Here is a 57,671-nt window from a genome sequence, read left to right on the forward strand (position 1 = left end):
GCTTTATTAACGTAAGCGTCGACGTACATCATCTTACTGTCGAACTTGACCTCGGAGTGGGTGGCATTCAGGGTTGTTTGCCAGGTATCCGCGAAACGCTGCTTGAGTGTCACGAAGACTTTGTTGATGTCTTTGTCATTGTAGGTCCAGTCCGGCGCGGTGCTGCGCGAGCGGTCGTAGCTGTTTTTGCTGCCATCGGTATTCCAGCGCGGCAACCCGCCCCAGGTTGGACTGTTGATATCAATACGCTGGTATTCGTAACCTGCCGACAGGCTGGTGGTGTCGCCCAGATCGGCATCGACAATCCCCGAGAAAAACATTTTTTCATTGTTATAACGGTCAAGCCAGGAATCGTTATTTTGATAACCCGCTACGATGCGGGCGCGCACGTTACCGTCTGCCGTCAATGGGCTTTGCAAATCGGTCACATAGCGCTGTTTATTCCAACTACCGTATTCCGCAGATACATTCCCGGTGAACTCGCGGCTGGTGGCATGCTTACGGATCATGTTAATAGATGCCGAAGGATTCCCCGTGCCAGTCATTAACCCGTTTGCACCACGAACCACTTCTACACGTTCAAACAAGGCCGTGTCAGAAAGGGCATCGCCGAGGTTCCAACGGGATTCAAAATAGGTCGGGATCCCATCGACCATGTAGTTATCGATCTGGAATCCGCGAGAGAAATAGCTGCTGCGGTCAGAGTCCGCCTGGCTTTTGCTGATCCCCAGTGTGTTGTCCATCACATCACCCAGTGTCTGGAGTTGCTGATCTTCCATACGCTGTTGGCTGACGATGCTGACCGATTGCGGGATATCTCGCTGTGTCATCTGCATTTTTGTACCTGCAGATGTCGATTTAACGCTGTAATCCTGCTCATCACTGGATGTGGCGGAGGCTGAACCATCAACGATCACGGTCTCTTCTGCGGAGGCGGCGAGGCTGGTACAAGGCAATAGCGCAGCCGTAATACAGGCTGCCAGGAGGGATGGGACAATGGCAGAACGATGCTGTTCGTCCCTGTCGTGTGTTGTGAAAGACATCAGAAAGTCCTTGATAATTATTAATATTAAGTTCGAATCACGTGAGTGCGTAATGAACCCTTTGGCTGTTATTTATTTTTTCTTCATGAGAATGCAAATGCGAAATATACGCATTCATATTCAATGTGTAAACAAATGCTACGCATAAATGAAATATTGTTTCAGTACTATGTCTGAGCGATAGCGCCGGGAAATGGTTATAAGAACAGCACTGGCAGGGCTTTTTGCTTAAAAAATCGAGGGTTAAAGTTGAAAGAGCGTGAGTAACTCGCTCATACTCTATACTCGCAGAGTCACCCGGCGTAGCATGGCACAACGCATGGGCTCTTAATGAAAAAGGAAAACGTCGTGGCAGAAGAAACTATATTCAGCAAAATTATTCGTCGTGAAATTCCGTCGGACATCGTATACCAGGATGAACTGGTCACTGCGTTTCGTGATATTTCACCTCAGGCGCCAACGCATATTCTGATCATCCCGAACGTTTTAATCCCAACCGTCAACGATGTGACGGCAGAGCATGAGCAGGCGCTGGGACGTATGATCACAGTGGCGGCGAAAATCGCTGAGCAGGAAGGCATTGCCGAAGATGGATACCGTTTGATTATGAATACCAACCGTCACGGTGGTCAGGAGGTGTATCACATTCATATGCATCTGCTGGGTGGACGTGCGCTTGGTCCAATGCTCGCGCATAAAGGTCTTTAATAATGACCAGAGGATGCATTGCGCTTACGTTGGGTCTGCTGTTGCTGGCTGGCTGCCGTTCACACCCGGAAATTCCGGTCAGTGCTGAACAGTCTCTGGTGATGGAATCAACAGTACTGGCGGCGGGTATCACTGCAGAGCCGCCTGAGTTAACAACGTCTGATATTCAGGCCTCAGCATCCTCGCGACTCTACAACGAAAGACAAGAACCTGTCACCGTTCATTATCGGTTTTACTGGTATGACGCCAGAGGGCTGGAGATGCATCCTCTGGAAGCGCCGCGCAGCGTGACTATCCCGGCTCGTTCGTCGGTAACGCTGTACGGCAGCGCCAATTATCTGGGGGCGCACAAGGTTAGGCTTTATCTTTATCTGTAAGGGGTGAATCTTGAAGATCAAAATGAATCGCTACGCACTGATTGCCGCGCTGGCGATGTTTCTCTCTGGTTGTGTGGCTCAACGTGAGCCAGCGCCGGTAGAGGAAGTGAAGCCGGTGCCGGAACAACCCGTGCAGCCGCAACAGCCAGTTCCGGTTGTACCCACAGTGCCAACCATACCGCAGCAGCCGGGGCCGATTGAACACGAGGACCAAACGGCGCAGCCAACCCCACGTCAGCGTCATTATGACTGGAACGGGGCAATGCAGCCGATGGTCGGCAAAATGCTGCAAGCTGAGGGGGTGAAAGCTGGGGGCGTACTGCTGGTTGATAGCGTGAATAACCGTACCAACGGCTCGTTAAACGCGGGTGATGCCACCGAGACTTTGCGAAATGCACTGGCGAATAATGGTAAATTTACCCTGGTTTCTGCGCAGCAGTTGGCAGTAGCCAAGCAGCAGTTGGGCCTGTCGCCGAACGATAGCCTGGGAACACGCAGTAAAGCGATTGGTATTGCCCGTAACGTTGGCGCTCAGTATGTGCTCTATTCCAGCGCTTCCGGTAACGTCAATTCACCTGCGCTGCAAATGCAATTAATGCTGGTACAAACTGGCGAGATAATCTGGTCAGGTAAAGGTGCCGTTCAGCAACAATAACAGGCTGACGCGCGATGAAGTTTTGTCGCGCTATTTCTCGCAGTATCATCCCGTCGTCTCCAGCCAAAGTGGTTTGAGCGGCGGGAGCTGCATCATCGAACATCAAGCCCACCGTTTAGTGCTGCGCTGTCATCACGATCCCTACGCGCCAGAATCGCATTTCTTACGCCACTATCATGCGTTAAAGCACTTGCCAGAAAGTCTTGCGCCGCGTCCTCGCTTTTATACACGCGGATGGATGGCCGTCGACTTTTTTCACGGTAAGGTAGAATCCAGATTACCTGACGCCGACGAACTCGCTGGCTTATTGTATCATCTGCACCAGCAGCCCCGATTCGGCTGGCGAATCAGCCTGCTGCCGCTACTCGAGCAGTACTGGCAGTGTAGCGATCCGGCGCGTCGTACGCCGTGCTGGTTGCGCGCCCTGAAGCGGCTTAGAAAAAGCGGTGAGCCTCGACCTTTGCGCCAGGGGCCGCTGCATATGGATATCCACGGCGACAACATCGTACGTACAGACTCAGGGCTGCGGCTGATTGACTGGGAATATGCCGGCGACGGTGATATCGCGCTGGAGCTGGCGGCGGTATGGGTCAGCGATGAGTCCCAGCACCAACGGCTGATTAGCGCCTACGCCCAACGCGCGCATATTGAGCAAGACGCGCTCTGGCGACAGGTCAGGCGATGGCAACCCTGGATAATGATGCTGAAGGCGGGGTGGTTTGAGTATCGCTGGCAACAAACCGGCGACCGACAATTTATCAGGCTGGCCGATGAAACCTGGCGGCAGCTAACAATGAAAGGATAAGGAGAGCAGTGTGGGCCCAGTAATGTTGGATGTCGAAGGGTATGAGCTGGACGCTGAAGAGCGTGAGATTCTGGCACATCCACTGGTAGGCGGGTTGATCCTCTTTACCCGAAATTATCATGACCCGGAACAGTTGCGTGAATTAGTGCGTCAGATCCGCGCGGCATCGCGTAATCATCTGGTGGTGGCGGTAGATCAGGAAGGCGGCAGGGTGCAGCGTTTTCGCGAAGGTTTTACCCGTCTGCCTGCGGCGCAATCTTTTGCTGCACTGCATGGGCTGGAAGAGGGAGGCAAGCTGGCAGAGGACGCCGGATGGCTGATGGCCAGTGAAATGATCGCGATGGATATTGATATTAGCTTCGCGCCCGTTCTGGATGTGGGACATATCAGTGCTGCGATTGGTGAACGTTCTTATCATGCCGAACCCGCGCAAGCGTTGGCGATGGCAACCCGCTTTATTGATGGCATGCATGCGGCCGGAATGAAAACTACCGGTAAACACTTCCCCGGACATGGTGCAGTGACGGCGGATTCGCATAAAGAAACGCCAACCGATCCGCGTCCGGAAGCCGAGATCCGCGCGAAAGATATGTCGGTATTCCAGACGTTAATCACTGAAAACAAACTGGATGCCATTATGCCGGCGCACGTCATTTACAGCGATGTAGACCCGCGACCCGCGAGCGGCTCACCCCACTGGCTGAAAACAGTACTGCGCCAGGAGCTCGGTTTCGATGGCGTGATTTTCTCCGACGATTTGTCGATGGAAGGCGCAGCAATTATGGGGAGCTACGCAGAGCGCGGACAGGCATCGCTGGATGCAGGTTGCGATATGATCCTGGTCTGCAATAATCGTAAGGGTGCGGTCAGTGTTTTAGATAATCTGTCGCCGATCAATGCAGAACGTGTTACACGTTTGTATCATAAAGGTTCATTTTCACGTCAGGAACTGATGGACTCGGCTCGCTGGAAGACAGTAAGCGCCCAGCTCAACCAGCTTCATGAGCGTTGGCAGGAAGAGAAAGCAGGTCATTAACGCAAGTTTGGCGAGGATGCGATGATTATCTATTTACACGGTTTTGACTCTAACAGTCCGGGCAACCACGAGAAAGTATTGCAACTGCAATTTATTGACCCGGATGTCAGGCTGATTAGCTACAGTACGCGGCATCCTAAACATGATATGCAGCATCTGCTGAAAGAAGTGGACAAAATGTTGCAGCTTAATGTGGATGATCGACCGTTGATTTGCGGCGTTGGGCTGGGGGGGTATTGGGCTGAACGGATTGGTTTCCTGTGTGATATTCGTCAGGTGGTGTTTAACCCTAACCTGTTCCCGTATGAGAATATGGACGGGAAAATCGACAGGCCGGAAGAGTATGCTGATATCGCCACAAAATGTGTGACCAACTTCCGCGAAAAGAATCGCGATCGCTGTCTGGTTATCTTGTCGCGTCATGATGAAGCGCTCAATAGCCAGCGTTCGTCGGAAGAGCTGCACCACTTTTATGAGATAGTCTGGGACGAAGAGCAGACGCATAAGTTTAAGAATATCTCTCCGCATTTGCAGCGCATCAAAGCGTTCAAGACGCTGGGTTAACCTTTAATGAGCGTGTTAAAAAACCAGCCTCCGGGCTAATGCTCGTCAGTTAAGCATGTATGGTGAACATGTGATTCCGGCTCAGAGTTCCGTTCACCTCAGCGGTGTCATTTCTCTGAAGCGCAGATATCCGTGAACGTGCAAGGGAGGCTCACCGCCGCCTCCCTTGCAACCCAGGCTCCCGGCGGGAAAATCGTCGCTGCGCGAGTTATTCGTCTTATGCCGTCTGCCTGTCGGGTCGGAGCCGAGCCTGCGTCCCTGCAGGCCGTCCCCTCTGCCCGCATCCCTGCGGGCAGACCCGGTCAGCCGTCAACGCCTCATCGATTTTCCCGCCGGGAGCCGGGATTGTAAAGGGCGTGGCGGAGAACGCCCTTTACACGTTCACGGGAATCCGTGTTTCAGAGAAACGATGAGCATGAGGTGAACGGAACTCTTTCTCCGAGATAGCATGTTCTTTACCTCCGCCAGCTTACTGAAACTGAGGTACTAACTGACTGGCATTACAGCCATCGGGCTGGTTTTTTTATTCTTAAAGTCTGGGTTGTCTATCTTTTCAGCATCAAAACTTGATACACATCAATTTTGGTATGACCAATGCACCGTTCGTGTTATTCTCACTCTCGAGGAACATTTTCATTATCGTAACTTGTTGTTAATTAAAGGCTATATGCATAACTTTTAATTAACAATTGGTTAATAAATTTGAGGGGGTCACGTTGACTACACCATTGAAAAGGATCGTGATTGTCGGCGGCGGTGCTGGCGGACTGGAAATGGCGACGCAGTTGGGTAAAAAACTGGGTCGTAAGAAAAAGGCAAAAATCACGCTGGTAGACAGAAACCACAGCCACCTGTGGAAACCGTTGCTGCACGAAGTGGCAACAGGATCGCTGGATGAAGGTGTTGATGCGCTGAGCTATCTGGCGCATGCCCGAAACCACGGATTCCAGTTCCAGCTGGGTTCGGTGATGGATATCGATCGTGAAGCGAAAACCATCACGATTGCTGAGCTGCGAGACGAGAAAGGCGATCTGCTGGTCCCTGAGCGTAAAGTGCCATATGACACGCTGGTGATGGCACTGGGCAGTACGTCCAACGATTTCAACACGCCGGGCGTCAAAGAGAACTGTATTTTCCTCGATAACCCGCACCAGGCGCGTCGCTTCCACCAGGAAATGCTGAATCTGTTCCTGAAATATTCCGCAAACCTGGGCGCGAACGGCAAAGTGAATATCGCTATCGTCGGCGGCGGTGCGACGGGGGTTGAACTCTCCGCTGAGCTGCACAATGCGGTAAAACAGTTGCACAGCTATGGTTATAAAGGGCTGACCAACGAAGCGCTGAACGTCACATTGGTGGAAGCTGGTGAGCGTATTCTGCCTGCGTTGCCGCCGCGTATTTCCAGCGCCGCGCATAACGAGTTAACCAAACTGGGCGTACGTGTACTGACTCAGACGATGGTAACCAGCGCTGACGAAGGTGGGTTGCATACCAAAGATGGCGAGTACATCAAAGCTGATCTGATGGTGTGGGCAGCAGGTATCAAAGCGCCAGACTTTATGAAAGAGATTGGTGGTCTGGAAACCAACCGTATCAACCAGCTGGTGGTTGAACCAACCCTGCAGACGTCGCGTGATCCGGACATCTATGCGATTGGTGACTGTGCTTCCTGCGCGCGTCCGGAAGGGGGGTTTGTGCCGCCGCGTGCCCAGGCTGCGCACCAGATGGCATCCTGCGCGATGAACAACATTCTGGCACAGATGAACGGTAAACCGCTAAAAGCGTATCAGTATAAAGATCACGGTTCTCTGGTTTCTCTCTCCAACTTCTCTACTGTGGGCAGTCTGATGGGCAACCTGACGCGTGGCTCAATGATGGTGGAAGGGCGTATTGCGCGCTTTGTCTACATTTCACTGTACCGTATGCACCAGATTGCGCTGCATGGTTACTTCAAAACCGGCCTGATGATGTTGGTTGGCAGCATTAACCGCGTGATTCGTCCGCGTCTTAAACTGCACTAATACTGGCTTGTAATGCCGGATGGAATGCTTCATCCGGCACTTTCTTTCAGAGTTCTCTGAATCATGCTGCTTTACTCCTTCTCTCCGCGATTTTCATCCGTAATCTGATTGGCATTATTTACCTCCTGTTGCAAAGTTGTTGCTAATAGCAAAAAAGGAGGAAGTCCCGTGAATAAATCAATGTTGGCGGGTATAGGGATTGGCGTAGCTGCTGCGCTGGGTGTGGCAGCGGTGGCCAGTCTAAACGTTTTTGAGCGTGGCCCACAGTTTGCACAAGTCGTCTCTGCAACACCGATTAAAGAAACGGTAAAAACACCGCGCCAGGAATGTCGTAACGTGACGGTTACTCACCGTAAACCCGTACAGGATGAAAACCGTATTGCCGGTTCCGTGCTGGGCGCGGTTGCCGGGGGCGTAATTGGTCATCAGTTTGGTGGTGGGCGCGGCAAAGACATTGCGACCGTTGCCGGTGCGTTAGGTGGCGGTTATGCCGGTAACCAGATTCAGGGGTCAATGCAGGAAAATGATACGTACACCACCACACAACAACGTTGTAAAACAGTGTATGACAAATCAGAAAAAATGCTGGGCTACGACGTAACGTATAAAATCGGCGATCAGCAGGGAAAAATCCGTATGGATAAAGATCCCGGTACGCAAATTCCGCTGGATAACAACGGCCAGTTGGTTCTGAATAACAAGGCGTAAAATAGCGTTATCCTGAACATTAGCCCCCCATCGCTCAGGCTGGGGGGCTTTTTTTATTAGAAGGTTAAGGCATAGTTCAAACCAAAGGTGCGACCCCGACCTTTGTATTCATACAAGGATGGACTGCCATAAGTCGGGCTGTAGAGTAACGGTGCACGCTGTCCCCAAAGGGTGGTGTACTCTTCATTCAGCAGGTTCTCAACGCTAAAGGTCAGTTTACCCAGCGGGAGCTGATAGCTGCCGATAAAGTCCATCGTATTGTACCCATCCAGCTTGTTGCCACTGGCGTCGCTCAGGTCAAACGTCTGCTGACTCTGTACTCGCAGCGACCACGGTTCCGGCGCCCAGCCAACCCATGCTGTTGCTTTAGACGGCGAAGCCAGAGTGACATCCCATTTTTGCCATTTACCGTTTTGCTTCACTTCCGATTTAATGATGTTGAAGTTACTTCCCAGGCTCCAGTCCGTATCAGCAATGAAATAATCCACCGCGCCTTCAAGGCCATAAATCCGGCGATCGTCGGGCTGTACGTTAATGGTCATATCGTTGCGGTTAACGACGATCGATTTATCAGATATGGAATAGTAAGCGGCGAGCTGTGTACGCAGGTTATCGCCGGTGTAGCGCCACCCCAGTTCGTAAGAGTTAACTTTAATGCCTTCCAGACGTGAATCCGCTACGTTAACACTGCGCTGGAGCTGATAATGATCGCCAACCAGCGAGTAGGTACCGTTGCCGTAGTATTTTCCAGGGTCGGGAAGTTCCACACCTTGAGAGAAGTTGAACCAGGTCTGCTGGCGATCGGTCAGGTGTGCGAGGATGCCCGCGTTAAACAGGAAGTTATCATAGTCTGTTTTGCCACCCGGGATACTATCAGCAGAGTTCGCCAGACCCGTTGCGATGCCTTGTTGCTGCGTATAGCCGACAAAATCATCAACGCGGTTTTCAGTCCACTGGTAGCGGATACCGCCGCTGAGCGTAAAGATGTCATTAATGTCGTAGCTGTTTTGCAGGAAAGGCGCAAAGTTGGTGATGCTGTAACCGGGATAGCGCCCGGTGGTGTAGGCCGTTCGGTTATCCATACCGCCAGAGGGGAGGGAATAAGCCAGATCGAAGAATTCTTGATTGGAATCGAATGTTTCGTGATCGGCGTCGATACCCCATGTCAGTTCCCAGTTTTCCATCAGCTGGCTGTTGAGGGTGATTTTGGCACCAAACTGGTCAGTATCCTGTTGTGATGCGGAGAAACTGGTGACCTTACCTTTGCTCAGCGTAGGGAAAGGATAGAATTTAAGTGATTCGTCACGGTAATAGATCTGGCTGACCAGATTCTGGCCGAAGAAATTAGCATCGGAATATTGCAGGCTGATCAGATGCCGTTCCGTGCCGGGGATACGGTCGGAATTGAGACCGCTGCTGGTATTAGCGTTGCCGGTTCCCGTCACGGCAGACATGTTCTTGCCGAGATCCAGTCCGTAGTCGTCATCGCCCTGGCTTTTGTAGTACTGCGTAACCAGCTGCAGCTGGCGGTTGTCATCAAGCTCAATCGTCCCGGTACCCATCAGATCCAGACGATCGGAATGCTGCAGACCGGTTTGGGTATTATCGAGCATTAAGGCGTCGTGGTTGGCATCATACCACCCCCCAAACCGTTGATAAGCGACAGACATGCGTCCGGATGCGCGGTCGGTTCCTCCGCTAACTGCGGCGGCAACACGTTCGTCATGATCGTTACTGTTGTTGAACCCGCTTTTGCTGCCCAGCTCGAGTTCGACTTCACGCTCAGGCTGACCTTTTTTGGTGACGATGTTGATCAAACCACCGGTACTTCCGCCGCCATACAGCGATGTTGCCCCGGAGATAACTTCAATGTGTGCAATATTAAACGGATCAATGGAGTCGAGCTGGCGGCTGTCGGTGCGGGAAGAGTTAAGACGAACACCGTCAATAAGCACCACGATGGCACGACCACGCATGTTCATCCCGTAGTTGGTTCGTCCCTGGCTGCTGACGTCGATTCCGGGGATCAACTGAGCAAGAACATCCTTAAACTCTTTCCCCCCCTGAACCTGCTGTTCAATCTCGCTTCCTTCGATAACCCAGGTCGTTTGCGCCATCTCTGCCACGGTGCGTTGGCTCCGGTTGGCGCTGACGATGAGATTATCTTCCTCAGCTGCAATAGCCGGCAGAGTTAAAGATAACAGGAGAGGATTGAGCACCCAGAGACGCTTATGCATTTGTGTTCCTTTTAAAAAAGTCGGTCTGTTTTTGTTAGGGCGGTAGAGAAACCGATGGTTACATTGTGTAACAGGCGTTAAAACAAATGCGAATATTGCTGATAATAATTTTTGTTATCAACATATTTTACAAAAAATGATCGGATAAGATGATGAAAACAATGAAAAATGTGTGGGTAATGTGCGGAAATTCTACCGGGAGCAGCATAAGCTCCCGGTGATGACATTAAGACGTGAGTCGTGTGGAAAGGGTTAATCTTTAATCAGTTCAGGCCACAATCGTAACGTGGTGTGCGCGATCTGCATCAATTTTTCGAATGTGGCTCCTTCGCGGGCGCTGATCGACATACCCTGCAAAACACAGTTCAGATATTCAGCCAACTTTTGTACATCGCAGTGTGCCGGTATTTCACCCTTTTCCTGTCGTTGATGCAGAAACTGAGCCAGCGTCTGCTCCTGCATGGCGTGACGGGATTTAACCGTGTGCGCAATGTCCCGGGAGGAGGCGGCCAGCGTAGCGGATGTGTTAATCATAAAACATCCCGCAGGCGTGTCTTTACTGGTGAAGCAGGTCGCTATTGCGGTGAAATAGTCCCCGAGTGCAGATTCGAGGCTTTTTTCTTCACAAAAAAGTTGGGCTTCGTGTTTTGCCGCGAATCGACTGATATAGCGGTCCAGCACGGCACGAAACAGTCCTTCCTTATTGGTGAACTCCGCATACAGCGTAGGCGCTTTTGCCCCGGTTGCTTCTACGAGATCGGCGAGCGATGTCGCTTCATATCCGTGCTGCCAGAAGAGTGTCATGGCCTTATCAAGCGCGGCTTCCCTGTCGAACACTTTTGGTCGGCCACGGCTTTTTTTTACACAACTTGTCGTTTCAGTTGTCATGGTGCCGTTGTACCTGGTTGGGTTTATTGAATAACCATTATAAAAATAATCGCGCAGACACTCCAGTGCATTCACCCTAAAAATAATTTAATGCTATTAATATGAAAAATAAGGCCTTTGTGCTTTAAATAACAATCGTTATAAAAAAATATTGACGTGTGACCTGGATCACATCTATGATTTACCTATCGATCGTTAAGTTAATCGCTTACGGCACACATTCATCTGCTAAAGGTAACTATCATGAAAAACGTAAAAACTCTTTTTGTCGCTGCTGTCCTGAGCTCACTTTCATTTGCAAGCTTTGCCGCTGTTGAAGTTCAGGCTACACCGGCAGGCCAACAGAAAGTCGGTATTATCTCTGCCAACGCCGGGACTAACTTAGGTTCTCTGGAAGATCAACTGGCACAGAAAGCAGATGAAATGGGTGCGAAGTCATTCCGTATTACTTCTGTTACCGGTCCTAACACTCTTCACGGGACGGCAGTTATCTACAAATAAGTTGTAAACCCTCGCTATGCCACTGCGAATTCAATAAAAAACCCCCGCGGGAACAAACCGGCGGGGGTTTTTTTATGACCTGAATTTACAGCGTTTGTTCAGGAACATCGTGGTGGCGTGTCACGTCTACAGGCATACCTGAACGTAGCTCCATTGCATGCTCCATCACAACTGCGTCTGTTTGTGCCGCATTTTTAAAGTTCTGCATTGATGAATTCAACATGATTGGCAGTAACTGCGGGTCGTCATTAATCTTTACTGACAGCGGTTGGTGTACTTCAACCAGGCGCATACCGTTAGGTTCAACGGAGGCTTTAATCGGCGTGTTGATGATGTTCACTTTGGTTCCCGGCGTAACCTGACGGAATAAGGTTTCAATATCACCGTCACGCAGGCGAATACACCCGGAACTGACACGCATACCGATGCCAAAATCCGCGTTGGTTCCATGCAGCAAATACACACCGCCGTAAGCAGCTAAGCGGATAGCATGATGCCCCATCGGGTTATCCGGCCCGGCAGGTACTACGGCAGGGAGGTCGATACCATTGGCTTTATACCGTGCGCGGATATTCGCCGTTGGTGTCCAGGTCGGGTTGGCACGCTTATCAGAGATGGTGGTGACCATTGTTGGCGTCAGGGTGTCGCCGCCTAACTGGCCAATGCCAATGGGATACACGGTCACCGATTTTGTCCCTGGCTGGTAATAGTAAAGACGCAGTTCGGCGAGGTTAATGACAATCCCTTCGCGTGGGGCATCTGGCAGCAGAGTTTGCAATGGGATGGTTAAAACACTGCCCGGGCGAGGTACGTATGGATCGACGCCGGGGTTAGCCTGCAGCAGCGCTAAAAAGCCGACGTTGTATTTTTTCGCAATGGCTTCCAGCGATCCGCCGTTGTTTTCGACAACGTGAGTGGCATTTTCACCCACCAGTTTGCTGCCAGGCGGCGGGAGCGGCCAGGTATTCGCTTGAGCCGGAAGCGCTAACGCGACGGTCGCCGCGAGTGTAAAAAGCGTTAGCCAGCGAGAGAGTTGTTTCTTGTTTAACATCACCATAAATCCATTGTTTTTACGTGGTTTTTATAATGTAAAAGTAAACAGGAATTATGGCGGTTTGCTGTGTCGGGAAGTGCAGGGAAGTGCAAAGAGTTTGTAAATTCATCGGCCGGGCAAGCACCGCGCTCACCCGGCCGGAACGCTACGCTACGGCGTTTTCTTCAAGTTGACGCATAAACTGACGTACCCAGTCGATACGGGTTTTACGCTCTGCTAAATCTTGCATGAACTTCAGCCGGGTTGGGCCATCCAGACGGAAGTGTTGGGGTTGCTTTTGCAGTAAGCCAATCAGCCACACCGGGTTGACGTGGTTCTTCTCGGCAAACTCAATCGTCCCGCCTTTTTCATTGCCTTCGAGTTTTCTGATGCCCAGTTTTTGCGCTTGCTGGCGCAAACGGGCAATATCCAGCAGCGTACGGGCCGGGTCAGGCAACAAACCAAAACGGTCTATCAGCTCGACCTTAATTTCTTCCAGCTCGTTTTCGCCTTTCGCACTGGCAATCCGCTTGTAGAACGACAGTCGCGTATTCACATCGGGGATGTAGTCATCTGGCAGTAGCGAAGGCATCCGCAGCTCGACTTCAGTTTGCTGGTTGGTGAGATCTTCTAGCGACGGTTCGCGTCCCTCTTTTAGCGCATCAACCGCGTTCTCCAGCAGTTCCATGTACAGTGAGAAGCCGATGGTTTCCATCGAACCGCTCTGATCTTCACCCAGCAGTTCCCCCGCGCCGCGAATCTCGAGGTCGTGAGTGGCCAGCGCAAAACCTGCCCCTAAATCTTCCAGTGATGCAATTGCCTCAAGGCGTTTTTGTGCATCGGTGGTCATTGCTTTCGGATGCGGCGTCAACAGCCACGCATAGGCCTGATGGTGTGAACGTCCCACGCGGCCGCGTAGCTGGTGTAATTGCGCCAAACCGAAGTGGTCGGCACGTTCAATGATGATGGTGTTCGCGGTGGGAATGTCGATCCCGGTTTCGATGATGGTGGTACACACCAGCACGTTGAAGCGCTGATGGTGGAAATCGTTCATCACGCGTTCCAGCTCGCGTTCGCGCATTTGCCCGTGTCCAATCCCGATACGCGCTTCCGGTACCAGCTCTGCCAGCCTGTCAGCGGTTTTCTGGATGTTTTCAACATCGTTGAACAGATAGTAGACCTGCCCGCCGCGCAGCACTTCACGCAGGATAGCCTCGCGAACCACCAAATTGTCATACTCGCGCACAAAGGTTTTGACGGCCAGACGACGCGCTGGCGGTGTGGCGATAATTGACAGATCGCGCATGCCACTCATCGCCATATTGAGCGTGCGCGGGATCGGGGTTGCGGTCAGCGTCAGAATATCGACATCGGCGCGCATTGCTTTAATTCGCTCTTTGTGACGGACACCGAAGCGGTGCTCTTCATCGACAATCAGCAGACCCAAATCTTTGAGTTTCACATCGCTTTGCAGCAGTTTGTGCGTGCCGATGAGAATATCGATTTTACCTTCGGCAACCTGCTCCAGAATCTGCGCTTGCTCTTTGGCGCTACGAAAACGGGACAGCATCTCAATGCGTACCGGCCAGTTGGCAAAGCGGTCACGGAAGTTGTCGAAGTGCTGCTGGGCGAGCAGGGTGGTCGGCACTAAAACGGCCACCTGTTTGTGGTTCTCGACGGCGAGAAATGCGGCGCGCATCGCCACTTCGGTTTTGCCGAAGCCGACGTCACCACACACCAGACGGTCCATGGCCAGCGGCTGACACATATCGCTGAGCACCGCGTTGATCGCCTGTGCCTGGTCGGGCGTGGTTTCAAACGGGAAGCTGTCGCAAAATAGCTGGTACTGCTCACGGTCATGCTTAAAGGCAAAACCTTCTTTCGCCGCGCGCTGGGCATAAATATCCAGCAACTCCGCCGCGACATCACGCACCTTCTCGGCGGCTTTCTGCCGGGCGCGTGACCAGGCATCGCCGCCAAGTTTATGCAGCGGCGCATTCTCTTCCGCGCCACCGGCGTAGCGGCTGATCAGATGCAACGACGACACCGGCACATACAGTTTGGCGTCGTTGGCGTAGGTGAGCATCAGGTATTCACCGGTGATGCCGCCGGCTTCCAGCGTGGTCATCCCGGCATAGCGACCCACGCCGTGCTCAAGGTGCACAACGGGCTGCCCCGGATGCAGCTCCGCGAGGTTTCGGATCAATGTATCCGGGTTAATCGTGCGGCGGGAATCCTGGCGGCGGCGAGCCACACGTTCACCAAGGAGATCGCTTTCGCAAATCAGTGCCAGGTTGCGTTTGGTATCAATGAAACCATGTTCTGCCGCACCAATCATCAGATAACGACCGCTGTCGGCGGCTTCATCAAGGCGTAAAATACGTTTAGGCGCGACTTTGATGCGAGCCAGAAGCTCGCCGAGTGCTTCACGGCGACCTTCACTCTCTACCGAGAAAATGACCGGGCCGCTGAAGGTTTCCAGGAATTTACGCAGCGCATCCAGCGGCGATTTCTGTTGCGCTTGTACGGCGATGTCCGGCAGCTTCTGGAATCCCAGATTAGTGTTTGCCGCTTTGTTTGCCAGACTTTCGGTTTTGAGCTGGACGCGCGGCCAGCGTTTCAGTTCAGAAAACAGCTCATCCACCCGCAACCACAGTGATTCAGGAGGCAGCAGTGGGCGCATCGGATCAACGCCGCGATTCTCAAAACGTGACAGGGTATCGGCCTGGAAACGCTCTGCGCTGGTCTCGATATCGCCGGTATTCACCAGCAGCGTATTGGCCGGGAAGTAGCTGAATAACGGCGGCAACGGCTCGCTGAAAAATAGCGGCTGCCAGTATTCAATACCCGCAGGTAACGTACCTTTGCTGACCTGCTGATAAATATGTTCGGCGTCGCGTTTCACCTCAAAGGTGTCGCGCCACTGGCTACGGAACAGTTCGATGGCCGTTTTGTCGGTCGGGAATTCGTGCGCGGGCAGCAAATTAATGGCGTCGACTTCTTCCAGCGTGCGCTGAGTGTCAGTATCAAACAGGCGCAGGCTGTCGATTTCATCATCAAAGAAATCCAGGCGATAAGGCAATTCGCTGCCCATCGGAAACAGATCCAACAACGCGCCACGCGTGGCGTATTCACCGTGTTCCATGACCTGATCAACATGGCGATAACCGGCGCAGTCCAGTTGCTCACGCAGGGCATCACGCGACAGGCGCTGACCCTTTTTCATCACCAGTGCATGGCCGTGTAGATAGCTGTGCGGACAGACGCGCTGCATCAACGTGTTGACCGGTACGATCAGCACACCGCGTTGCATCGCAGGCAGTTGATACAACGTGGAGAGTCGCGAGGAGATAATTTCCTGATGTGGGGAAAAACTGTCATAGGGCAGCGTTTCCCAGTCAGCCAGATTCATCACCATCTGGTCGGTAAACTGACGAATTTCATCATGCAGACGCAAGGCATTTTGCATGTCCGGCGCGATAAGCACCACTGGTCCCGGATGGTGTTCGGCGATTTCTGCGACCAGCGTCGCGCAGGCGGCACCGGTAAGTTCACCCAACTGGCGCTGATCGCCAGCTTTTGCTGGAAGCGTGTAACGATGTTGTTCAGGCATTCGGTTGTCAGGATCTCGTTTGGATATACGTCTGATAAGCAATGTTCTTTATTATCCGTGATCGTTTCTCATAAGCAAATTTCTTCGCCCCCGGATGGGGGCAAAAAGCGCGTAAGGTTTAGCGGGGAACGGTGGAGAAAGACGGCGGGGAGAAGAGCAGGTCGGCAACGGTTTTTTGTGAAATTTTTCGAACCATTAGTCCGACCAGCGTACACAACAGTAAGCAGGCGAACGGATACACCAGTAGCAGGGCCAGCTCTACGTTTGCGGACCAGGCGGTATGATTGAGTTTGGGAAGCAGCATTAAACTTATCAGTTCCACCAGAATTCGGTGGGTAGTGTAGATGGCGATGGTATTGGCACCAATCACGCTTAACGGACTGGACGTGCGCATACCAAAGCGGAGCTCAAATTGATAAAACAGCTTCATGATCAGCACAATGGAAAGAAGAGAAAGCAATAGTGAGACATTTGCCAGCCACGCGACGGCGGCGACGATTGTGCTAACCAGAAAAAGCACAGAATGGCGGCGCAGGGGAACATCTTTGATCCACATCATCAGCGTTGTGCCAAACCAAGCGCCGAGGCTGTAGTATGGCAGATTACGTATTACGCTGTTCAGCCCCCACCATGGGGTCGGGAAAAAGTTGATTGCCACACTCAGGAATGCAAACAGCACCAGTAGCGGCAAGGCCCAGCGGCTGAAGATCTTACACAGGACAAAATAGACAATCAGCGCATACAGATACCACAGACTGGTACTGGCTGTGAGCATTCCCCGGGTAAAGTCTCCCACCGAACCGGCATAGGCTGCATTGGCCGCATGGCCCAGGTCGCGTTGCGGAGCCAGCCAGTTATTGAGCGTGGTCAACGCCAGCCATTGCACGATTCCCCACAGTATCAGCACCCAGGCAATACTCCAGATGCGTTTGTCTACACAGGTTGTCCACGGGACGTTTGTAATGTAGCGGCGGATCAGATAGCCCGAAATAAAGAAAAAGACTGGCATGCGAAACGGTGCCAGATACAGATTGAGGTAGATCCAGCATTTGGTTAGCACCTGTGAGAGTGGATGCTGAAAGGTAGTGAGATGGGGATAAAAGGTAATGACTGAGTGGTAAATGACCACCAGACAAATACATAACCCTTTGATTTGATTAATCCATAACTCTTTTTTATTCATTGCAGTGGCGTATCCATATTGTGTGAGATAGCTTGCCATCCTGCAAAACCCTGCGTTCACTGTAATGCGTAACCGTCTGCTTTTTATTTTTTTAAGATAAAGATCAGGAAAATGGATGAGGGCAAAGTGGAAACTTTAGCGAATTGATTTGGTTATACTTTTCAGAACAATGCTGACGAACACTTACGGTTCAGTCATTTACCCATCCCGCTTTCGCTTATATACTCGTGACTTTGCTAACAGCAACCAGACGGATTTCATGTACCAACCTGTCGCTCTATTCATCGGCCTGCGTTATATGCGTGGGCGTGCAGCAGATCGCTTCGGTCGCTTCGTTTCCTGGCTCTCCACCATTGGCATTACCCTCGGGGTAATGGCGCTGGTCACGGTGTTGTCGGTGATGAACGGTTTTGAGCGCGAGCTGCAAAACAATATTCTTGGCCTGATGCCTCAGGCCGTTCTCTCGGCTGAGCAAGGCTCTCTTAACCCGCAGCAGTTGCCGGAAAAAGCCGTGGTATTGAACGGCGTCAACCGTGTTGCGCCGCTAACAACGGGCGATGTGGTCCTGCAGAGCGCGCGTAGCGTGGCGGTAGGGGTGATGCTGGGCATCGACCCGGCGCAAAAAGATCCGTTAACGCCGTATCTGGTCAATGTGAAGCAAACAGATCTCGAACCGGGTAAGTATAATGTCATCCTCGGTGAGCAGCTTGCCGGACAGTTAGGTGTGAACCGCGGCGATCAAATTCGCGTGATGGTGCCTTCTGCCAGTCAGTTTACGCCAATGGGACGCTTACCGAGCCAGCGTCTGTTTACGGTGATTGGCACTTTTGCCGCCAATAGTGAAGTTGATGGTTATCAGATGTTGACCAACATCCAGGATGCGTCACGTCTGATGCGTTATCCGGCAGGCAATATCACCGGCTGGCGTCTGTGGCTAAATGAACCGCTCAAGGTTGATTCGCTGAGTCAACAAACGTTGCCGCAAGGCACCAAATGGCAGGACTGGCGCGAGCGTAAAGGTGAGCTGTTCCAGGCTGTGCGGATGGAAAAAAACATGATGGGGCTGTTGCTGAGCCTGATCGTAGCGGTAGCGGCGTTTAATATTATTACCTCGCTGGGTTTGATGGTAATGGAGAAGCAAGGGGAAGTGGCGATTTTACAAACGCAGGGGCTCACGCCGCGGCAAATAATGATGGTGTTTATGGTTCAGGGGGCCAGTGCCGGAATTATCGGCGCGCTGCTGGGCGCTGTGCTGGGCGCGTTGCTTGCCAGCCAACTGAACAACCTGATGCCGATTATCGGCGTGCTGCTGGACGGTGCCGCGTTGCCTGTCGCTATTGAGCCGTTGCAGGTGATCGTCATTGCACTGGTGGCAATGGCAATCGCGCTGCTGTCTACGCTTTATCCTTCCTGGCGCGCTGCCGCCACTCAACCCGCTGAGGCTTTACGTTATGAATAAGATCCTGTTGCAATGCGACAACCTGTGCAAACGCTATCAGGAAGGCACGGTGCAGACTGATGTTCTGCACGATGTCAGTTTTTGCGTCGGCGAGGGTGAGATGATGGCGATTGTCGGCAGCTCAGGCTCCGGCAAAAGTACATTGCTTCATCTGCTCGGCGGGCTGGATACACCGACTTCCGGCGATGTCATTTTTAGCGGTCAGCCGATGAGCAAACTCTCGTCAGCGGCGAAAGCGGAACTGCGTAATCAGAAGCTCGGATTCATTTACCAGTTCCACCATTTGTTGCCAGACTTTACCGCGCTGGAAAACGTGGCGATGCCGCTACTGATTGGTAAGAAGAAGCCGGCTGAAATTACCGAGCGCGCACGTGACATGCTGAAAGCGGTTGGGCTGGATCACCGTGCCAGCCACCGTCCGTCCGAACTGTCAGGCGGCGAGCGTCAACGTGTGGCGATTGCCCGTGCGCTGGTGAATAACCCGCGTCTGGTGTTGGCAGATGAGCCAACAGGTAATCTTGATGCGCGTAACGCGGACAGTATTTTTGAGTTACTGGGTGAGCTGAACCGTTCTCAGGGCACAGCATTTCTGGTTGTGACGCACGATCTGCAACTGGCGAAGCGCATGAGCCGCCAGCTTGAAATGCGCGATGGTCGCCTGACGGCCGAACTGAGCCTGATGGGAGCAGAGTAATGGCTTCGCCTTTATCGTTATTGATTGGGTTACGTTTTAGCCGTGGTCGGCGGCGCGGCGGCATGGTGTCGCTGATTTCCGTGATTTCTACCGTCGGCATTGCGTTGGGCGTGGCGGTGTTGATCGTCGGTCTAAGCGCGATGAACGGATTTGAGCGAGAGCTGAACAACCGTATTCTGGCCGTGGTTCCGCACGGTGAGATTGAAGCCGTAAATCAGCCGTGGAACAACTGGCAGGAAGCACTCGATAAAGTTCAGAAAGTGCCTGGTATTGCCGCTGCGGCGCCTTATATCAACTTTACCGGGCTGGTGGAGAGTGGGGCGAATCTACGTGCAGTACAGGTGAAGGGCGTTGATCCGCAGCAGGAACAACGCTTGAGCGCGTTGCCATCCTTCGTGCAGAACCATGCCTGGGATAATTTCAAAGCCGGTGAGCAGCAGATAATCATTGGCAAGGGTATTGCCGACGCGCTGAAGGTGAAGCAGGGGGATTGGGTGTCAATTATGATCCCTAACGCCAGTGCGGATCATAAGTTACAGCAGCCTAAACGCGTGCGTTTGCACGTTACCGGTATTCTGCAACTGAGCGGTCAGCTCGATCACAGCTTTGCCATGATCCCAATGGAAGATGCGCAGCAGTACCTGGATATGGGCTCCAGCGTTTCCGGGATTGCCCTGAAGGTCAACGATGTCTTTAACGCCAATAAGTTGGTCAGAGACGCTGGTGAAGTGACCAACAACTATGTCTATATTAAGAGCTGGATCGGTACTTACGGCTATATGTATCGCGATATCCAGATGATTCGCGCCATTATGTATCTGGCGATGGTGCTGGTGATTGGTGTAGCCTGCTTTAATATCGTTTCCACGTTAGTGATGGCGGTAAAAGACAAAAGCGGCGATATTGCGGTATTAAGAACGCTGGGGGCGAAAGACGGGCTGATCCGCGCCATCTTCGTCTGGTATGGACTGCTGGCGGGTCTGTTCGGTAGCCTGATAGGTGTGGTTATTGGCGTTGTTGTTTCTCTGCAGCTCACACCGATCATCAATGGTATTGAGGCGCTTATCGGCCATCAGTTCCTCTCGGGCGATATTTATTTTATTGACTTCCTGCCATCTGAATTGCACTGGCTGGATGTGATTTACGTGTTGGTGACAGCATTGTTGCTGAGTCTTTTGGCTAGTTGGTATCCGGCGCGTCGCGCCAGCAATATTGACCCTGCAAGAGTACTTAGCGGCCAATAACAACAAGATATACACCAGGCATTCATGCTGTCCCAAGGCGGCAAGCCCGATAATCACCAGACGCATAAACAACGATGTGACTGGGCGTGAGGGTGCAACCAACGCAGAGGCAGCATGAAGGAAGACGTGTATCAAGGAGCGGTGATGTATTACGGGTTTGACATTGGCGGGACAAAAATTGCGTTAGGCGTCTTCGATAATCACCGTCGTTTGCAGTGGGAGAAACGTGTCCCTACGCCGCGTGACAGTTATGACGCTTTCCTTGATGCGGTGTGCGCTCTGGTGACGGAGGCGGACCAGCGCTTTGGCGTTAAGGGTTCAGTAGGGATTGGTATTCCTGGCATGCCTGAGACCGAAGACGGCACGCTGTACGCGGCTAACGTTCCTGCTGCCAGTGGCAAACCGCTGCGGGCCGATCTCAGCGCACGACTGGATCGTGATGTGCGTCTGGATAATGATGCCAACTGTTTTGCACTCTCCGAAGCCTGGGACGATGGGTTCACCCAGTATCCGTTAGTGATGGGCTTAATCCTCGGCACCGGTGTCGGTGGTGGCCTGGTGCTTAACGGAAAGTCTATCACCGGACGTAGCTATATTACCGGCGAGTTCGGTCATATCCGTTTGCCTGTTGATGCGTTGACGTTGATGGGATTTGATTTCCCACTGCGTCGTTGCGGATGTGGTCAACTGGGGTGCATCGAAAGCTATCTTTCCGGTGGCGGATTTGCATGGTTGTACCAGCATTACTACCATCAACCTCTGGATGCCCGTGAAATTATCGCCCTCTGGGAGCAAGGCGATGAGCATGCGCGTGCACATGTAGAGCGTTATCTGGATTTGCTGGCCGTTTGCCTGGGGAATATCCTGACTATCGTCGATCCAGATTTAGTGGTGATTGGCGGTGGCTTGTCGAACTTTACCGCTATTACGACGCAGTTGGCGGGCAGGCTGCCACGTCATTTACTGCCCGTTGCCCGTGTGCCGCGTATTGAGCAGGCACGACACGGTGATGCGGGTGGGATGCGCGGAGCCGCTTTCCTACATCTTACCGATTAATACAAAGAGGTTGTTATGCTGTCGCGTCGGGGTCATCGATTAAGCCGTTTTCGTAAAAATAAACGCCATTTGCGCGATCGCCTGCGTCAACGGATCTTTTTCAGAGACATAGTGGTGCCTGAGTTGGTGGAAAAACCAAGGGTGTTAGTTCTGACTGGCGCGGGGATTTCCGCTGAGTCAGGGATTCGTACCTTCCGTGCTGCGGATGGTCTTTGGGAAGAACATCGGGTTGAGGATGTGGCAACGCCGGAAGGATTTAGCCGTAATCCTGGGCTGGTTCAGTCATTTTATAACGCCCGCCGCCACCAGTTACAGCAACCCGAAATCCAGCCCAATGCGGCGCATATTGCGTTAGCAAAACTCGAAGCCGAGTTGGGTGATCGCTTTCTACTGGTAACGCAAAATATCGATAATCTGCACGAACGTGCGGGAAGTCAGAACGTTATCCACATGCACGGCGAGCTTCTTAAGGTTCGCTGTTCGCAAAGCGGGCAGATTTTAGACTGGACAGGGGACGTCACGCCAGAAGACAAATGCCATTGCTGCCAGTTCCCAGCCCCTCTGCGACCGCACGTTGTCTGGTTTGGCGAAATGCCTCTGGGAATGGATGAAATTTATATGGCACTGGCGATGGCAGATGTTTTCATTGCCATTGGCACGTCAGGGCATGTTTATCCGGCCGCGGGTTTTGTCCACGAAGCGCGTCTGCATGGGGCGCATACGGTGGAGTTAAATCTTGAGCCAAGCCAGGTGGGTAGCGAGTTTGAAGAAAAGTATTACGGTCCGGCAAGCCAGGTGGTGCCTGAGTTTGTAGAGAAGTTATTGAAAGGTCTGTGAGCACGGATGGCGTAGGCCCGATAAGCGCAGCGCCATCGGGCAGTGATGATGCGCCGGATGCGACGCTGGCGCGTCTTATCCGGCCTACGAGGAGGGCAATTAGCGTCCTGCTTTCAGCTTCTGATAATACTCTTCATAGATGGCGCTGGCGGAACCGACATCGTTCTGCCATTCCCCTTTGTTGATGGTTTCTGCATCCGGATACAGGGTTTTATCGTTAGCCACTTCCGGACTTAAAAGCTTACGTGCCGCCAGGTTTGGCGTCGGGTAACCGATGGTTTCCGCGACTTCTTTCGCGACATCCGGGCGCAGCAGGAAGTTAATTAGCTTCAGCGCACCTTCTTTGTTTTTGGCATTTGCCGGAATAGACAGGCTATCCATCCAGAAAATACCCCCTTCTTTCGGCCAGACGACTTCCAGCGGTGTACCCGCCTGACGCGCCACGAATGCAGAGCCGTTCCACACCATCCCCAGATTAACTTCGCCTTCCATATACGGATTAGCCGGGTTATCGGAGTTGAAGGCTGCAACGTTAGGCATTAGCTTCTTGAGTTCGTTATACGCGGCTTCAATCTCTTTCGGGTCGGTGGTATTCCCGGAGTATCCCAGCTTGCGTAGCGCCATCTGGAATACTTCGCGGGCATCATCCGTTAACAGCAGGCTGCCTTTGTATTCCGGTTTCCACAGGTCAGCCCAGCTGGTCACGGTTTTTGGATCAATAGCGTCACTGTTAATACCAATGGCCGTCGCACCCCAGATATAAGGAATTGAGTAGTCGTTGTTCGGGTCAAACGGTTTATTGAGCATTTCCGGATCGAGGTTGTGGAAGTTGGTTAACTTCGACTTATCGATCTTTTGGATCATGCCTTCCTTGCGCATTTTGTCGACGTAATAGGTGGAAGGCACCACCAGATCGTACGCACCGTCTTTGTAGGTTTTGAGCTTGGCGTACATGGTCTCATTCGACTCGTAGGTCGAATAGATAACCTTGATCCCGGTCTCTTTAGTGAACTGTTCCAGTAGCCCTGGCGGAACGTATTCGGTCCAGTTATAGAAATAAAGCGTGTTGTTATCATCAGCGTGAGCGGCGCTCATGCCCAGTGCGAGAGCACCCGCCGCGAGCAGGTGGCGTGACCATTTTTTCATTTAACGTCCCCTGAATGAAAGGCCTCAACGGCCCTTGGTTTTATCACGTGCAATAAGCTGGCTGGCGATCACCATAACCAGCGACAGAACCAACAAAATGGTTGCCAGTGCGTTCACTTCTGGTGATACACCGACTTTAACCATTGAGTAGATTTTTAATGGCAAAATTTCATAGCCCGGCCCGGTAACGAAGGACGAAACGACAACATCATCCATCGACAGCGTAAAGCTCAGTAACCAACCGGCAGCCACCGCAGGCATGGCCAGTGGCAGAATGATTTTGCGTAGAATAGTCACTTCACTGGCACCCAGGTCTTTTGCTGCTTCAAGCATACGTACGTCAAAGCCTTTCAAACGTGAGTAGACCGTTACTACCACAAAAGGCAGGCAGAACGTGATATGTGAAAACAGCAGCGACCAGAAGCCCAACTGAATGCCAATCAGCATAAACAGCACCAGCAGCGAAATTGCCATCACGATATCCGGCGACATCATCACCACGAACAGCATGCCACTGACGAACGGTTTACCGCGAAAACGGTAGCGATATAAGGCGACCGCAGTCAGTGAACCGATCAGTGTGGCAAAGGTCGCGGAGAGCACGGCCATCGTCAGTGAGTGCTGTGCCGCCTGAAGCAAACTGTCGTTGTTCATCAGCAGGCCGTACCATTTGGTGGTAAAGCCTTGCCAGTTAATGCCGAAGCGCGAGCTGTTAAAGGAGTTCACAATCAAAATGATGATTGGAATATACAGGTACGCGTAGATAGCGGTCATAAAACCGCCGCGAAGCAGTCGACCGATCATTCGAGTTCCACCTTCTTGTTCAGAAGGCGGGATGCTTTCAGAGCATTGAAAATAATCAACTTTTTCTCTTCTCCAAAATCTCTCCAAAACTTCCCACCAAAACAGACAACCAAAAATAAGCGGCCATCACTAAGGCCGCGAATTTTACAACAATTTTCCAGGTGATCGGGAAAAAATGCCCATTTAAATGACCAGCCTTACCCATTCCTGACCGCGAGTGTCGTTATAGCGATCTGTTGTTGCCTGCACTTGATGGCCTGGTAGTGTTTTGGTATCAATGCCTTGTGCGCGATATAGTCGCTCGGATACAGGCAATGTTCAGTTTCCACATGCTTTTGTTGGCACACCATATCTGGTTGTACCGTCAGATATTTCTTCAGGTACTGAAGGGGTGAATACTGTCGGGTGGGAGTTATCAAATAGCACGGCAGCAGGAGCCAGAATTCTTTCTGCAGACTCTAAATCTTCGGTGATCGCTACCACCCTTTCTTGTATCGCAATTGGTAAGGGGGTTGTATGAAGTATTGCACGTTGAATGACGGATTTTATGGCGACAACACTCCCGATGACAAAATCCCGGGGAGTTTTGTGCATATCAGCGATGACGAAGGCCAGAGAATTTTAGACAGCCAAATTAATGGTCGGATTCAGTCCGATGATAATGGTTTTCCTGTTCTGGTGCCGTACCCGGAATTAACAAAAGATGAGCAACAGGAACGCGCCGGGCAGAAACGACAGACACTGAAATCAGTCGCTGATACAGAAATTTCATAGCGGCAGGATGCCGTTGATACGGGTTGATACGACAAAACCTGTCTGGCCCGCGACTCCAGAAAAATAGTACAGACGAATTAAGAGGTGTCGACTCACATAAAATCACGGGTTTTATTCATTTACCAACCAAAACTCAGCCTCTCCAAACATTTCCTGGACTATCCGGCTTATCTACCCTTTCTCATGCTTGCTGGCGTCAGTGTTGATCGCTGGTGGTATTCAGCATAGATACTAAAAATGGCGCTGTATATGCGCCATTTTACTATCTCATTGATGGTATCAGCGGGTTGTCCCCAAAGGGATTTCCGGATCCGGTTGGTGAGTAATCCTGTTACGTAGATCTCGTCGAATAATTTCGATGGACCAGAACCAGATTAAATGACCAAAAATTTCGGATACATTCTCATACCATGGAAGGTCAGCGAGAGGAGGGGTCAGTCCCATGAGAGGGAAGGAAATCATATGTACGAAAAGCTGGGCTAATGCACCAGCCAACAACCCCTGCCAGAGTTTAATTTTGGGAAAAACTTCTGCAACTACACAGTAGCCTACGGCGAACACAATAGAAAAAATGATGTGTGTTACACCAACCCAGTTAAACACATGCCCGGCAAAGGTGTAGACCGCTGCGTTAGGATCTGCAAGTCCCATCCAGTCTCGCAGAAAAATATATGGAGGGTTCAGAAAATTGCGGGAGCAATCAATTTGTCCCGCCGCTCGGATTAATGATTCCGGAACACATGCGGTAGTAAACATATCAGACGGGCTACGGGGCGGCAAAGGTACTTCAGCCCCCCATTTAACGAATGCTGATACGATACCGGCGATTAACCCGATAAAAGCAGCCAGGCCATAACGTCTGCGGTTAGGTGGGGTTTGTTCAAATATATTCATATTTCATCCATTGAATTTCATTACATTAACGTAATCACTAAGTAGTATTCATAAAAAACAATGAATGTAAAGAATTGTATGTGGCTGTATGTTCTGCTCATGAGTTAGTAACAGGGATCCCTAAAATGATTGGAAGCTATCAGGTTACTTTCTCCTTATTTTGCAGGGTGATATCATCCTAATACCTTCCTTCTATAAGGATTATAGGATGAGTATCATTTATGTTGTTGTTTTAACTTATGTAAAGCCGCTAGAGGAAGTTGACGCTCAAATTCTAGCGCATGTTGAGTGGCTTAAGAAAGGCTATGCAGATGGTGTCTTTTTGGCATCAGGAAGAAGAGTTCCTCGTGATGGAGGGGTCATACTTGCGAAATGCGACAGCCTTGAATCATTAGAAGAGCGCCTCAGCCAGGATCCATTCCAAAAGTTGAATATCGCTAAAGTCGACATAATTCCCTTCGAGGCCAGTATGAAAGCTCAGTTTTTGGAAAATATGCTCTGACAGAATCGTTCTTCAGTTCGCTGAAAAAAGAACGTATCAGAAAACGCATCTATAAAGCCTGGGCGCTGGCCCGGGCGGATATCTTCGATCACGTTGAACTGTTCAACAATCGATCGCGGCGCCACAGCTATCTCGGCGGTGTCAGTCCATGATATCCGATGATGGCTTTATCTCAGGGAGCAATTTTTGAAGATCAGCAAGGTGGTATTAGCGAGTGTAGTGATGTTAACAGGCTGTGTGGTCGCTGATATGGATTCCTCAAATTACGACTATGTCCCCTGGGTCCAGGTATTCCAGAAACCGGAGGCATCTGGCTTAACCAATGTTACACAGCGTAAAGTTGATCTGTATAGCTGCGGTGTTAACCCAAGGGCAAACCTTGACGGCAATAACTGGAGTCTGAATGGCATAGAGCCTGGAGAGACAATTGAGAGTTTTAATGCCCGGAGCAATCGCATCCTGAGTTGCATGGAGGGAAAGGGATATAAAGTGTATGGATTTGCTGAGTGCGGCCCGAAAAAGTCCCCGACAGGGCTTTGTCCTAATTAACCTGAACAGGGATGCTGAGTTGACACATTTTTACTAAACCTAAATATTGGGGTTGGCATGCAGTTTACTTGAGGGTAAAAAGCATGCCAAAAAGTATGTTATCTTATTGAATAATATTAATTAACTGTCTATGTCGCTAACCTTCTTGTTCAACAAGCGGGAAGCGCGCCAGTAGATCAGCAGCATCAGCCCCATGACGATGGTCAGGGTAATACTGGTGGCGGCTCCAAACGGCCAGTCGCGGATGTTCAGGAATTGCACTTTAATCACATTACCAATCAGCAGGTTTTTCGCGCCGCCCATTAGGTCGGATACGTAAAACAACCCCATGGCTGGCAGCATCACCAGCAAACATCCGGCAATAATTCCCGGCATTGTCAGCGGAATAATAATGCGGGTGAAGGTCTGAAGTTTGCTGGCACCCAAATCGCGCGCAGCTTCGAGTAACGGTTTATCCAGTTTCTCAATACTGGAGTAGAGCGGCATCACCATAAATGGCAGCAGGATATACACCAGGCCAATAATGACCGCGCTGGGGGTAAACATAATGCGAATGGGCGTATCAATCACGCCGAGCCACAACAGAAACTCGTTGAGATAGCCTTTGGTACTGAGGAAAATTTTGAGACCGTAGATGCGAATAAGCGAGTTGGTCCAGAACGGAACAATCAGCAGGAACAGCAGCAGTGGACGCACTTTCTCCGGCAGTTTGACTAAAAACCAGGCAAACGGATAGCCGAGTACCAGGCAGGCGAGTGTGGCAATCAGCGCCATATTGAGGGAGTGAACCAGCACCTCAAAATAGAGCGGATCGAGCAGGCGAGCATAGTTTTCCAGCGTAAAGACCATTTTGACGAAATTAGCGTCGTCGCGGGTCAAAAAGCTGGTGCCGATGATCATCAGGTTGGGCAGAAAGACAAACAACACAAGCCAACCGACAATGGTGACGATCACCACACTCTGGAATTTACTTGTGTTCTTCATCAGCCAGTACGACCTCCCAGCTTTCTACCCAGTTAATCGCCATTTTCTGGTCGAGCGAGTGGTCAAAGTCAGGATCGTCTTCGTTGAAGAATTCGCTGACCATTACCATCTTGCCATTTTCCAGTTCCACAACCGACTCCAGCGTCATGCCTTTATAGTTACGTTCACGCACGTAACCGATAAGTCCTTCAATATGATTATCGTCGTTGATTTCATCCACGCGCAGATCTTCCGGGCGTAACAGAACGTGCAGTTTCTGCCCGGGAACTACCGCGAAGTTGACGTAAATATTGCACTCGCGGCCTTCAACGTTAGCACGAACACGCTGTTCGTCCAGACGTTCAATGACCGTCGCGTTAAACATATTGATCTCGCCGATGAATCCGGCGACGAACAGATTCTTCGGTTCTTCGTAGATTTCTCGCGGTGTGCCATCCTGCTCAATTTTGCCATCACGCATGACCACAATGCGGTCTGACATTGTCAGTGCTTCTTCCTGATCGTGGGTGACAAAAACAAAAGTGATACCGAGTTTACGCTGTAACGCTTTCAGTTCGTTCTGCATCTGCTTACGCAGTTTATAGTCCAGCGCAGAGAGAGACTCATCCAGCAGAAGCAAACGCGGTTTATTGACCACCGCACGGGCAATCGCCACGCGCTGCTGTTGGCCACCGGAGAGTTGATGTGGTTTTCGCTGAGCGAACTCTTCCAGTTGCACCATGCGCAGGGCTTCAGTAACGCGAGGAGGAATATCGGCTGCAGGGGTTTTCTGCATGCGTAAACCAAAGGCCACATTCTCAAACACGGTCATGTGGGGGAATAACGCATAGCTTTGGAAGACGGTGTTCACGTAGCGGTTTTCCGCAGGAACGTGAGTGATGTCCTGGTTGTCCAACATAATATGACCGGAATCAACCGTTTCCAGACCGGCAATCAGGCGAAGAACGGTTGTTTTACCGCAGCCAGAGGGGCCAAGCAGCGTGAGAAATTCGCCATTGTTGATGGTCAAATCCAGGCTGGAAATCACCTCTTTGCCATCGAAACTCTTGCGAATTCCCGCTAATTGCACCAGTGGAGAAAGCGAACGCGGTTGTTTATTCAATTTTTTACTCTGTCCCATGTAAACGCAACGGATGGCTGACCGATGCGGGGTTTGTGGTTAACCACCTTGATGACTCTTAATGAGGGCGGTTATTCTACGGCAAACCATTGTAATCGCCAATCCTTGTTGCGAATTACTGACTTAACCCTATAGTCAGAGGGGATGTCAGGGAGAAATATTCTCACTTGCGGGGATAAAAGTGACCTGACGCAATATTTGTCTTTTGTTGCTTATTGATAATGTTGTCACAAAAAGTGAGGGTGACTGCATGGATAAACTACTTGAGCGTTTTTTACACTACGTGTCGCTGGACACCCAATCAAAATCGGGCGTGCGGCAGGTACCCAGCACCGAAGGACAATGGAAGTTATTACAACTGCTCAAACAACAGCTCGAAGAGATGGGGCTGGTTAACATTTCACTGAGCGAAAAGGGGACGCTGATGGCAACGTTGCCCGCTAACGTTGCAGGCAATATTCCCGCGATCGGCTTTATTTCCCATGTGGATACCTCACCGGATTTCAGCGGTAAAAACGTTAATCCACAAATCGTTGAAAACTACCGCGGCGGCGATATTGCGTTAGGCATTGGTGATGAAGTTCTGTCGCCGGTGATGTTCCCGGTGCTGCATCAACTTCTGGGTCAAACGTTGATCACCACAGACGGTAAAACGCTGCTGGGCGCGGATGACAAAGCCGGTGTGGCGGAAATTATGACCGCGCTGGCTGTGCTTATTCAAAAAGACATTCCGCACGGTGATATCCGCGTGGCCTTCACGCCGGACGAAGAAGTCGGTAAAGGCGCAAAGCACTTCGACGTTGCAGCATTCGATGCGCAGTGGGCCTACACCGTTGACGGCGGTGGCGTAGGTGAGCTGGAGTTTGAAAACTTCAACGCCGCATCGGTCAATATCAAAATTGTCGGCAACAATGTGCATCCCGGTACTGCAAAAGGGGTGATGGTGAATGCGCTGTCGCTGGCTGCCCGTATTCATGCGGAGGTTCCGGCAGATGAAAGCCCCGAAGCGACGGAAGGCTACGAAGGTTTTTACCATCTGGCAAGCATGAAAGGTACGGTCGATCGGGCTGATATGCACTACATTATCCGCGATTTTGACCGTAAGCAGTTTGAAGCGCGTAAACGCAAAATTATGGATATCGCCAAAAAGGTCGGCAAAGGGTTACATCCGGACTGCTATATCGAGCTGGTGATTGAAGACAGCTACTACAATATGCGTGAAAAAGTGATCGAGCATCCGCATGTGCTGGATATCGCCCAGCAGGCAATGCGTGATTGTGACATTGAGCCGGATCTTAAACCCATTCGTGGTGGCACCGACGGCGCGCAACTGTCGTTCATGGGATTACCTTGCCCGAATCTGTTCACCGGTGGCTATAACTATCATGGCAAACATGAGTTTGTAACCCTGGAGGGAATGGAAAAAGCGGTGCAGGTGATTGTGCGTATTGCGGAATTGACGGCGAAACAGTAGCCGCTTTTGCCGGTAGATGCCGGATGGCGCTTCGCTTATCCGGCCTACAAATATCGTATCCCGTAGGCCGGATAAGCGAAGCGCCATCCGGCGCACTCTCAATAGGTTACCCTTCGAAGAACCAGTATCCGCTATTCACCAGTGCGGCAAGCATGGCGAGGAAAGACGGGTCTTCCAGCGCATCCTCAAAGTTTTCCGCCGTCAGCACAATATGGCTGGCCAGCGCATCCAGCGCCGGACGGTGCGGGGAGTCAATTTTCTCACCATTTACATAAACGTCATCGCCAATGCGCAGTACGCGCAACCCACCCAGACGGACCAGGACATCGCCTTGCTTCAGGGCATCATAGATTTCGTCAGGCTGATAAGGCGGCTCAGGCGGAGCAACGTCCAGTTCATGACGCGACTGAGAGATAAACTCGCCAAACCACTGTTTAAAATGCTCCGGCTGGTTAATGAGCCCCAGCATCATTTCGCGCAGCTTGTCCATTTCCTGTGGCAGCACGTCTGCTGGATGGTCGCGTGGCGGTAGATCTGGATCGCTGTAGTACGTGCTACCCAGTTCGCGTTGCAGAACGTAATCAGCAAATCCGCTGATCAACTCCCGGGTATTCGGTGCGCGGAAACCTACCGAGTAATTCATTGCGTTTTCCAACGCGTAGCCTTCGTGCGGGAATCCAGGTGGAATATACAAAATATCGCCGGGTTCCAGCTCTTCATCGATAATGGCTTCAAACGGGTCGACCTGAAGGAGGTCCGGGTGAGGACAGTGTTGTTTCAACTGCAGTTTTTCACCTACGCGCCAGCGACGGCGACCGGTTCCCTGTATGATGAACACATCATACTGATCCAGATGTGGGCCAACACCGCCGCCGGGGACGGAGAAGGAGATCATCAGATCGTCGATACGCCAGTCCGGCAGTTCGCGGAATGGGCGCATCAGCGCGGCGGTTGGCTCGTGCCAGTGATTGACCGCCTGCACAAGAAGCGACCAGTTGTTCTCGCCGAGATGGTCATAGCTTTCAAAGGGACCGTGGCTAACCTGCCATTTACCATCCTGGTGGCTGACGAGCCGGCTGTCGACTTCGCTTTCCATTGCCAGTCCAGCCAGTTCGTCAGGAGAGAGTGGGTCAATAAAATTGTTAAACCCGCGTTTTAAGACCACCGGGCGCTTCTGCCAGTGGCGTTCAAGAAAATCGGGCCAGTTAAGTGTGAGTTGGTATTCCATAATGAGCATCCCGCAGGCTGGTATCTGCAACCGATTATAACGGATACTTAACCTCAAGCGTGAAGTCAGTACATATTTATTACATATAAAGATTACTCGTCTTTTTGTCCCGGATGTTGGCGGCCGAAAACAACTTCCATGCGCGCTCCGCCCAGCAGACTGTCGCCAGCGATAATCTGCCCGTCATATTGCTCGGTGATCTCACGTGCGACGGCCAGGCCCACACCTTGCCCGGGGCGTAAGGTATCCACGCGCTGACCGCGGTCGAACACCACTTCACGTTTACTGTGTGGAATACCGGGGCCGTCATCTTCTACCACAATGTGCAGATGATCTTCTGTTAATTGCGCTGAGATCTCGACAAATTCCAGGCAATATTTACAGGCGTTATCCAGGACGTTACCCAGCACTTCGACGAAATCGTTCTGTTCACCCACAAAGCTTATCTCAGGCGAAATGTCGAGATTAATGTTAACCCCTTTACGCTGGTACACCTTGTTTAATGCAGAGGTCAGTTTATCCAGCAACGGTGCAACCGGATGCAATTCCCGGCTGAGAAGGGCGCTACTGCCGCGCATGCTGGCACGATGCAGATAATAGCCAATTTGCTGTGAAATACGGCTAATTTGCTCCAGCATGACGGGTTCAGCATCGCTTACGCTCATTTTCTCATTACGCATTGAGCGTAGCGTGCTTTGCAATACGGCCAACGGTGTCTTCAGGCTGTGGGTGAGATCCGTTAACGTGGTGCGGTATTTATCGTAGCGCTCACGTTCGCTCTTTAATAAGCGGTTGAGGTTGCGCACCAGACTGGTGAGTTCACGCGTGGTGGCAGGATTAAGCATCTCGCGATGATGTTCTTCAAGCTCACGGACTTCGCGCGCCAGTGATTCGATAGGTCGCAGGCTCCACCAGGCCGCCACCCATAACAGCGGAATGACCAGCAACAGATTGGCGACCAGCACATATATAAACCAGCTCCAGACCATATATGAGCGTTTGAGCTCAATAGGAATGGTATCAACAACCACAATGGTCAGTTGTGGCATCCTGGCGGTGGCAGGGTAGATGTTCACCGCCACGGAGTGGGTCATTTCAGCGTTATCGTCATCTTCTCTGACTTCTCTTAGCTTCTGTTGCGCCGAATGATCTTCGCGCAGCAATGTGCTGGTGGCGTCGACATTGGCTTCAATCTCATGAAAACCATTTGTCTTTAGCCAGTCTGGGTGAATACGTTGTACCAGCCAGGGAACGTCGCGTTGGGCCCAGAGCAGTTTACCGTTTTCATTATAAATCAGCGACATTGTAGGGCTTTGCATATCGAGATTTTCAGGTAGCTCGACATTGATTTTGCCGTTTTCCCATTTGGCCAGTGTATAGAACAGATTACTTTCGCCACGCAGCAGACGAAATGTTGTTTTATCAAAGCTGACGCTATAGCCAACCAAAGCCACCATGCCATAAGCCAGCGAGAGGACCAGTACAACGCCTGCGGTTGCCAGCAAAAAGCGCAGCCGCAGCGATAACGGGAAAAAATGACGCAGTAATTTATTCATTAGCGCAGTTCAAAAAGATAACCTTGCCCACGTACGGTGGTGATCACCTCATGCGGATATTGCGCCTGAATTTTTTTACGCAGACGTCCCATCAGGACATCAATGGTGTGACTTTCACGCAGTTCGGCATCCGGGTAGAGCTGTAACATAAGCGAATCTTTACTAACGACTTTGCCGCTATTACGGATCAGCGTTTCCATAATGGTGTATTCGAAAGCCGTAAGTTTGATCACTTCATCGTTCACGGACAGTTCGCGGCGAGAAAGGTCCACCTGAAATGGCGGAAGCGAGATTATCTGCGAGGCCAGGCCACTATTGCGGCGCATCAATGCCTGCATTCTTGCAACCACTTCTTCAATGTGAAACGGTTTGGTGACGTAATCATCTGCACCGGCACTGAGCACTTCCACTTTGTCCTGCCAGCCTTCACGGGCAGTTAATACCAGAATGGGCAATGAAACGTCATTACTGCGCCAGCGGCGGATCAGTGATAGTCCGTCTTCATCGGGGAGCCCTAAATCGACGATCGCAATATCCGGCAGGTGTTCATTAAGAAAATAGTCTGCTTCCTTTGCATCTTCTGCATCATCCACCTGGTGGCCTAAATCCTGGAGCTGAACCTTAAGGTGGTGGCGTAATAATGCATTATCCTCAACAACCAGCACGCGCATCATTGTTTCTCCCTAAATTCATGGTACGAATAGTTTAACGCTGATTATGTGGTAGTGGGGATAAACATTTAATAAACCGGGGGAAGGGATGTTAATGCGGCGATAAAAAGCCGGAATCGCTTACGCTTATCCGGCTTCTGTTCAGCATCTGGCGGAGTGCTGATTACTTCAGTTCATCAACCATGGTGATGGCGCGACCAATGTAGTTGGCCGGTGTCATCGCTTTCAGGCGGGTTTTCTCGTCTGCCGGCAGGGCCAGACCGTCGATAAACTGCTTCATGCCTTCAGCGTCAACGCGCTTGCCACGGGTCAGTTCTTTCAGTTTCTCGTACGGTTTTTCAATGCCATAGCGACGCATTACGGTTTGAATCGGCTCAGCCAGAACTTCCCAGTTGTGATCCAGTTCATCCAGCAGGTGATCGCGGTTTACTTCCAGTTTGCTAACCCCCTTCAACGTAGACTGATAGGCGATCAGCGCATAGCCGATACCCACACCCAGGTTACGCAGAACGGTTGAGTCTGTCAGGTCACGCTGCCAGCGGGAAACCGGCAGTTTGCTCGCCAGGTGCTGCAGAACCGCATTGGACAGACCCAGATTACCTTCGGAGTTTTCGAAGTCGATCGGGTTAACTTTATGCGGCATGGTCGAAGAACCGATTTCACCCGCGACAGTTTTCTGCTTGAAGTGACCCAATGCAATGTAACCCCAGACGTCGCGATCGAAATCGATCAGAATGGTGTTAAAGCGGGCGATGCAATCAAACAGCTCGGCAATGTAGTCGTGCGGCTCAATCTGCGTGGTGTAGGGGTTCCACTGGATGCCCAGCGAGGTGACGAACTCTTCGCTAAACTGATGCCAGTCAACTTCCGGGTAAGCAGCGATGTGGGCGTTATAGTTACCCACTGCACCGTTGATTTTACCGAGGATTTCAACCTGGTTGAGCTGGCGATACTGACGTTCCATGCGGTACGCCACGTTTGCCATCTCTTTGCCCATTGTTGATGGGGTGGCAGGTTGGCCGTGAGTACGGGAGAGCAGAGGAATATCGCGATATTCAACTGAAAGCGCGGTGATGCCATCAATCAGTTGACGCCAGTACGGCAGTACCACTTCGTCACGTGCGGTTTTCAGCATCAGCGCGTGAGACAGGTTGTTGATGTCTTCTGAGGTGCATGCGAAGTGGATAAACTCGGAAACGGCGTGCAGTTCCGGGATATCCGCCACTTTTTCTTTCAGGAAATACTCAACTGCCTTCACGTCATGGTTGGTCGTACGCTCAATGGTTTTGATACGCGCAGCATCTTCTTCATTGAAGTTAGCGACGATCGCATCAAGGTAACCGATTGCGTCGGCAGCAAAAGCAGGAACTTCCTTGATCGCTGCGTGCGCGGCCAGTTTTTGCAGCCAGCGTACTTCAACCTGTACACGGAATTTCAGCAAACCGTATTCGCTGAAAATCCCGCGCAGCGCGCTGACTTTATCGCCGTAGCGTCCATCGACAGGGGAAACGGCGGTCAGTGAGGATAATTCCATAGATCACAACTCCGGGGTTAAATGAGCAAGAATTTGTTTTGCCTGAGTCGTCAGGCGATTACGAGAAAACATGAGTTGCAGACGGCCTCCACCAACCTGATGCCAGAGCACGGCAGCGCGAATGCCAGCCAGCAGCGAAGCGCGAACCTTAGCCTGAACCTGCGGGCTCTGGAGAATGGCCGGAGAACCCGTAACCTGAATACGCGGGCCGAGTGGGCTGATGACGTCAACATAAATGCCTGCCATCGCACTCATCAGCGTTTCTGACTGCAAATCAAAATGGTCCAGTTGGCGCTGCAAGCCGTTGATACGGTCTCCCAGCGTGTCCATAGCGCCTTTGGCGGCTGAAAGCTTACGCTCCAGCACCATCAGGCTTAATGTATAGCGGGTAAGTTCCGCGTTCAGCCCCTGACGACTGCTGGCGTTGAGCACGCCGAGCAGTGTTTCCAGGCCGAGACGCAGGTTGGCCTCGCTGCCGCCAAACACACCCAGCGTAGAGCTGGGATTCATGTCAATGACGCTGTTCAGTGAAACGTGTAATGCATCGGCATCACAATGCCCCTGGTGCGCCAGTTCTTGCACCAGGCGTGCCGACTGACAAATGCCTGCCAGGGCGAGGGTGATGTCATAATAATTCTTTGCCACGTTCACTGCTTCCTTGTATCAAATGTGTAAATAATTATACCGGCAGAGGCAGACGCTGCTCGATAATACCGCCGCCGAGGCACACTTCACCGTTGTAAAAGACCGCCGACTGACCCGGTGTTACCGCCGCGACGGGTTCGTCAAAACTCACTTCAATACGTTCAGCATCCAGCGCTTTAACGGTGCACGGAATGTCGGTTTGACGATAGCGGGTTTTCACTGTGCAGCGCATGGTGCCGGTGAACGGTTGACGGTCGACCCAATGTAATTGCTGTGCAATCAGGCCAACGGACATCAGGCGCGGGTGTTCATGACCCTGAGCCACAACCAGAATGTTGTTCTCGACGTCTTTATCCACGACATACCATGGATCTTCGGTACCTTCTTTTGTTCCGCCAATACCCAGACCTTTACGCTGACCCAGGGTGTGATACATCAGCCCCTGATGCTGGCCAATTTCTTCACCGTCAACGGTAATGATCTTGCCGGGTTGCGCCGGCAGGTAACGGCCGAGAAATTCGCGGAACTTACGTTCGCCGATAAAGCAAATACCAGTGGAGTCTTTTTTCTTCGCAGTAATCAGACCGAGATCTTCGGCAATTTTACGGACCTGTGGTTTTTCCAGTTCACCTACCGGAAACAGGCTTTGTGCGATCTGCTCATGACCGAGGGTATAGAGGAAATAGCTCTGGTCTTTATTGCCATCAAGCCCTCGCAGCAGTCGGCTTTTACCGTCCACATCCGCGCGACGCACGTAGTGACCGGTGGCGATGTAATCGGCACCTAAATCTTCGGCGGCAAACTCGAGGAAGGCTTTAAATTTAATTTCTTTGTTGCACAGAATGTCCGGGTTCGGCGTACGACCCGCTTTGTACTCTTCAAGGAACAGTTCAAAGACGTTGTCCCAGTATTCTGCGGCAAAGTTGACGGTATGCAGTTCAATGCCGAGTTTGTCACAGACAGCCTGCGCATCCGCAAGGTCGGCGGCCGCTGTGCAATATTCCTCGCCATCGTCCTCTTCCCAGTTCTTCATGAACAGGCCTTCTACCTGATAACCCTGTTGTTGCAACAGCCAGGCAGAAACGGAGGAATCGACACCGCCGGACATGCCGACGATCACTTTTTTTGGGCTTTCAGACATAGGAATACTCACGACATTGAACTTCAAGGCGGCATATTCTAGCACGCAGCCCCTTACTTGACACCCTCTGTAAACGGCCAGTTAAATTCACCGATCATCGCCAGCGGGTAGCGTTGTCCGCTCTGATAGCAGCGAATACTCTCGGCAACCAACGGTGAGCGCAGGTTTGGCGCGCAGAGAACCTCTTCTGCGCTGACCCAGCGACAGCAGTCTATATCGCTGTCATGAGGTTCGGTAGCGCACATATTGGCAAGCTCGATAGAAAACAGAAAACGTAAAAAGGGCGTTTTGTCTGGGGCAATCCATTGATGCATTCGAATGAAATGCTGTGGCTGCGCGTGGATACCTGTCTCTTCCCATAGCTCGCGAGCGGCGGCCTGCACCAGGGTTTCATCGGCTTCCAGGTGCCCGGCGGGTTGATTCCACAACGCTTTGCCGTTGATGGTTTCCTCAACGACTAAAAACTTATCTTCTGCATGCACAATGCAGGCAACGGTGACGTGCGGTTTAAACATACCTGTTCCTTATACAGTTGCATCCCGCCATTGACCATTAGCGAGATTGTCCAGCGTGTAATTCCCCATCGCATAACGAATTAACCGCAGTGTAGGAAAGCCGACGTGTGCTGTCATGCGACGTACCTGACGATTGCGGCCTTCATATAAGGTGACTTTCAGCCAGGTGGTAGGGATATTTTTCCGCTCCCGAATAGGTGGGTTTCTCGGCCACAGCCATGCGGGTTCCTCTGTTACTTCAATACCTGCGGGCAGTGTGGGGCCGTCGTTCAGCGTTACGCCGGTGCGCAGAGCGTCCAGCGCTTCGGGTGTTGGCTCGCCTTCCACCTGAACATAATAGATTTTCCCCGTACGTTTGCCGGGTTGCGTCAAGCGGGCCTGCAGCGCACCGTCATTGGTCAGCACTAAAAGCCCTTCACTGTCGCGGTCAAGTCGGCCCGCAGCATAGATTCCCGGCACGGGAATAAAATCTTTTAACGTTTTGCGTCCTGCTTCGTCAGTAAATTGTGGCAAAACATCGTAGGGTTTATTGAACAAAACCACGCGTTTTGGCTGGTTTTCTTTACGCTGCCTGGTGACTTGTCGTGAGCTGAATCGCTCAACCCGGTGATTTCTAAAAGAAGTTTTTTGCATGGTATTTTCAGATTATATCAATTGCCGCATTATAGCCTAAGAACGAGTGTCTTTCATGGCGGCGAACATTAGGGTAGTATTGACATGCTCATTACAAAACATTAACAAAAAGTTGCTCTAACGCATTCGTGCAGCAGGACGCAAACGCACATGCAGCGCGATGACAGACGAGCAGAACCAGAAGCGCTCGAAGGAGAGGTGAATGGAAAGCAAAGTAGTTGTTCCGGCGGAAGGTAAGAAGATCACCCTGCAAAACGGCAAACTCAACGTTCCTGAAAATCCGATTATCCCGTTCATTGAAGGCGACGGTATCGGCGTTGATGTAACCCCACCGATGATCAAAGTTGTCGATGCTGCTGTCGAGAAAGCCTATAAAGGCGAGCGTAAAATCTCCTGGATGGAAATCTACACCGGTGAGAAATCCACCCAGGTTTATGGCCAGGACGTCTGGCTGCCTGCTGAAACCCTTGATCTTATTCGTGAATATCGTGTTGCCATCAAAGGCCCACTGACCACCCCAGTTGGCGGCGGTATTCGCTCTCTGAACGTTGCACTGCGTCAGGAACTTGATCTGTACGTTTGCCTGCGTCCGGTTCGTTATTACCAGGGCTCCCCAAGCCCGGTTAAACATCCTGAACTGACCGATATGGTCATCTTCCGTGAAAACTCAGAAGACATCTATGCGGGTATTGAGTGGAAAGCTGACTCCGCTGATGCTGAGAAAGTGATTAAATTCCTGCGCGAAGAGATGGGCGTGAAGAAAATCCGCTTCCCGGAACATTGCGGTATCGGTATCAAGCCGTGTTCCGAAGAAGGGACCAAGCGTCTGGTTCGTGCAGCGATTGAGTACGCCATCGCTAACGATCGTGATTCTGTTACCCTGGTTCATAAAGGTAACATTATGAAATTCACCGAAGGCGCGTTCAAAGACTGGGGTTACCAGTTGGCGCGTGAAGAATTCGGTGGTGAACTGATCGATGGCGGTCCGTGGGTTAAAATCAAGAACCCGAAAACCGGTAAAGAGATCGTGGTTAAGGACGTTATCGCCGATGCGTTCCTGCAACAGATCCTGCTGCGTCCCGCTGAGTACGACGTTATCGCTTGTATGAACCTGAACGGTGACTACATTTCTGATGCTCTGGCAGCACAGGTTGGTGGTATTGGTATCGCACCGGGTGCCAACATCGGTGACGAATGTGCGCTGTTCGAAGCAACCCACGGTACTGCACCGAAGTACGCAGGCCAGGATAAAGTGAACCCAGGTTCCATCATTCTGTCTGCAGAAATGATGCTGCGCCACATGGGTTGGGTAGAAGCGGCTGACCTGATCGTTAAAGGTATGAGCGGTGCGATCAACGCGAAAACCGTAACCTATGACTTTGAACGTCTGATGGACGGCGCTAAGCTGCTGAAATGTTCAGAGTTTGGTGACGCGATCATCGAAAACATGTAATCCAGATTCTGGGTTGTGTGAGAACGGGAGCCGGGTGGTTCCCGTTTTTTTTAATGAAATTCGATGGCGATTAATACAGCTATAAACCTGCCGCGGCTCGAAGCGAATATAGGGTTTACCACCCCAGATTTGTATTTTATACCCTCATGGTATTTGTGATTAGTGTTGGCGAACACAAATTGATATTTACGCCTGGCCTGTGTTGTAAGTTCAATGGGGCGGTTCTTGCCAGGATATCTCTACCCAGCAAGCAATCATATTTTTTATGGATGAGCAGAAAAAACAGATCCTGGTGATTCATTGCGCGGCACACATTCGATGAGGGGGCGAAGCCTCGGTTGGAAAAATAATATCCTGCCGTTGCTCGAAAAAATAGACCTTTATATTTATGTGTGTTTATTTTTACCGCCTGAACAGGCGGCTTATTTTTTGTACGGTAGTAGCGAAATTTACTGTGTCTCAAATAACAGTAATGGTCTTTTTTAAACAATACCAAAAAATAAAATTAGGTTAACTCTTTGATTTTAATGAATTAAAAGATGAGTGAGCTTGCATTATCAATAATCGCTGGGCTGCATGTGTAAATAGCATAATAACTAAATTATAATTCTCTTACATTCGATAGATTGGTGAGGTTAGAATGCGGTTAATTGTCATGTTGTTAAGCTTTGTCGTCACTACCCAGGTCTGGGCTGGTGAACTTTCCAAGCCTGTCGGTAAAGTCCTTTTAACAGTGTCCGGTAATATAGAAAATACCAATGAAGACGGGAAAGCCGTTTTTGATATCACCAGTCTCGAGAATCTGGGCGCGGTAAGTTTCCAGACCTCCTCACCCTGGTATAATGGACGCACTACCTTTACGGGTATCTCACTGCAAAAGCTCATGGATTATGTCGGGGCAAAAGGTTCTGTTGTTAAGGTCACTGCGCTCAATGACTACACCACCGTTATCCCGCTCAGTGATTTCAAGAAATATAATGTTATTCTTGCTCTAAAAATCAACGGAGAATATATGCGCATCCGTGATAAAGGCCCACTATTCATCGTGTATCCCTATGACAGCATTCCTGAACTGAATAATCAGATTTTTTATTCAAGGTCAGCATGGCAGGTCAGTTCAATGAAAATTGAGTAGGGGTTCAGAGGACCATCATGAACAGAATACTGGCTGGCATTATATTTTTTCTTTTTATATCTACCGGATATATATCTTTCCTTGTGCACGAAAGACAACAAGAGCTACAGAAACTGACGCACTACACCGACTCATGGTCTGCTGTTCAAATGGTATCAGAATATTACCGATTTGAATCGTGGCTTGGTCTCTACATTAGTGATGATACGATAACGCTTGATGCTGTGCGCCTGCGTCTCGATATTATGCTCAGCCAGAGCGATTTAATAAAGGAAGGTGATTTAGGACATTATATAGAGAGCAATCAAGCGCATTATGAACTGGCTATACAGTTTCAAAAAATGCTTAATTATCTGGATGTTCATCTTGAGAAAATGAACCGTTCAGAACTCAAGGCATATTTGAAAGAAATGCATACGCTTGATGCACCGCTAGCCCGTCTTTCATCCGGTGCGTTAGATAAAGATGTTAGCTCGGTTAATAATACTAATACTAATATTCAAACCCTGTACTATATTTATTCAGCTACTTCAGTATTGCTTATAATATTGAGTGCGATACTGGGGATTCTGATTTTTTTTCAGAACAGAAACATTTTGAGAGCACATCTCCAGGTTAAGTGCCTTGCTGAGGAACTTCAGGAGTCTAAAGAAAAACTGCAGATCCAGAATGCAAAACTGGAGTATGACGTCTATCACGACTCTCTCACCGAGATGAATAATCGCCAGTTATTCTGGGGGGATTTAAATAAAATCATCGAGATGGCAGAGAAAAACAATGACTCTGTGACGGTGATGTTGTTTGATTTAGATCGATTCAAAGAGGTAAATGATACGTATGGTCATGATGCCGGTGATATGTTATTACGCCAGATATCCCATCGTTTGATTTCTATGAGCCAGGGTTCAGACACGCTATATCGTTTAGGCGGCGATGAGTTTGCGTTTCTTTCGAGCGGTCTGACAGAGAGTCGTGCCGTTTCCCGAGCCCAAAAAATATGTGATTTTATCAACCAACCCTACACTATTTATAACGCAATTATAAATATAACCACGTGTGTTGGTATTGTTATCTCAGAAACTGAACGCCGTTCCGACTATCTTTATAAATTTGCCGATCTGGCGCTTTATGAAGCGAAAAATGAAGGCTCGGGTAAAATAAAAGTCTTCCGGCAGCGGATGTTAGAAAAGCTGCAAGAAAGCAGAACGCTTGAGCATGATATGGCAATGGCCATAGTGAATAAAGAGTTCGTGGTTTATTATCAGCCTATTGTCGATTCTTTCAGCCAGGAAATTTACAGCTATGAAGCCCTTATTCGTTGGATACATCCGCTAAAAGGACTTCTGTCGCCGGATAGTTTTATTCCTGTTGCTGAAAAAACAGGAATGATTAACGAGATGGGAAAATCAGTGCTTGAAATTGCTTGCAGGGAAGCGGCTTCCTGGGCGGTACCGGTTAAAATTTCAGTCAATGTTTCACCTGTCCAGCTAAGCAGCAAGGCCTTTGCCGGAATCGTGCTGTCCATTCTGAAAGAAACCGGACTTCCGGCAGACCGTCTCGAGCTGGAAGTGACGGAATCCTCTCTCTTTACGGAGAGCAATACGCCGATGAATACGCTTAACAAGCTCAGAGCCCTGGGAGTAAAAATCTCCATCGATGATTTTGGTACCGGATACTCTTCTCTTTCGCGACTAAGTCGGCTTGCCTTCGATAAAATCAAAATAGATAAGTCCTTTGTGCATTCGATATCTACACAGGAAGACGCCCTTAATATCATCAGGCTTATCACTGGTATGGCGAAATCGCTGAACATGAAAGCTGTTGCAGAAGGTGTCGAAACAGAGGAACAGCTGGCGAGCCTTCAGGCTCTGGGCTGCGACTTCGCGCAAGGGTATCTGTTTGGTAAACCGCAGCCGGGTATCAATGGGAAAATCAGAAACGGTTAAATAACGCCCGTTCCTCGTGCCCTGGTGATACGCTAAATCAGCGTAACGACAACGCACTTGCCAGCGCTAAGACGTTGGCAATTGCCGCTTTCGCTTGCGGACTGTTTTTCCAGCACGTCGAGCCGACCATCGACGCTGCTTGCTGGGTAATATCGTCGACAGTAGAGTTTTTGAGATCGGTAAGCGAGTGGAAACCAAGTTGCTCAAGCCGCTCGATGACTTTGGGGCCAACGCCTTTTAATGACAGAAGTGCCTGACGCTCAGTGGTTGAAAAGGGCATTGTCTCTCCTTACCTATGCGCAATACTGACAATCCGCTTACGAATACACACTGATAGCGGCCAGGCTATCAGTTATAGCCTGGCCAACAGAGGTAAGCAAAACTAGAACTGGTAGTTTAAGGATACCCAGTAGTTACGGCCCGGGTTGACGTATCCGGTCGTGGATTGTGCAGTCTGATAGTAGTCGCCCGCATAAGTACTATTGCGGCCGACCTGATACAGCGTGACGTCACTAAAGTCTTTATCCAGCACGTTGTTCACCGCCGTATTCAGCGTCAGTTCTTTGGTCAGTTTATAAGACATCCCCATGTCCAGGACGGTCCAGGCTTTTAAATTTGCACCTTTGTCGTCATACACCGCCTTTTGGACGGCGCTGAGGTTGTCGTAATTCTCCGTATAGCGTGGAGCCTTACCGCGGTAGCGAGCGCTCAGCCAGGCGTTCATATCTTCCGTTGCCTGCCAGTTCAGACGGGCGTTCGCCATGTGTTTCGGGGTATAACTCAGTGGCGCGCCTTTATTCTCGCCATCTTTTTGCTTGCTCTGGGTATAGGTGTAATTGAGAGATAAACTCAGCGAGTCCGACCACAGTGGGAATGTGCTGGCAAACTCGATACCATCGGTTCTTGCTTTACCGCTGTTGGTGTAGCTGTTGGTATTATCATCGATAGAATACGAAACGATTTTATTTTTGTATTCAGTATAGAAACCCGTGACGTTGGCGTTCAGCCCAGCGTCATTCTCATAGTAAAGCCCGGTTTCGTAACTGGTACTTTCTTCAGGTTTAAGGTTCGGGTTCCCGACGGTATTGACGGTTCCCTGTGCCGTTACGCCGCTGATGCCGTTATGAAGTTGGCTGAGCGATGGCGCTTTATAACCCGTTGTGACACCACCTTTGAGGGTCCACTCATCGGATACGTCCCAGACCATATAGGCACGTGGGCTGAGGTGCCCGCCAAAGACGTCGTTATGTTCATAGCGTGTCCCCACGGTTAAGGCCAGAGAATCGAGGATATGCCATTCATCTTCAGCATAGGCCGACCATGTTTTCTGGTGGAATGTCTCTCCGGTATTGGCCAGCACGACACCGTCCTTCATGCGGGCATCCCAGTATTCCCCCCCGAGAGTCAACAGGTGCGAGTCACCTAACGGCGTCAGCAGCATGGAATCCAGAATAACGTTGGTGTTCTTCAGTTCACGCGCGTCGCCAGCCCGGCTCGCGTTCTCTGGTGTCAGTGCCGAGGAGACCAACTGGCGGCCTTTGTTCTCGGTTTCATTCCAGCCCACAGAGGACTTCCAGGTGCCAAATGTTAATGCGGTATCGTGGCCGAGCGTCACTTTGTTACGTTCATAACGCAGCGTCTTATCATATCCGCCGGTCAGATTGCCAAGCTGTCCATCATCGTTATCGTAGCGTTGTCTGGCGGAATCGAGATCCAGCCACAACGTATTGCTGTCGCTGGTTTTCCAGTCCAGGCGAGTGCCGATATTGTAATTCTCAGATTCCGTAGGATATGGCACGCGGGTGGAAGAGGTATCACTCAGCGAAGTGACACTGGAGCCTTGACGCTGCGTGGTACTGCCGCGAACCTGCATATCCAGTACACCGGCGATCAATGGGCCGCTTGACCAGAAGTTGGCGACAGTACTGTTACCCCATTTATTACTTTCTTGCAGGTTAACGCCGGTATTAATGGACGTGCTCCATTTATCGGTGCTCTTTTTGGTGATGATATTGACGACGCCGCCAATGGCATCGGAACCGTATAACGTCGACATCGGACCGCGGATCACTTCAATATGGTCGATTGCTGCCAGTGGAGGCATAAAGCTGGTATTCATGGCCGAAAAGCCGTTCGGTGTCACGTCGCTGCTTCCATTTTGACGGATACCGTCAATCAAGAGCAGGGTATAGCTGGCGGGCATACCACGGATGCTAATTTCCAGACCGCCGGTTTTACCCGTGCTGCTTTCGACATCCACACCCTCCACAGAACGCAGAGCTTCACCTAAATCGTTATATTTATTGGTTTGTAACTCTTGCTGTGAAATAACGGAAACGCTGGCAGCCGCGTTGGTGATCTTTTTTTCGTAACCAGAAGCGGTTACTACCATCACGTCTTCAGCGAAGACAAAGGGGCTGGTAAACCCTATACAGGACAGAACGACAGAGGCAACAGGTTTTAAACGCATAGTCAAACTTCCTTTGTTAAAAATTCAAAGGCAGTAAGATAATTGATGAAAATAATAATACAAATAATTATCATTATACATTTACATAACTTGTCACTTACTGTGTCTTTCTTTAATAAATATACATAAATTGTCATGAATTTGAGGTAGGTAAAAACCGAAACGGGTGAATAGTTTTTCCTGCAACTATTGCTTCTTATTTAATATAAAGCCGAATAAATACGGTGATTTTGCTTAGCCACTTCAGTGAAGTGAAAGGTGAAAGTACCGGGTATTAGAAAGTCGTATGATGTTTTTTAAAAATCGTCATACTTTTCTGCGCTGTATCATTTTTTTCGGCATTACTGTCCGCCATAATCCCTTCCCCAGGAGACCGTCTAACGTAAATTGTTCGTTAAACGCGATAAAAATAACGTAAATCTGGATAAGAGAATGATTAAAGGCAAGCTGGCACTGCTGACGTGCGCACTGACTCTCGCATTAACCTCGCCACTCCTCGCTGCGCAAAATGCAGACAAAGGCCAGACGCTAAAACTGGCCATTGGGCCCGAGCCGACGGAGGGATTTGACCCGATGTTGGGCTGGAGTCATGGCAGCTATCTGCTGTTGCATGCACCGGTGTTAAAGCAAAATGCGGATATGAGCTGGGGAAACCTGCTGACGGAAAAAGTGGTGACCAGTGCCGACGGCAAAACCTGGACGCTGACGCTTAAGCCCGATCTCAAATTCTCTGATGGTTCGCCGCTAACGGCAGAAGATGTGGTCTTCACCTATAACAAAGCCGCAAAAAGTGGTGGAAAAATTGACATGGGGAATTTCACCCATGCCCGCGTGATAGATAACCGCACGGCAGAAATTACGCTCAGCCATCCGCAGAGCACTTTTGTGAACGTGCTCGGTTCGTTAGGTATTGTTCCGGCAAAACAATATGACGAAAAAACATTTGCCAAAAATCCGATTGGCGCAGGTCCTTACCGCCTGGTGAGCTTTCAACCGGGGCAGCAACTGATCGTGGAAGCAAACCCGTGGTATGCCGGTAAGAAGAATGATTTCAACCGGCTAGTGTTTGTATTCCTCGATGAGGATAACGCATACGCCGCAGCACGTAGTGGCCAACTGGGACTGGTACGTATTGCGCCGTCGATGGCGGTAGCACCCACACAGCAGAATTTAAAACTGTGGGTTCGAGACAGTGTAGAAAACCGCGGTATTGTTTTCCCAATGGTTCCGGCTGGGAAGAAAGATGCTAATGGTTATCCGGTTGGGAACGATATTACAGCCGATATAGCTATCAGGCGTGCGATCAACTACGCCATTGACCGTAAGCAGCTTGCCGGGCAGGTTATGGAAGGTCATGCGATCCCCGCGTATAGCGCGGTTCAGGGGTTGCCATGGCAGGGGACTTCGGTGGCATTCAAAGATGGCGACGCTGAAAAAGCCCGGACGATTCTGGATCAGGCCGGCTGGAAGGTGGGCAAAGACGGAGTACGGGTGAAAGACGGTAAAGAGGCGCGTCTGACGTTGTGGTATGCCAGCGGCGACAGTACCCGTCGTGATTTAGCCGAGGCTGTGCGCGCCATGCTGGAGCCGGTAGGCATTGCAGTGTCGCTGCAGTCGGGTAGCTGGGAAACCGTTGAACGTCATATGCATGCTAATCCTACGCTGTTCGGCTGGGGGAGTCTGGATCCGATGGAGCTTTTCCATCACTACAGCGGGCAGGCGGCAGGTGTGGAGTATTACAACCCGGGCTACTACAGCAATCCGGTGGTCGAGCAACATCTCAAGCAGGCCATTGATGCACCAGACTGGCAAAAAGCGTTGCCTTTCTGGCAACAGGTTGAGTGGGATGGTAAACAAGGTGCAGGCGTAGAAGGGGATGCCGCATGGGCATGGCTGCTGAATATTCAGCACACCTATCTGGCAAATCCGTGCATTGATCTGGGCAAAGGTGCACCGGAAATTCACGGCAGCTGGTCATTGCTCAACAATCTTGATGAATGGACCTGGACCTGCCGTTGATGAAGTCTGTTTTAGGCCATGTATTACGGCTGATAGCGTTGTTAGTGCTGGTCGCGGCTGGCACTTTCATCTTGCTCAGCTTTTCACCGGTCGATCCAATCCGTGCCTATATTGGCAACGATTTGCTGCATGTTCCGCCGGAGCAATATGCACGTATTGCTGCGCGTTGGGGTCTGGATCAACCACTGTGGGAGCGTTTTTTCCACTGGTTCTTCCGCGTGCTACAGGGCGACCTTGGTTACTCGATGTTGTTTAATGCCCCTGTCGCCAGCGTGATTCAGGAGCGGTTTGCGACCTCGTTTGCGCTGCTGAGCGGAGCGTGGTTGGTTTCCGGTATATTGGGAACGACAATGGGGTTTGTTGCAGGCCGCTACCTGAACCGTTGGCCGGATAAGGCCATTTGCCGACTTAGCTATCTGCTTTCTTCCTTACCGACCTTTTGGATTGGCATGCTGCTGTTGGCGGTATTTGCGGTGCGCTGGCCGCTGTTCCCGGTCTGTTGTGCGTGGGAACCGGGAAATAACAGCGATATGGCAACGCTGACTGAACGTCTGCGCCATCTGGTTCTCCCTGTTTGCGCACTTAGCCTGCTGGGGCTGGGGCAAATTACGTTGCACACGCGGGAAAGTATCGCCAGCGTGATGAAAAGCGAATTTGTCCGCTTTGCGCGTTCGCAGGGTGACAAGGGGTGGTCGCTGTTGCGTCACCAGGTTCTGCGACACGCCATCACGCCAGCGCTATGTCTACAGTTTGCCTCGTTGGGCGAACTGTTGGGCGGTGCGTTGCTGTCTGAAAAAGTTTTTGCCTATCCGGGGCTGGGGCAGGCTACCATCGATGCCGGATTACGCGGTGACCTGCCGTTACTGATGGGGATTGTCTTGTTCAGTACCGTGTTGGTGTTTATTGGTAACTCTCTCTCGGCCTGGTTTGTCCATGTTTTGAATCGTGCGCTGGAGCGACCTGATGCTCTATAACCCGACGCCGACGCTTGTTCGTCTTCTGCTGTCCGTGAGCGGCCTGTTATTTATTGCAGTATATGGCGCGGCCACGCTGGATAATCCGTTGACCGTGAATCTTCTTGCTCGTCATCTTCCGCCTGATTCGCTGTACTGGTTTGGTACCGACAATCTGGGGCGCGACCTGTGGGTTCGTTGCTTTCAGGGGGCGCTAACCAGCCTGCAAATCGGCATTGGCGCGGCGCTGTGCAGCGGATTCATTGCGTTACTGATGGCGGCGACTTCCCGTTTGCATCCACGCCTGGATGTCGCCATGCGTCTGATCACCGATGCGATGTTGTCCATGCCGCACCTTCTGCTGCTGATTTTGATCTGTTTTACGTTGGGCGGTGGGAAAAGCGGGGTGATTATGGCGGTTGCGCTCACACACTGGCCGCGGCTGGCATTGATTTTACGTGCTGAAGCGGAACGCGTTGCCCACAGTGATTACCTGACACTCACCTGGCGACTGGGACATGGCCACTTTTACTGCTGGCGGCATCACTATTTACCTGCGCTATTGCCCCAGTGGTTAACGGGAACGTTGCTGATGTTCCCTCATGCGGTTTTGCACAGTGCAGCGTTAAGTTTCCTTGGCTTCGGGCTGGCACCCCACGAACCTTCGCTGGGACTGTTGCTGGCAGATGCGCTGCGGTTTATCAGTCATGGCGACTGGTGGCTGGTGCTGTTTCCAGGGCTGATGCTATTTCTCCTTGTGATGCTATTTGATCAACTTGCCCGGGCGGTACATCGTTTATGGTTGAGGGGTGATACATGTTGAGTTTGCGGCAGATGTCGCTGGAAGTGGCGCGTTATCGCTGGTACGGCGCAAAAAAATGGTCCTCGTTGCTGCAGGATGTTTCCTTTGATGTTGCGCCGGGCCAGATGGTGGCGTTAGTGGGGGGGAGCGGTGAGGGTAAGAGCCTGCTACTGCAATGCTTACTCGATCTGTTGCCGGAAAATTTGCGCTTTCATGGCAATATCACCCTTGATGGAAAAATGCTGGATAACAATGACATCAGGGCATGCCGTGGCAATACGTTTAGTTATGTTCCGCAAGGTGTGCAGGCGCTGAATCCGCTGCTGTCTATTGAAAAGCATTTACGAAGAGCCAGCCAGCTTTCCGGTCAGGCGTGGAATGCAGGGCAAATTGAACGCTTGCTCGAACGTCATCATCTGGAAACAACCGTGTTAGAGGCTTTCCCGCGTCAGCTTTCGGGAGGAATGGCCAAACGCATTCTGGCGTGTCATGCCGCGCTCAGTCAGGCTCGTTATATCCTTGCTGATGAGATTACCGCCTGGCTTGATGCGCCTCTGGCAAATCAACTGCTGGAACAGCTACGCGGCCTGTGCGAGCGGGGCGCGGGCGTTTTATGGGTGACACATGATCTCACTCTGGCTGCACGTCACGCAGATCGCATTGTCGCGCTGCATCAAGGAACGGTGTCGGATAATGTCAGCCGGGAACAGCTTTTGCGCGGTGAAATTAGTGAACACCTGCAACGGCAATGGCGAGCGCTGCCCGAAAGAAATCAACTTTTTGGAGAGCGTTATGCTGTGCTGTCGTGATGTGTTCATTCGTCAGGGAGGTAAAATACTGTGGCAAAATCTCTCGTTCTCGTTGTCACCAGGGGAGCGCATTGGGATTTGTGCACCCAGTGGAACCGGAAAAACAACGCTGGGACGTGTGCTTGCGGGGTGGCAAAAGCCGACATCCGGCGACGTTCTGGTTGATGGCCAACCGTTGCCGCGCCATCAATATTGCCCGGTGCAGCTCGTACCACAGCATCCGGAATTAACCTTTAACCCCAGGCGGAGTACCGGTGATGCGGTTCATGATGCCTGGCGGCCAGATGCAGAAACGCTTGCCCGACTGCATATTAAGCCGGAGTGGTTAACGCGTCGTCCCGGACAACTTTCGGGCGGTGAGCTGGCGCGAATTGCCATCCTGCGGGCGCTCGACCCGCGTACGCGTTTTCTGATTGCCGATGAAATAACTGCGCAGCTCGATCCCTCTATCCAGCGGGATATCTGGGCGCTGCTGCTTGAAGAATGTCAGCGTCGGCCATTGGCTATGCTGATTATCAGCCATCAGCAGGCCCTGCTTGATCAGCTTTGTTCCAGCAAACTCATTGTAGCGTAAAATGAGACAAGGGCTTGCAGCTGGTCTATTGATTTAATTGGTACGTTATATTATAACATTTCACTCGCAAATGATTTGAGGGTGAAATTTTGGCTATTTGTATTAAAAAATTGACAATAGCTCTGGGAATGCTTTTAGTCAGTGGTGCGGTTATGGCGCACGGTCATCATTCCCATGGTGCTCCGATGAGTGAAGCAGAACAAAAGGCGTCGGAAGGGGTGTTTGATGATAACCAGGTGCAAAACAGGGCGCTGACCGACTGGGATGGCATGTGGCAGTCGGTCTATCCGTATCTGGTGAGTGGCGAACTGGATCCGGTATTCAAAAAGAAAGCGGAGAAAGACAAGAGCAAAACGGCAGAGCAGGTTAAAGCCTATTACCGTAAGGGCTACGCGACCGATGTTGACACTATTGGTATTGAAAACGGCGTAATGGAGTTTCATACCGGTAAAAAGGTGGCATCGTGTAAGTATGATTATGCCGGATATAAAATTTTGAACTATACGTCAGGCAAGAAAGGTGTGCGTTATCTGTTCGAGTGTAAAGACGCTGGCAGCGACGCGCCGAAATACGTGCAATTCAGCGATCACATTATCGCGCCACGTAAGTCGAGCCACTTCCATATCTTTATGGGGAATACCTCACAGGCGGCCCTGCTTGAAGAGATGGATAACTGGCCAACCTATTACCCTTATCAGCTCAAGGGAGAAGATGTGGTGGATGAAATGTTGCACCATTAATCCCGACTGAAACTGTCCGATGAAACCCGCCGATGTTGGCGGGTTTCTGTGTATTACACTGACAGGAACATTATTTCCCGGATGTCAGCGTGTTGTAGCTGGTCATCAGGTTGCGATAGTCAGGAATATGGTTGGAGAACAACGTTCCCAGCCCTTCAATATCGTTGCGCCAGTCACGGTGTAATTCACAGGCCAGACCGAACCATGTCATTAATTGTACGCCAGCAGATGACATACGATTCCACGCGGAATCACGGGTCAGCGGATTAAACGTACCGGATGCATCGGTGACCACAAACACGTCGAAACCGGCTTCAATGGCAGAAAGCGCAGGGAATGCGACGCAGACTTCGGTCACCACCCCGGCAATAATTAGCTGCTTTTTGCCTGTCGCTTTGATCGCGTTAACAAAATCTTCGTTATCCCAGGCATTAATCTGGCCAGGACGTGCGATATAAGGGGCATCCGGGAACAGTTCTTTCAGCTCAGGAACCAATGGACCGTTAGGACCCGTTTCAAAGCTGGTGGTCAGAATCGTCGGGAGTTTGAAATATTTCGCCAGATCGCCTAATGCCAGAACGTTGTTTTTAAACTTGTCTGGATCGATGTCACGGACCAGTGAAAGTAAACCCGTTTGGTGATCGACCAGTAGTACGGCAGCCTGATCTTTATCAAGACGCTTATAAGCAATAGTCATTTTTCTTTCTCCATATGATGAGAGGGTGCCTTGCGGGCTGAATCTACTGATAAACATTAGTGGCTAAACGGGGCATTGGGTAGGCGCAAAAGTGGGTTTCATCGTTGCATATCTGGAACGAATAATGATGTTGCAACCGGACTGAAACAGAATGCTATATTCTAAAGCTTCTCTTTCCATCCCCTGACGCATTCGTTAGCATATTGTCTCGCAGCAAGTGCATGTGTTTTTTCAGGAAGAGGTTAACGTGTTCGCAGAGTATGGAGTTCTGAATTACTGGACGTATCTGGTGGGTGCTATTTTTATTGTGCTGGTACCGGGGCCAAATACGATATTTGTGCTGAAGAACAGCGTCGGTCGTGGAGTGAAGGGCGGTTATTTGGCAGCAAGCGGTGTGTTTATCGGTGATGCCGTCTTGATGTTTCTGGCCTATGCTGGCGTAGCTGCGCTTATCAAAACAACACCGGTATTGTTCAATATCGTTCGTTATCTCGGCGCGTTTTATCTGCTGTATCTCGGTGCGAAGATCCTGTATGCCACACTGAAATCGAAAGCCAACGACGCTGCACCAGAAGAAGTTCCGTTTGGCGCGATTTTCAAACGTGCATTAATTTTGAGTCTGACGAATCCTAAAGCCATTCTGTTTTATGTGTCGTTTTTCGTACAGTTTATTGATGTCAACGCGACTCACTCAGGATTGTCGTTCTTTATTTTGGCGATGACGCTTGAAATAGTGAGCTTTTTCTACCTGAGCTTCCTTATTTTCTCCGGTGCGTTTGTGACACAGTATATTCGTACGAAGAAAAAACTGGCTAAAGTTGGGAATTCCCTCATTGGCTTGATCTTTGTCGGTTTTGCCGCACGTTTGGCGACGCTTCAGTCGTAACGCTATTGGCCCGCTGTTGACGGCGGGCTTTCAGTATAAAGCTGTTCCCTTCATTGAAAAATGGGATTGTTATAACCAATAAATGGTATTTTAAATATATATTTTGAGGCGTACCCTGTTCACAGCAGCGATTTAATAAGACTCGCTGGTTGTCGACTGGAAAAGGGAAGAAAAATGCTTCAAATTCCACAGAATCATATTCATACACGCTCAACGCCGTTCTGGAACAAAGAAACTGCACCTGCCGGAATTTTCGAACGCCACCTTGATAAAGGTACCCGTGCCGGGGTTTATCCTCGACTTTCGGTTATGCAGGGGGCGGTCAAATATCTCGGATACGCAGATGAACACAGCCCGGAGCCAGTAGAGGTGATGATTATCGAAGCCGGTCAGTTCGGCGTTTTTCCGCCGGAAAAATGGCATAACATCGAAGTAATGACCGACGACACCTACTTTAATATCGACTTTTTCGTGGCGCCCGAAGTGTTGATGGAGAGCGCAAATCAACGAAAAGTTGTGCGTACCGGCAAGGAGTAAATCATGAGTAAAGCAACCTACACCGTTACAGTCACCAATAACAGCAATGGCGTGTCTGTCGATTATGAAACTGAAACGCCGATGACGCTGTTGATCCCGGATGTGGCCGCTGAAGTGGTTAAAGACCTGGTCAATACGGTGCGTTCATACGATACCGAGAATGAGCATGAAGTCTGTGGCTGGTAGGTATTAGTCTCTGCTACTGATTGAATGTATTCGTTTTTGATTTATAAACCTCTCTGCGTTTTGCTGGCGCAGCGAGGTTTTTTTATCTGTAAGAATCAGGGAAATATCCGGAAAAAGATTTCTTAAGAAAACCTTAAGGTCTTCGCATCGATTGCTAATAGTGGATTATTGACAGAGGTTATGATCGTGGAACTGTCACAATACAGAACCTCGCTTATGAAACTGAATACCCGACTTACATTACCCACTTTCATTCTTGGGCTAGTCATCGTAGCGATCCCGTTTACCGCGAACTGGAATGTACCTTTGCTCAACGGTACTGTCGTCAGATGGATTGAGAATGGTCAGGCGCTATGGCTGCTCTTTGGTGCGGTTTTTACTCTCAGCTACATCCGGCCTTTATCACGTCCCGAAGGTGAGAAGCAATTTTGGCTTTGGGCGGCTGTGTGGTGGCTGGTGTTGCTGGGGCGCAGCACCAGTTGGGGCCGTGATTATTTTCCAGAACACCCTAAACTTCTGTTCAGAACTATCTCAGTGGTATTGATTGCCATGATTATTCTGCCGGTACTGATATCGAAGCGCTTACGCCAGGATATTGCCCGTCGCTTACGCAATGAACCGCTGCCGCTGTGGCTGTTAGCGATCACCACCTGTGCATTTTTGATCTCCGATACGGTAGAGCATCATCGTCTGTTGGCCCCAATCTTTTTGCACAATGCCCAGTACGGCGATCTCATTGAAGAACTGTACGAACTTCCGTTTATGGCGGGGTTGTTCCTGATGAATCTCGGTTTTATGCAGCGGGATAAGCAGGAAGAATCTGCTGCCATTCGCTTTAGTGAACCACAGCTGGCGAAGTAACGGGAAAATACCTGAGTCTGGATGACCAGACTCAGGCGGTTAGCGAGGTGACTTACGCAATGGCCTCGCACAAGCGTGATTTCATGTCGCTATACGTCTGTGCGGCATACTTTTCAGCCCATCCCTGATCGCTAATGTGCTCAATACTTACGGCGCAATATTTGGTTTCCGGCGTTTTCGAAATAGGATCGAGATTATCCTGGGTTAACTCGTTACACGCGCCAATCCACCATTGATAGGTCATATACACCGTTCCGGTATTGATGCGCTCGGAGACATCTGCTCGACTGATGACCTTACCGCGTCGCGAACTGACCCATACCAGGTCACGATGACGAATACCTAATTTTTCTGCATCATGAGTATTGATTTGCACATACCCAGGCTCATCTGCCAGGGCCTGCAATGCTGCGCAGTTGCCGGTCATTGAGCGGCACGAATAGTGGCCGACTTCGCGCACAGTGCATAACACCATTGGGTACTTTTCATCAGGTACTTCTGCAGGAGCACGCCACTGTGCGGCAAACAATTTACCTTTGCCATTGGCGGTATCAAACTGGCTGTCTGTATACAGATACGGCGTACCTGGGTGATCAAGCTCCGGACATGGCCACTGAACGTGGCCCATGTCACCCATTTTTTCGTAAGTCACGCCGTAGAAGAGCGGGCATAGCTCGCGCATCTCATCCCAGATTTGCTGGTTACTTTGGTACTGCATCGGATAGCCCATTGCGGTGGCCAGCAGACTGATGATTTCCCAGTCGCGTTTGACATCCCCCGTAGGTTCAATCGCCTTTTCAAACCGCTGGAATCCGCGATCGGCGCAGGTAAAGACGCCGCCGTGTTCGCCCCACGATGTTGCGGGCAGGAGAACGTCAGCCATTTCTGCCGTCTTGGTCATGAAGATGTCTTGTACCACGATAAAATCGAGCGCGTTAAAGCCTTCACGGACCAGACCCAGATCGGCCTCGGTTTGCAGCGGATCTTCACCCATGATGTAGTAGGCTTTGACTTTACCTTCGATTGCCAGATGGGGGACTTCGGTGATCCGGGTGCCGACCTTATCATCCATCAGATTTACGTCAATACCCCAGGCGTTGGCAAACTTCTCTCTCACGGCGAAATCGGTCACGTCCTGATACCCAGGGAACTGGTTCGGCAGTACGCCCATATCACACGCGCCCTGCACGTTATTTTGCCCGCGCACCGGGCCAACGCCGACATTTGGACGCCCCAGGTTTCCGGTCAGCAATGCCAGACTCGACAGACCACGAACCACGTCAACCGCCTGGCCAAACTGGGTCACGCCCATTCCCCACATCACGGTTGCCGAGGGGGCGGAAGCGAAAGTACGCATCGCCTGACGAACCTGCTGTGCAGGCACACCCGTTAAATGTTCAACGGCTTCGGGCGCGTAATCCTTGACGGTTTCCCAGTAGGTTTCGAGACCTTCGGCATGTTTTTGCACATACTCGTGATCATAAAGCTGCTCTTCGATGAGGACATGGCCAAAGGCGTTAACCAGTGCCATATTACAACCGTTTTTTAACTGCAAATGTTGGTCAGCGATACGAGCAGTTTCAATACGACGTGGGTCGCAGACAATGATTTTTGCGCCGTTCTGGCGAGCTTTAATTACCCGGCGAGCCACGATCGGGTGCGAGTCGGCGCAGTTATAGCCAAAGATCAGCAGGCATTTTGAGTTTTCAATGTCGCTGATGGAATTGCTCATGGCGCCATTGCCTAATGTTTCCTGTAACCCGGCAACGGAAGGGCCGTGACAGACACGGGCGCAGCAATCGACATTATTGGTATGGAGCACGCCACGTGCGAATTTTTGCATCACGTAGTTGGTTTCATTCCCTGTTCCACGTGAGGACCCGGTGGTCATAATGGCGCGGGGGCCATAGGTATTTTTGATTTCAGATAAGCGTTTTGCGGTGTAACGAATGGCTTCATCCCAGCTAACGGGAGTGAATTTCCCACCTTTTTCATAGCGGATCATTGGTCGGGTCAGACGGGGAGTCAGAAGACGCGTGTCGTTCAGAAAGTCCCAACCATAGTAGCCTTTCAGGCATAACTGATTTTGGTTTGTTACACCCTCTGCGGCTTCGGCGCGGATGATTTTGTTATTTTCAACAACAAGCTTGAGCTTGCACCCGGCCCCACAGTATGGGCATACACTGGTGATTTTTTTCATCAATAACAGACCTGTTAAATGCTGAAATAGCGCGAATTGTAAACGGAGCCACGCGATACGCATCGTGGACTACGATTTGTCATAGTGACGGGCTGTTTAAGCATAAAGTGTGCCAGAAGTGAAAAACCAGCAATTACAGGGGCTGAGGGGGAGTGAGTAGACCTGAATGACTGACGATTCGACATTAATGACGAGCTACGTCAGGGAAAATGCCGCCATCAAATGGTTTAACCTTATGAAAGATCAGAAAAAGATGAAAATAACAGGTGATGCTGATCACAAATTTTAATTTTTCAGCGCTATGCTATGCTTTTATACAACAAGTGAATCGTTAACTCAAAAACATAGGTGAGGGATATTATGGGCATTATTTCATGGGTGATTTTCGGTCTTATCGCTGGGATTTTGGCAAAATGGATTATGCCAGGTAAAGATGGCGGCGGATTCTTTATGACCATTATCTTAGGGGTTGTTGGTGCGGTAGTGGGTGGCTGGATCAGTACCTTCTTTGGTTTTGGTAAAGTCGATGGTTTCAACTTTGGCAGTTTTGTCGTAGCCGTTATTGGTGCAA

Annotated in this window: 54 protein-coding genes and 3 pseudogenes (2 of these 57 cut by a window edge); 32 read left to right on the forward strand and 25 right to left on the reverse strand. The window is 50.7% G+C overall.

Translation table 11 applies throughout. From position 1 onward, the window contains the following. Window positions 1-1,043, reverse strand: partial view of a ferric-rhodotorulic acid/ferric-coprogen receptor FhuE gene (gene fhuE / locus OGX91_RS02510; RefSeq protein WP_286625367.1) — the 5' end (the start) only. 1,144 nt of this gene lie to the left of the window's left edge; the window shows 1,043 of its 2,187 coding nt (coding positions 1-1,043); it begins with the start codon at window positions 1,041-1,043; the stop codon falls past the left edge of the window. Between the two features lie 348 nt (window positions 1,044-1,391). Between fhuE and hinT the strand changes: the two genes are divergently transcribed. The 8 genes from hinT (at window position 1,392) to OGX91_RS02550 (ending at window position 7,917) form a co-directional block, all read left to right on the forward strand. Continuing rightward, the gene (gene hinT / locus OGX91_RS02515; RefSeq protein ID WP_005121105.1) at window positions 1,392-1,751 is read left to right on the forward strand and encodes a purine nucleoside phosphoramidase; all 360 of its coding nucleotides are present in this window, start codon (window positions 1,392-1,394) and stop codon (window positions 1,749-1,751) included. Between the two features lie 2 nt (window positions 1,752-1,753). Next, a complete protein-coding gene (locus OGX91_RS02520) occupies window positions 1,754-2,128 on the forward strand; it encodes a YcfL family putative periplasmic lipoprotein (RefSeq protein ID WP_286625368.1) in 375 nt (124 codons plus the stop codon). 22 nt (window positions 2,129-2,150) lie between these two features. Beyond that, window positions 2,151-2,783, forward strand: a complete 633-nt coding sequence (gene lpoB / locus OGX91_RS02525) for a penicillin-binding protein activator LpoB (protein WP_040232002.1) — start codon at window positions 2,151-2,153, stop codon at window positions 2,781-2,783. Continuing rightward, window positions 2,764-3,588: a thiamine kinase gene (gene thiK / locus OGX91_RS02530; RefSeq protein WP_040231954.1), complete on the forward strand. Its 825-nt coding sequence runs from the start codon at window positions 2,764-2,766 to the stop codon at window positions 3,586-3,588. Before lpoB ends, thiK begins: the two co-directional genes overlap by 20 nt. A 10-nt stretch (window positions 3,589-3,598) precedes the next feature. Continuing rightward, on the forward strand, window positions 3,599-4,624 hold the full coding sequence (gene nagZ / locus OGX91_RS02535) for a beta-N-acetylhexosaminidase (RefSeq protein ID WP_005121101.1): 1,026 nt from the start codon (window positions 3,599-3,601) through the stop codon (window positions 4,622-4,624). Between the two features lie 21 nt (window positions 4,625-4,645). Next, a complete protein-coding gene (gene ycfP / locus OGX91_RS02540) occupies window positions 4,646-5,188 on the forward strand; it encodes an alpha/beta hydrolase YcfP (protein WP_005121100.1) in 543 nt (180 codons plus the stop codon). A gap of 716 nt (window positions 5,189-5,904) precedes the next feature. Further along, window positions 5,905-7,209 (forward strand): NADH-quinone dehydrogenase, encoded by a 1,305-nt coding sequence (ndh, locus tag OGX91_RS02545; protein ID WP_048211961.1) that lies wholly within the window; start codon window positions 5,905-5,907, stop codon window positions 7,207-7,209. 168 nt (window positions 7,210-7,377) lie between these two features. Next, window positions 7,378-7,917 (forward strand): glycine zipper 2TM domain-containing protein, encoded by a 540-nt coding sequence (locus OGX91_RS02550; protein ID WP_048211960.1) that lies wholly within the window; start codon window positions 7,378-7,380, stop codon window positions 7,915-7,917. A 56-nt stretch (window positions 7,918-7,973) separates the two neighbouring features. On the opposite strand, the gene OGX91_RS02555 is transcribed toward OGX91_RS02550, so the two are convergent. Together OGX91_RS02555 and comR are read right to left on the reverse strand one after the other, a co-directional pair. Next, window positions 7,974-10,154, reverse strand: coding sequence for a TonB-dependent siderophore receptor (locus tag OGX91_RS02555; protein ID WP_040231959.1), 2,181 nt, complete (start codon window positions 10,152-10,154; stop codon window positions 7,974-7,976). Between the two features lie 252 nt (window positions 10,155-10,406). Further along, the gene (comR, locus tag OGX91_RS02560) at window positions 10,407-11,042 is read right to left on the reverse strand and encodes a TetR family copper-responsive transcriptional repressor ComR (RefSeq protein WP_040231960.1); all 636 of its coding nucleotides are present in this window, start codon (window positions 11,040-11,042) and stop codon (window positions 10,407-10,409) included. A gap of 243 nt (window positions 11,043-11,285) precedes the next feature. Between comR and bhsA the strand changes: the two genes are divergently transcribed. Next, complete coding sequence (gene bhsA, locus OGX91_RS02565; protein ID WP_040231961.1) at window positions 11,286-11,543, forward strand: multiple stress resistance protein BhsA; 258 nt, start codon at window positions 11,286-11,288, stop codon at window positions 11,541-11,543. An 85-nt stretch (window positions 11,544-11,628) separates the two neighbouring features. On the opposite strand, the gene ldtC is transcribed toward bhsA, so the two are convergent. The 3 genes from ldtC to OGX91_RS02580 all read right to left on the reverse strand — a co-directional run bounded on the left by ldtC (window position 11,629) and on the right by OGX91_RS02580 (window position 17,372). Further along, entirely contained in the window at window positions 11,629-12,594 is a 966-nt protein-coding gene (gene ldtC, locus OGX91_RS02570) for a L,D-transpeptidase LdtC (RefSeq protein ID WP_199947510.1), read from the reverse strand. Window positions 12,595-12,742: 148 nt separating this feature from the next. After that, window positions 12,743-16,189 (reverse strand): transcription-repair coupling factor, encoded by a 3,447-nt coding sequence (gene mfd / locus OGX91_RS02575; RefSeq protein WP_286625373.1) that lies wholly within the window; start codon window positions 16,187-16,189, stop codon window positions 12,743-12,745. A 118-nt stretch (window positions 16,190-16,307) separates the two neighbouring features. Then, a complete protein-coding gene (locus OGX91_RS02580) occupies window positions 16,308-17,372 on the reverse strand; it encodes an acyltransferase family protein (RefSeq protein ID WP_149691730.1) in 1,065 nt (354 codons plus the stop codon). Between the two features lie 259 nt (window positions 17,373-17,631). Between OGX91_RS02580 and lolC the strand changes: the two genes are divergently transcribed. From lolC to cobB, 5 genes are all read left to right on the forward strand, one after another. After that, complete coding sequence (gene lolC, locus OGX91_RS02585) at window positions 17,632-18,831, forward strand: lipoprotein-releasing ABC transporter permease subunit LolC (RefSeq protein ID WP_149691651.1); 1,200 nt, start codon at window positions 17,632-17,634, stop codon at window positions 18,829-18,831. Continuing rightward, window positions 18,824-19,525: a lipoprotein-releasing ABC transporter ATP-binding protein LolD gene (gene lolD, locus OGX91_RS02590; protein WP_003832278.1), complete on the forward strand. Its 702-nt coding sequence runs from the start codon at window positions 18,824-18,826 to the stop codon at window positions 19,523-19,525. Before lolC ends, lolD begins: the two co-directional genes overlap by 8 nt. Then, window positions 19,525-20,769 carry a lipoprotein-releasing ABC transporter permease subunit LolE gene (lolE, locus tag OGX91_RS02595; protein ID WP_005121085.1) on the forward strand — a complete coding sequence of 415 codons (1,245 nt, stop codon included), beginning with the start codon at window positions 19,525-19,527 and terminating at the stop codon, window positions 20,767-20,769. Before lolD ends, lolE begins: the two co-directional genes overlap by 1 nt. Window positions 20,770-20,913: 144 nt before the next feature. Beyond that, on the forward strand, window positions 20,914-21,825 hold the full coding sequence (nagK, locus tag OGX91_RS02600; protein WP_040231969.1) for an N-acetylglucosamine kinase: 912 nt from the start codon (window positions 20,914-20,916) through the stop codon (window positions 21,823-21,825). 15 nt (window positions 21,826-21,840) lie between these two features. Next, window positions 21,841-22,662 carry a Sir2 family NAD+-dependent deacetylase gene (cobB, locus tag OGX91_RS02605; protein ID WP_286625374.1) on the forward strand — a complete coding sequence of 274 codons (822 nt, stop codon included), beginning with the start codon at window positions 21,841-21,843 and terminating at the stop codon, window positions 22,660-22,662. Between the two features lie 99 nt (window positions 22,663-22,761). Here the strand turns inward: cobB and potD are convergent, their stop codons facing one another. The 3 genes and pseudogenes from potD to OGX91_RS02620 all read right to left on the reverse strand — a co-directional run. Continuing rightward, a complete protein-coding gene (gene potD, locus OGX91_RS02610; RefSeq protein ID WP_005121082.1) occupies window positions 22,762-23,808 on the reverse strand; it encodes a spermidine/putrescine ABC transporter substrate-binding protein PotD in 1,047 nt (348 codons plus the stop codon). A 24-nt stretch (window positions 23,809-23,832) separates the two neighbouring features. Then, window positions 23,833-24,612 (reverse strand): spermidine/putrescine ABC transporter permease PotC, encoded by a 780-nt coding sequence (potC, locus tag OGX91_RS02615; RefSeq protein ID WP_003030794.1) that lies wholly within the window; start codon window positions 24,610-24,612, stop codon window positions 23,833-23,835. A 183-nt stretch (window positions 24,613-24,795) separates the two neighbouring features. Beyond that, a pseudogene (locus OGX91_RS02620) lies at window positions 24,796-24,921 on the reverse strand (phage integrase Arm DNA-binding domain-containing protein); the annotation flags it as partial. A 207-nt stretch (window positions 24,922-25,128) separates the two neighbouring features. On the opposite strand from OGX91_RS02620, the gene OGX91_RS02625 reads away from it, so the two are divergent. Beyond that, complete coding sequence (locus OGX91_RS02625; RefSeq protein WP_286625375.1) at window positions 25,129-25,386, forward strand: tail fiber assembly protein; 258 nt, start codon at window positions 25,129-25,131, stop codon at window positions 25,384-25,386. A gap of 111 nt (window positions 25,387-25,497) precedes the next feature. Here the strand turns inward: OGX91_RS02625 and OGX91_RS24150 are convergent. Together OGX91_RS24150 and OGX91_RS02630 are read right to left on the reverse strand one after the other, a co-directional pair. Further along, window positions 25,498-25,599, reverse strand: a pseudogene (locus tag OGX91_RS24150) (DinI-like family protein); the annotation flags it as partial. Window positions 25,600-25,665: 66 nt separating this feature from the next. Further along, complete coding sequence (locus OGX91_RS02630; RefSeq protein WP_040231974.1) at window positions 25,666-26,280, reverse strand: YagU family protein; 615 nt, start codon at window positions 26,278-26,280, stop codon at window positions 25,666-25,668. A gap of 208 nt (window positions 26,281-26,488) precedes the next feature. Here OGX91_RS02630 and OGX91_RS02635 point away from each other — a divergent pair, with 208 nt between their 5' ends. Further along, a complete protein-coding gene (locus OGX91_RS02635; protein ID WP_286625376.1) occupies window positions 26,489-26,782 on the forward strand; it encodes a YciI family protein in 294 nt (97 codons plus the stop codon). Next, a pseudogene (locus OGX91_RS02640) lies at window positions 26,776-26,934 on the forward strand (IS3 family transposase); the annotation flags it as partial. The gene OGX91_RS02635 and the pseudogene OGX91_RS02640, both read left to right, overlap by 7 nt. 517 nt (window positions 26,935-27,451) lie before the next feature. Here OGX91_RS02640 and potB read toward each other — a convergent pair. Both potB and potA read right to left on the reverse strand, forming a co-directional pair. Next, window positions 27,452-28,315 (reverse strand): spermidine/putrescine ABC transporter permease PotB, encoded by an 864-nt coding sequence (gene potB, locus OGX91_RS02650; protein WP_040231977.1) that lies wholly within the window; start codon window positions 28,313-28,315, stop codon window positions 27,452-27,454. Further along, complete coding sequence (potA, locus tag OGX91_RS02655) at window positions 28,299-29,435, reverse strand: spermidine/putrescine ABC transporter ATP-binding protein PotA (protein ID WP_040231979.1); 1,137 nt, start codon at window positions 29,433-29,435, stop codon at window positions 28,299-28,301. Before potA ends, potB begins: the two co-directional genes overlap by 17 nt. Window positions 29,436-29,685: 250 nt before the next feature. On the opposite strand from potA, the gene pepT reads away from it, so the two are divergent. Next, window positions 29,686-30,909 (forward strand): peptidase T, encoded by a 1,224-nt coding sequence (gene pepT / locus OGX91_RS02660; RefSeq protein ID WP_040231981.1) that lies wholly within the window; start codon window positions 29,686-29,688, stop codon window positions 30,907-30,909. A gap of 106 nt (window positions 30,910-31,015) precedes the next feature. Here the strand turns inward: pepT and roxA are convergent, their stop codons facing one another. The 8 genes from roxA to rluE form a co-directional block, all read right to left on the reverse strand. Beyond that, window positions 31,016-32,137: a [50S ribosomal protein L16]-arginine 3-hydroxylase gene (roxA, locus tag OGX91_RS02665; RefSeq protein ID WP_005121076.1), complete on the reverse strand. Its 1,122-nt coding sequence runs from the start codon at window positions 32,135-32,137 to the stop codon at window positions 31,016-31,018. A 92-nt stretch (window positions 32,138-32,229) separates the two neighbouring features. After that, on the reverse strand, window positions 32,230-33,693 hold the full coding sequence (gene phoQ, locus OGX91_RS02670; RefSeq protein WP_005121075.1) for a two-component system sensor histidine kinase PhoQ: 1,464 nt from the start codon (window positions 33,691-33,693) through the stop codon (window positions 32,230-32,232). After that, a complete protein-coding gene (phoP, locus tag OGX91_RS02675; protein WP_005121074.1) occupies window positions 33,693-34,364 on the reverse strand; it encodes a two-component system response regulator PhoP in 672 nt (223 codons plus the stop codon). Before phoP ends, phoQ begins: the two co-directional genes overlap by 1 nt. A gap of 163 nt (window positions 34,365-34,527) precedes the next feature. Continuing rightward, entirely contained in the window at window positions 34,528-35,898 is a 1,371-nt protein-coding gene (gene purB / locus OGX91_RS02680; RefSeq protein WP_149691648.1) for an adenylosuccinate lyase, read from the reverse strand. A 3-nt stretch (window positions 35,899-35,901) separates the two neighbouring features. Next, window positions 35,902-36,543 carry a high frequency lysogenization protein HflD gene (hflD, locus tag OGX91_RS02685; protein ID WP_005120991.1) on the reverse strand — a complete coding sequence of 214 codons (642 nt, stop codon included), beginning with the start codon at window positions 36,541-36,543 and terminating at the stop codon, window positions 35,902-35,904. 34 nt (window positions 36,544-36,577) lie between these two features. Further along, entirely contained in the window at window positions 36,578-37,684 is a 1,107-nt protein-coding gene (gene mnmA, locus OGX91_RS02690) for a tRNA 2-thiouridine(34) synthase MnmA (protein WP_286625379.1), read from the reverse strand. A gap of 53 nt (window positions 37,685-37,737) precedes the next feature. Further along, window positions 37,738-38,199 carry an NUDIX hydrolase gene (locus tag OGX91_RS02695; protein ID WP_005120989.1) on the reverse strand — a complete coding sequence of 154 codons (462 nt, stop codon included), beginning with the start codon at window positions 38,197-38,199 and terminating at the stop codon, window positions 37,738-37,740. Window positions 38,200-38,208: 9 nt separating this feature from the next. Next, window positions 38,209-38,832, reverse strand: a complete 624-nt coding sequence (rluE, locus tag OGX91_RS02700; protein ID WP_040233613.1) for a 23S rRNA pseudouridine(2457) synthase RluE — start codon at window positions 38,830-38,832, stop codon at window positions 38,209-38,211. Window positions 38,833-39,034: 202 nt separating this feature from the next. Here rluE and icd point away from each other — a divergent pair, with 202 nt between their 5' ends. From icd to OGX91_RS02715, 3 genes are all read left to right on the forward strand, one after another. Next, window positions 39,035-40,285 carry an NADP-dependent isocitrate dehydrogenase gene (gene icd / locus OGX91_RS02705; RefSeq protein ID WP_005120987.1) on the forward strand — a complete coding sequence of 417 codons (1,251 nt, stop codon included), beginning with the start codon at window positions 39,035-39,037 and terminating at the stop codon, window positions 40,283-40,285. Window positions 40,286-40,925: 640 nt separating this feature from the next. Further along, window positions 40,926-41,420: a putative pterin-binding protein gene (locus OGX91_RS02710; protein WP_149691645.1), complete on the forward strand. Its 495-nt coding sequence runs from the start codon at window positions 40,926-40,928 to the stop codon at window positions 41,418-41,420. A 17-nt stretch (window positions 41,421-41,437) separates the two neighbouring features. Next, window positions 41,438-43,366 carry a putative bifunctional diguanylate cyclase/phosphodiesterase gene (locus tag OGX91_RS02715; RefSeq protein WP_182290598.1) on the forward strand — a complete coding sequence of 643 codons (1,929 nt, stop codon included), beginning with the start codon at window positions 41,438-41,440 and terminating at the stop codon, window positions 43,364-43,366. Between the two features lie 37 nt (window positions 43,367-43,403). On the opposite strand, the gene OGX91_RS02720 is transcribed toward OGX91_RS02715, so the two are convergent. Beyond that, a complete protein-coding gene (locus OGX91_RS02720; RefSeq protein WP_005120394.1) occupies window positions 43,404-43,646 on the reverse strand; it encodes a helix-hairpin-helix domain-containing protein in 243 nt (80 codons plus the stop codon). Between the two features lie 102 nt (window positions 43,647-43,748). Continuing rightward, window positions 43,749-45,836 carry a TonB-dependent receptor gene (locus OGX91_RS02725; protein WP_005120392.1) on the reverse strand — a complete coding sequence of 696 codons (2,088 nt, stop codon included), beginning with the start codon at window positions 45,834-45,836 and terminating at the stop codon, window positions 43,749-43,751. A gap of 432 nt (window positions 45,837-46,268) precedes the next feature. On the opposite strand from OGX91_RS02725, the gene OGX91_RS02730 reads away from it, so the two are divergent. From OGX91_RS02730 to zinT, 6 genes are all read left to right on the forward strand, one after another. Next, the gene (locus tag OGX91_RS02730; RefSeq protein WP_040233619.1) at window positions 46,269-47,855 is read left to right on the forward strand and encodes an ABC transporter substrate-binding protein; all 1,587 of its coding nucleotides are present in this window, start codon (window positions 46,269-46,271) and stop codon (window positions 47,853-47,855) included. Beyond that, a complete protein-coding gene (locus OGX91_RS02735) occupies window positions 47,855-48,829 on the forward strand; it encodes an ABC transporter permease (protein ID WP_286625381.1) in 975 nt (324 codons plus the stop codon). The genes OGX91_RS02730 and OGX91_RS02735 overlap by 1 nt, the downstream gene beginning before the upstream one ends. Next, window positions 48,819-49,631, forward strand: a complete 813-nt coding sequence (locus tag OGX91_RS02740; protein ID WP_040233621.1) for an ABC transporter permease — start codon at window positions 48,819-48,821, stop codon at window positions 49,629-49,631. Before OGX91_RS02735 ends, OGX91_RS02740 begins: the two co-directional genes overlap by 11 nt. Beyond that, window positions 49,625-50,419, forward strand: a complete 795-nt coding sequence (locus OGX91_RS02745; RefSeq protein WP_005120382.1) for an ATP-binding cassette domain-containing protein — start codon at window positions 49,625-49,627, stop codon at window positions 50,417-50,419. The genes OGX91_RS02740 and OGX91_RS02745 overlap by 7 nt, the downstream gene beginning before the upstream one ends. Beyond that, entirely contained in the window at window positions 50,403-50,993 is a 591-nt protein-coding gene (locus tag OGX91_RS02750) for an ATP-binding cassette domain-containing protein (protein ID WP_005120381.1), read from the forward strand. Before OGX91_RS02745 ends, OGX91_RS02750 begins: the two co-directional genes overlap by 17 nt. Before the next feature lie 89 nt (window positions 50,994-51,082). Continuing rightward, on the forward strand, window positions 51,083-51,733 hold the full coding sequence (gene zinT, locus OGX91_RS02755; RefSeq protein ID WP_286625384.1) for a metal-binding protein ZinT: 651 nt from the start codon (window positions 51,083-51,085) through the stop codon (window positions 51,731-51,733). A 70-nt stretch (window positions 51,734-51,803) separates the two neighbouring features. Here the strand turns inward: zinT and ycaC are convergent, their stop codons facing one another. Then, a complete protein-coding gene (gene ycaC, locus OGX91_RS02760) occupies window positions 51,804-52,430 on the reverse strand; it encodes an isochorismate family cysteine hydrolase YcaC (protein WP_005120379.1) in 627 nt (208 codons plus the stop codon). Window positions 52,431-52,677: 247 nt separating this feature from the next. On the opposite strand from ycaC, the gene leuE reads away from it, so the two are divergent. From leuE to OGX91_RS02780, 4 genes are all read left to right on the forward strand, one after another. Continuing rightward, complete coding sequence (leuE, locus tag OGX91_RS02765) at window positions 52,678-53,316, forward strand: leucine efflux protein LeuE (RefSeq protein ID WP_005120378.1); 639 nt, start codon at window positions 52,678-52,680, stop codon at window positions 53,314-53,316. Between the two features lie 174 nt (window positions 53,317-53,490). Continuing rightward, window positions 53,491-53,853 carry a DUF1971 domain-containing protein YeaR gene (gene yeaR / locus OGX91_RS02770; protein WP_005120376.1) on the forward strand — a complete coding sequence of 121 codons (363 nt, stop codon included), beginning with the start codon at window positions 53,491-53,493 and terminating at the stop codon, window positions 53,851-53,853. 3 nt (window positions 53,854-53,856) lie between these two features. Beyond that, on the forward strand, window positions 53,857-54,039 hold the full coding sequence (locus tag OGX91_RS02775; protein WP_005120375.1) for a DUF1869 domain-containing protein: 183 nt from the start codon (window positions 53,857-53,859) through the stop codon (window positions 54,037-54,039). Between the two features lie 216 nt (window positions 54,040-54,255). Beyond that, window positions 54,256-54,900, forward strand: coding sequence for a hypothetical protein (locus OGX91_RS02780; protein ID WP_155020956.1), 645 nt, complete (start codon window positions 54,256-54,258; stop codon window positions 54,898-54,900). Between the two features lie 52 nt (window positions 54,901-54,952). Here OGX91_RS02780 and fdhF read toward each other — a convergent pair whose 3' ends face one another. Next, complete coding sequence (fdhF, locus tag OGX91_RS02785) at window positions 54,953-57,100, reverse strand: formate dehydrogenase subunit alpha (protein ID WP_199947572.1); 2,148 nt, start codon at window positions 57,098-57,100, stop codon at window positions 54,953-54,955. A 360-nt stretch (window positions 57,101-57,460) separates the two neighbouring features. Between fdhF and OGX91_RS02790 the strand changes: the two genes are divergently transcribed. Beyond that, window positions 57,461-57,671, forward strand: partial view of a GlsB/YeaQ/YmgE family stress response membrane protein gene (locus OGX91_RS02790; protein ID WP_005120370.1) — the 5' portion only. 38 nt of this gene lie beyond the right edge of the window; the window shows 211 of its 249 coding nt (coding positions 1-211); the start codon lies at window positions 57,461-57,463; its stop codon lies beyond the right edge, outside the window.

It is taken from the genome of Citrobacter sp. Cpa228 (genome assembly GCF_030333085.1).
GTDB lineage: Bacteria > Pseudomonadota > Gammaproteobacteria > Enterobacterales > Enterobacteriaceae > Citrobacter > Citrobacter pasteurii.

Bases quoted from the DNA above. Each gene is read 5' to 3' on its own strand.
- OGX91_RS02520 (WP_286625368.1), top strand. From the start codon at position 1,754: ATGACCAGAGGATGCATTGCGCTTACGTTGGGTCTGCTGTTGCTGGCT.
- lpoB (WP_040232002.1), top strand. From the start codon at position 2,151: ATGAATCGCTACGCACTGATTGCCGCGCTGGCGATGTTTCTCTCTGGT.
- ycfP (WP_005121100.1), top strand. From the start codon at position 4,646: ATGATTATCTATTTACACGGTTTTGACTCTAACAGTCCGGGCAACCAC.
- OGX91_RS02555 (WP_040231959.1), bottom strand. From the start codon at position 10,154: ATGCATAAGCGTCTCTGGGTGCTCAATCCTCTCCTGTTATCTTTAACT.
- comR (WP_040231960.1), bottom strand. From the start codon at position 11,042: ATGACAACTGAAACGACAAGTTGTGTAAAAAAAAGCCGTGGCCGACCA.
- bhsA (WP_040231961.1), top strand. From the start codon at position 11,286: ATGAAAAACGTAAAAACTCTTTTTGTCGCTGCTGTCCTGAGCTCACTT.
- ldtC (WP_199947510.1), bottom strand. From the start codon at position 12,594: ATGTTAAACAAGAAACAACTCTCTCGCTGGCTAACGCTTTTTACACTC.
- mfd (WP_286625373.1), bottom strand. From the start codon at position 16,189: ATGCCTGAACAACATCGTTACACGCTTCCAGCAAAAGCTGGCGATCAG.
- OGX91_RS02580 (WP_149691730.1), bottom strand. From the start codon at position 17,372: ATGAATAAAAAAGAGTTATGGATTAATCAAATCAAAGGGTTATGTATT.
- lolC (WP_149691651.1), top strand. From the start codon at position 17,632: ATGTACCAACCTGTCGCTCTATTCATCGGCCTGCGTTATATGCGTGGG.
- lolD (WP_003832278.1), top strand. From the start codon at position 18,824: ATGAATAAGATCCTGTTGCAATGCGACAACCTGTGCAAACGCTATCAG.
- lolE (WP_005121085.1), top strand. From the start codon at position 19,525: ATGGCTTCGCCTTTATCGTTATTGATTGGGTTACGTTTTAGCCGTGGT.
- nagK (WP_040231969.1), top strand. From the start codon at position 20,914: ATGTATTACGGGTTTGACATTGGCGGGACAAAAATTGCGTTAGGCGTC.
- cobB (WP_286625374.1), top strand. From the start codon at position 21,841: ATGCTGTCGCGTCGGGGTCATCGATTAAGCCGTTTTCGTAAAAATAAA.
- potD (WP_005121082.1), bottom strand. From the start codon at position 23,808: ATGAAAAAATGGTCACGCCACCTGCTCGCGGCGGGTGCTCTCGCACTG.
- potC (WP_003030794.1), bottom strand. From the start codon at position 24,612: ATGATCGGTCGACTGCTTCGCGGCGGTTTTATGACCGCTATCTACGCG.
- OGX91_RS02625 (WP_286625375.1), top strand. From the start codon at position 25,129: ATGAAGTATTGCACGTTGAATGACGGATTTTATGGCGACAACACTCCC.
- OGX91_RS02630 (WP_040231974.1), bottom strand. From the start codon at position 26,280: ATGAATATATTTGAACAAACCCCACCTAACCGCAGACGTTATGGCCTG.
- OGX91_RS02635 (WP_286625376.1), top strand. From the start codon at position 26,489: ATGAGTATCATTTATGTTGTTGTTTTAACTTATGTAAAGCCGCTAGAG.
- potB (WP_040231977.1), bottom strand. From the start codon at position 28,315: ATGAAGAACACAAGTAAATTCCAGAGTGTGGTGATCGTCACCATTGTC.
- potA (WP_040231979.1), bottom strand. From the start codon at position 29,435: ATGGGACAGAGTAAAAAATTGAATAAACAACCGCGTTCGCTTTCTCCA.
- pepT (WP_040231981.1), top strand. From the start codon at position 29,686: ATGGATAAACTACTTGAGCGTTTTTTACACTACGTGTCGCTGGACACC.
- roxA (WP_005121076.1), bottom strand. From the start codon at position 32,137: ATGGAATACCAACTCACACTTAACTGGCCCGATTTTCTTGAACGCCAC.
- phoQ (WP_005121075.1), bottom strand. From the start codon at position 33,693: ATGAATAAATTACTGCGTCATTTTTTCCCGTTATCGCTGCGGCTGCGC.
- phoP (WP_005121074.1), bottom strand. From the start codon at position 34,364: ATGCGCGTGCTGGTTGTTGAGGATAATGCATTATTACGCCACCACCTT.
- purB (WP_149691648.1), bottom strand. From the start codon at position 35,898: ATGGAATTATCCTCACTGACCGCCGTTTCCCCTGTCGATGGACGCTAC.
- mnmA (WP_286625379.1), bottom strand. From the start codon at position 37,684: ATGTCTGAAAGCCCAAAAAAAGTGATCGTCGGCATGTCCGGCGGTGTC.
- OGX91_RS02695 (WP_005120989.1), bottom strand. From the start codon at position 38,199: ATGTTTAAACCGCACGTCACCGTTGCCTGCATTGTGCATGCAGAAGAT.
- rluE (WP_040233613.1), bottom strand. From the start codon at position 38,832: ATGCAAAAAACTTCTTTTAGAAATCACCGGGTTGAGCGATTCAGCTCA.
- icd (WP_005120987.1), top strand. From the start codon at position 39,035: ATGGAAAGCAAAGTAGTTGTTCCGGCGGAAGGTAAGAAGATCACCCTG.
- OGX91_RS02710 (WP_149691645.1), top strand. From the start codon at position 40,926: ATGCGGTTAATTGTCATGTTGTTAAGCTTTGTCGTCACTACCCAGGTC.
- OGX91_RS02715 (WP_182290598.1), top strand. From the start codon at position 41,438: ATGAACAGAATACTGGCTGGCATTATATTTTTTCTTTTTATATCTACC.
- OGX91_RS02720 (WP_005120394.1), bottom strand. From the start codon at position 43,646: ATGCCCTTTTCAACCACTGAGCGTCAGGCACTTCTGTCATTAAAAGGC.
- OGX91_RS02725 (WP_005120392.1), bottom strand. From the start codon at position 45,836: ATGCGTTTAAAACCTGTTGCCTCTGTCGTTCTGTCCTGTATAGGGTTT.
- OGX91_RS02730 (WP_040233619.1), top strand. From the start codon at position 46,269: ATGATTAAAGGCAAGCTGGCACTGCTGACGTGCGCACTGACTCTCGCA.
- OGX91_RS02735 (WP_286625381.1), top strand. From the start codon at position 47,855: ATGAAGTCTGTTTTAGGCCATGTATTACGGCTGATAGCGTTGTTAGTG.
- OGX91_RS02740 (WP_040233621.1), top strand. From the start codon at position 48,819: ATGCTCTATAACCCGACGCCGACGCTTGTTCGTCTTCTGCTGTCCGTG.
- OGX91_RS02745 (WP_005120382.1), top strand. From the start codon at position 49,625: ATGTTGAGTTTGCGGCAGATGTCGCTGGAAGTGGCGCGTTATCGCTGG.
- OGX91_RS02750 (WP_005120381.1), top strand. From the start codon at position 50,403: ATGCTGTGCTGTCGTGATGTGTTCATTCGTCAGGGAGGTAAAATACTG.
- ycaC (WP_005120379.1), bottom strand. From the start codon at position 52,430: ATGACTATTGCTTATAAGCGTCTTGATAAAGATCAGGCTGCCGTACTA.
- yeaR (WP_005120376.1), top strand. From the start codon at position 53,491: ATGCTTCAAATTCCACAGAATCATATTCATACACGCTCAACGCCGTTC.
- OGX91_RS02775 (WP_005120375.1), top strand. From the start codon at position 53,857: ATGAGTAAAGCAACCTACACCGTTACAGTCACCAATAACAGCAATGGC.
- OGX91_RS02780 (WP_155020956.1), top strand. From the start codon at position 54,256: ATGAAACTGAATACCCGACTTACATTACCCACTTTCATTCTTGGGCTA.
- fdhF (WP_199947572.1), bottom strand. From the start codon at position 57,100: ATGAAAAAAATCACCAGTGTATGCCCATACTGTGGGGCCGGGTGCAAG.